This is a genomic window from Rhodococcus sp. NPDC059969, from assembly GCF_042738325.1.
GTDB lineage: Bacteria > Actinomycetota > Actinomycetes > Mycobacteriales > Mycobacteriaceae > Rhodococcus_F.
The window spans coordinates 1324906-1381158 of sequence record NZ_JBHWUF010000001.1; the positions used below are offsets into that span (position 1 = coordinate 1324906).

At 61.4% G+C, this 56253-nt stretch carries 56 protein-coding genes and 2 pseudogenes (1 of these 58 only partly in view); 30 read left to right on the forward strand and 28 right to left on the reverse strand.

Annotation, left to right across the window (positions count from 1 at the left end):
• Positions 1-106 precede the first annotated feature (106 nt).
• A complete protein-coding gene (locus tag ACFWAD_RS06110) occupies positions 107-838 on the reverse strand; it encodes a TetR/AcrR family transcriptional regulator (protein WP_378542166.1) in 732 nt (243 codons plus the stop codon).
• Positions 839-983: 145 nt separating this feature from the next.
• Here ACFWAD_RS06110 and ACFWAD_RS06115 point away from each other — a divergent pair, with 145 nt between their 5' ends.
• From ACFWAD_RS06115 to ACFWAD_RS06140, 6 genes are all read left to right on the forward strand, one after another.
• Entirely contained in the window at positions 984-2006 is a 1023-nt protein-coding gene (locus ACFWAD_RS06115; RefSeq protein ID WP_378542168.1) for an ABC transporter substrate-binding protein, read from the forward strand.
• Complete coding sequence (locus ACFWAD_RS06120) at positions 2003-3550, forward strand: multicopper oxidase family protein (RefSeq protein ID WP_378542170.1); 1548 nt, start codon at positions 2003-2005, stop codon at positions 3548-3550. The genes ACFWAD_RS06115 and ACFWAD_RS06120 overlap by 4 nt, the downstream gene beginning before the upstream one ends.
• A gap of 10 nt (positions 3551-3560) precedes the next feature.
• Positions 3561-3908 (forward strand): plastocyanin/azurin family copper-binding protein, encoded by a 348-nt coding sequence (locus tag ACFWAD_RS06125; RefSeq protein WP_378531085.1) that lies wholly within the window; start codon positions 3561-3563, stop codon positions 3906-3908.
• A gap of 89 nt (positions 3909-3997) precedes the next feature.
• Positions 3998-5719 carry an ABC transporter ATP-binding protein gene (locus ACFWAD_RS06130; RefSeq protein WP_378542172.1) on the forward strand — a complete coding sequence of 574 codons (1722 nt, stop codon included), beginning with the start codon at positions 3998-4000 and terminating at the stop codon, positions 5717-5719.
• The gene (locus tag ACFWAD_RS06135; RefSeq protein ID WP_378542175.1) at positions 5716-7449 is read left to right on the forward strand and encodes an ABC transporter ATP-binding protein; all 1734 of its coding nucleotides are present in this window, start codon (positions 5716-5718) and stop codon (positions 7447-7449) included. Before ACFWAD_RS06130 ends, ACFWAD_RS06135 begins: the two co-directional genes overlap by 4 nt.
• Before the next feature lie 25 nt (positions 7450-7474).
• Entirely contained in the window at positions 7475-8164 is a 690-nt protein-coding gene (locus tag ACFWAD_RS06140; protein WP_378542177.1) for a vancomycin high temperature exclusion protein, read from the forward strand.
• Positions 8165-8259: 95 nt separating this feature from the next.
• Here ACFWAD_RS06140 and ACFWAD_RS06145 read toward each other — a convergent pair whose 3' ends face one another.
• From ACFWAD_RS06145 to ACFWAD_RS06180, 8 genes are all read right to left on the reverse strand, one after another.
• Positions 8260-9096 (reverse strand): methylamine utilization protein, encoded by an 837-nt coding sequence (locus ACFWAD_RS06145; RefSeq protein ID WP_378542179.1) that lies wholly within the window; start codon positions 9094-9096, stop codon positions 8260-8262.
• 73 nt (positions 9097-9169) lie between these two features.
• Complete coding sequence (locus tag ACFWAD_RS06150) at positions 9170-9493, reverse strand: biphenyl 2,3-dioxygenase (RefSeq protein WP_378542181.1); 324 nt, start codon at positions 9491-9493, stop codon at positions 9170-9172.
• The gene (locus ACFWAD_RS06155; protein WP_378531099.1) at positions 9493-9840 is read right to left on the reverse strand and encodes a plastocyanin/azurin family copper-binding protein; all 348 of its coding nucleotides are present in this window, start codon (positions 9838-9840) and stop codon (positions 9493-9495) included. The genes ACFWAD_RS06150 and ACFWAD_RS06155 overlap by 1 nt, the downstream gene beginning before the upstream one ends.
• A gap of 27 nt (positions 9841-9867) precedes the next feature.
• The gene (locus ACFWAD_RS06160; protein WP_378542183.1) at positions 9868-11457 is read right to left on the reverse strand and encodes a multicopper oxidase family protein; all 1590 of its coding nucleotides are present in this window, start codon (positions 11455-11457) and stop codon (positions 9868-9870) included.
• Positions 11454-12773 carry a hypothetical protein gene (locus tag ACFWAD_RS06165; protein WP_378542185.1) on the reverse strand — a complete coding sequence of 440 codons (1320 nt, stop codon included), beginning with the start codon at positions 12771-12773 and terminating at the stop codon, positions 11454-11456. Before ACFWAD_RS06165 ends, ACFWAD_RS06160 begins: the two co-directional genes overlap by 4 nt.
• Positions 12770-13441 (reverse strand): methylamine dehydrogenase light chain, encoded by a 672-nt coding sequence (locus tag ACFWAD_RS06170; protein ID WP_029256402.1) that lies wholly within the window; start codon positions 13439-13441, stop codon positions 12770-12772. The genes ACFWAD_RS06165 and ACFWAD_RS06170 overlap by 4 nt, the downstream gene beginning before the upstream one ends.
• 75 nt (positions 13442-13516) lie before the next feature.
• Entirely contained in the window at positions 13517-14125 is a 609-nt protein-coding gene (locus ACFWAD_RS06175; protein WP_378542187.1) for a redoxin domain-containing protein, read from the reverse strand.
• Positions 14126-14168: 43 nt separating this feature from the next.
• Positions 14169-14759, reverse strand: a complete 591-nt coding sequence (locus ACFWAD_RS06180; protein WP_378542189.1) for a MauE/DoxX family redox-associated membrane protein — start codon at positions 14757-14759, stop codon at positions 14169-14171.
• Between the two features lie 347 nt (positions 14760-15106).
• Between ACFWAD_RS06180 and ACFWAD_RS06185 the strand changes: the two genes are divergently transcribed.
• Entirely contained in the window at positions 15107-16645 is a 1539-nt protein-coding gene (locus ACFWAD_RS06185) for an APC family permease (protein ID WP_378542191.1), read from the forward strand.
• Complete coding sequence (locus ACFWAD_RS06190) at positions 16642-17427, forward strand: IclR family transcriptional regulator (protein WP_378542193.1); 786 nt, start codon at positions 16642-16644, stop codon at positions 17425-17427. The genes ACFWAD_RS06185 and ACFWAD_RS06190 overlap by 4 nt, the downstream gene beginning before the upstream one ends.
• Positions 17428-17429: 2 nt before the next feature.
• Here the strand turns inward: ACFWAD_RS06190 and ACFWAD_RS06195 are convergent, their stop codons facing one another.
• Genes ACFWAD_RS06195 through ACFWAD_RS06210 form a run of 4 tightly spaced genes read right to left on the reverse strand, consistent with a single transcriptional unit; the run spans position 17430 to position 21538 of the window.
• Entirely contained in the window at positions 17430-18752 is a 1323-nt protein-coding gene (locus ACFWAD_RS06195) for a bifunctional adenosylcobinamide kinase/adenosylcobinamide-phosphate guanylyltransferase (protein WP_378542195.1), read from the reverse strand.
• A complete protein-coding gene (locus ACFWAD_RS06200; protein WP_378542197.1) occupies positions 18752-19540 on the reverse strand; it encodes an ABC transporter ATP-binding protein in 789 nt (262 codons plus the stop codon). The genes ACFWAD_RS06195 and ACFWAD_RS06200 overlap by 1 nt, the downstream gene beginning before the upstream one ends.
• Positions 19537-20571 carry a FecCD family ABC transporter permease gene (locus ACFWAD_RS06205; protein WP_378542199.1) on the reverse strand — a complete coding sequence of 345 codons (1035 nt, stop codon included), beginning with the start codon at positions 20569-20571 and terminating at the stop codon, positions 19537-19539. The genes ACFWAD_RS06200 and ACFWAD_RS06205 overlap by 4 nt, the downstream gene beginning before the upstream one ends.
• Before the next feature lie 7 nt (positions 20572-20578).
• Positions 20579-21538: an ABC transporter substrate-binding protein gene (locus tag ACFWAD_RS06210; protein WP_378542201.1), complete on the reverse strand. Its 960-nt coding sequence runs from the start codon at positions 21536-21538 to the stop codon at positions 20579-20581.
• Between the two features lie 307 nt (positions 21539-21845).
• On the opposite strand from ACFWAD_RS06210, the gene ACFWAD_RS06215 reads away from it, so the two are divergent.
• The 3 genes from ACFWAD_RS06215 to ACFWAD_RS06225 are packed head-to-tail and all read left to right on the forward strand — an operon-like array spanning position 21846 to position 24183.
• Positions 21846-22262, forward strand: a complete 417-nt coding sequence (locus tag ACFWAD_RS06215) for a GntR family transcriptional regulator (protein WP_007729675.1) — start codon at positions 21846-21848, stop codon at positions 22260-22262.
• Positions 22259-23128 (forward strand): ABC transporter ATP-binding protein, encoded by an 870-nt coding sequence (locus ACFWAD_RS06220; protein WP_230817556.1) that lies wholly within the window; start codon positions 22259-22261, stop codon positions 23126-23128. The genes ACFWAD_RS06215 and ACFWAD_RS06220 overlap by 4 nt, the downstream gene beginning before the upstream one ends.
• A complete protein-coding gene (locus ACFWAD_RS06225; protein WP_378542203.1) occupies positions 23125-24183 on the forward strand; it encodes an ABC transporter permease in 1059 nt (352 codons plus the stop codon). Before ACFWAD_RS06220 ends, ACFWAD_RS06225 begins: the two co-directional genes overlap by 4 nt.
• Before the next feature lies 1 nt (position 24184).
• Here the strand turns inward: ACFWAD_RS06225 and ACFWAD_RS06230 are convergent, their stop codons facing one another.
• Positions 24185-24826 carry a DUF4232 domain-containing protein gene (locus ACFWAD_RS06230; protein ID WP_378542205.1) on the reverse strand — a complete coding sequence of 214 codons (642 nt, stop codon included), beginning with the start codon at positions 24824-24826 and terminating at the stop codon, positions 24185-24187.
• Between the two features lie 191 nt (positions 24827-25017).
• On the opposite strand from ACFWAD_RS06230, the gene ACFWAD_RS06235 reads away from it, so the two are divergent.
• The 4 genes and pseudogenes from ACFWAD_RS06235 to ACFWAD_RS06250 all read left to right on the forward strand — a co-directional run.
• Entirely contained in the window at positions 25018-25863 is an 846-nt protein-coding gene (locus ACFWAD_RS06235) for an alpha/beta hydrolase (RefSeq protein ID WP_378542207.1), read from the forward strand.
• A gap of 24 nt (positions 25864-25887) precedes the next feature.
• Positions 25888-26961 carry a VIT1/CCC1 family protein gene (locus tag ACFWAD_RS06240; RefSeq protein WP_060937898.1) on the forward strand — a complete coding sequence of 358 codons (1074 nt, stop codon included), beginning with the start codon at positions 25888-25890 and terminating at the stop codon, positions 26959-26961.
• 890 nt (positions 26962-27851) lie between these two features.
• Positions 27852-28196 (forward strand): annotated as a pseudogene (locus ACFWAD_RS06245) (AAA family ATPase); the annotation flags it as partial.
• A gap of 419 nt (positions 28197-28615) precedes the next feature.
• Positions 28616-28744 (forward strand): annotated as a pseudogene (locus tag ACFWAD_RS06250) (hypothetical protein); the annotation flags it as partial.
• Positions 28745-29226: 482 nt separating this feature from the next.
• Here ACFWAD_RS06250 and ACFWAD_RS06255 read toward each other — a convergent pair.
• On the reverse strand, positions 29227-29886 hold the full coding sequence (locus ACFWAD_RS06255; RefSeq protein WP_378542209.1) for a hypothetical protein: 660 nt from the start codon (positions 29884-29886) through the stop codon (positions 29227-29229).
• 32 nt (positions 29887-29918) lie between these two features.
• Entirely contained in the window at positions 29919-30296 is a 378-nt protein-coding gene (locus tag ACFWAD_RS06260) for a hypothetical protein (protein ID WP_047271971.1), read from the reverse strand.
• A 547-nt stretch (positions 30297-30843) separates the two neighbouring features.
• On the opposite strand from ACFWAD_RS06260, the gene ACFWAD_RS06265 reads away from it, so the two are divergent.
• The gene (locus tag ACFWAD_RS06265) at positions 30844-31032 is read left to right on the forward strand and encodes a hypothetical protein (protein ID WP_378542211.1); all 189 of its coding nucleotides are present in this window, start codon (positions 30844-30846) and stop codon (positions 31030-31032) included.
• Positions 31033-31284: 252 nt separating this feature from the next.
• Here ACFWAD_RS06265 and ACFWAD_RS06270 read toward each other — a convergent pair whose 3' ends face one another.
• Positions 31285-33117, reverse strand: a complete 1833-nt coding sequence (locus ACFWAD_RS06270) for an APC family permease (protein ID WP_378542921.1) — start codon at positions 33115-33117, stop codon at positions 31285-31287.
• A gap of 94 nt (positions 33118-33211) precedes the next feature.
• The gene (locus ACFWAD_RS06275) at positions 33212-34423 is read right to left on the reverse strand and encodes a DUF2254 family protein (RefSeq protein WP_378542213.1); all 1212 of its coding nucleotides are present in this window, start codon (positions 34421-34423) and stop codon (positions 33212-33214) included.
• 117 nt (positions 34424-34540) lie between these two features.
• On the opposite strand from ACFWAD_RS06275, the gene ACFWAD_RS06280 reads away from it, so the two are divergent.
• Positions 34541-36907: an arylsulfatase gene (locus ACFWAD_RS06280; protein ID WP_378542215.1), complete on the forward strand. Its 2367-nt coding sequence runs from the start codon at positions 34541-34543 to the stop codon at positions 36905-36907.
• 47 nt (positions 36908-36954) lie between these two features.
• Positions 36955-37092, forward strand: coding sequence for a hypothetical protein (locus ACFWAD_RS06285; protein WP_153211511.1), 138 nt, complete (start codon positions 36955-36957; stop codon positions 37090-37092).
• A gap of 7 nt (positions 37093-37099) precedes the next feature.
• Here ACFWAD_RS06285 and ACFWAD_RS06290 read toward each other — a convergent pair whose 3' ends face one another.
• From ACFWAD_RS06290 to ACFWAD_RS06300, 3 genes are all read right to left on the reverse strand, one after another.
• A complete protein-coding gene (locus tag ACFWAD_RS06290; RefSeq protein WP_378542217.1) occupies positions 37100-38755 on the reverse strand; it encodes an FAD-binding dehydrogenase in 1656 nt (551 codons plus the stop codon).
• Entirely contained in the window at positions 38752-39417 is a 666-nt protein-coding gene (locus ACFWAD_RS06295) for a TetR/AcrR family transcriptional regulator (RefSeq protein WP_378542219.1), read from the reverse strand. The genes ACFWAD_RS06290 and ACFWAD_RS06295 overlap by 4 nt, the downstream gene beginning before the upstream one ends.
• A 142-nt stretch (positions 39418-39559) precedes the next feature.
• The gene (locus tag ACFWAD_RS06300) at positions 39560-40891 is read right to left on the reverse strand and encodes an MFS transporter (protein WP_378542221.1); all 1332 of its coding nucleotides are present in this window, start codon (positions 40889-40891) and stop codon (positions 39560-39562) included.
• A 157-nt stretch (positions 40892-41048) separates the two neighbouring features.
• Between ACFWAD_RS06300 and ACFWAD_RS06305 the strand changes: the two genes are divergently transcribed.
• Positions 41049-42212, forward strand: coding sequence for an LLM class flavin-dependent oxidoreductase (locus tag ACFWAD_RS06305; protein WP_378542223.1), 1164 nt, complete (start codon positions 41049-41051; stop codon positions 42210-42212).
• A gap of 150 nt (positions 42213-42362) precedes the next feature.
• Positions 42363-42899, forward strand: coding sequence for a hypothetical protein (locus ACFWAD_RS06310; RefSeq protein ID WP_378542225.1), 537 nt, complete (start codon positions 42363-42365; stop codon positions 42897-42899).
• A gap of 44 nt (positions 42900-42943) precedes the next feature.
• On the opposite strand, the gene ACFWAD_RS06315 is transcribed toward ACFWAD_RS06310, so the two are convergent.
• A complete protein-coding gene (locus ACFWAD_RS06315) occupies positions 42944-43180 on the reverse strand; it encodes a hypothetical protein (RefSeq protein ID WP_378542227.1) in 237 nt (78 codons plus the stop codon).
• A gap of 10 nt (positions 43181-43190) precedes the next feature.
• Between ACFWAD_RS06315 and ACFWAD_RS06320 the strand changes: the two genes are divergently transcribed.
• Entirely contained in the window at positions 43191-43619 is a 429-nt protein-coding gene (locus ACFWAD_RS06320; RefSeq protein WP_378542229.1) for a hypothetical protein, read from the forward strand.
• Between the two features lie 10 nt (positions 43620-43629).
• On the opposite strand, the gene ACFWAD_RS06325 is transcribed toward ACFWAD_RS06320, so the two are convergent.
• Entirely contained in the window at positions 43630-44145 is a 516-nt protein-coding gene (locus ACFWAD_RS06325) for a CGNR zinc finger domain-containing protein (RefSeq protein WP_378447306.1), read from the reverse strand.
• Positions 44146-44170: 25 nt separating this feature from the next.
• Between ACFWAD_RS06325 and ACFWAD_RS06330 the strand changes: the two genes are divergently transcribed.
• The 4 genes from ACFWAD_RS06330 (at position 44171) to ACFWAD_RS06345 (ending at position 47254) form a co-directional block, all read left to right on the forward strand.
• Complete coding sequence (locus tag ACFWAD_RS06330) at positions 44171-44362, forward strand: hypothetical protein (RefSeq protein ID WP_378531149.1); 192 nt, start codon at positions 44171-44173, stop codon at positions 44360-44362.
• Between the two features lie 103 nt (positions 44363-44465).
• Positions 44466-46073 (forward strand): AMP-binding protein, encoded by a 1608-nt coding sequence (locus tag ACFWAD_RS06335; protein ID WP_378531151.1) that lies wholly within the window; start codon positions 44466-44468, stop codon positions 46071-46073.
• Positions 46074-46200: 127 nt separating this feature from the next.
• Positions 46201-46485: a hypothetical protein gene (locus ACFWAD_RS06340; RefSeq protein ID WP_378542231.1), complete on the forward strand. Its 285-nt coding sequence runs from the start codon at positions 46201-46203 to the stop codon at positions 46483-46485.
• Positions 46486-46522: 37 nt separating this feature from the next.
• The gene (locus ACFWAD_RS06345) at positions 46523-47254 is read left to right on the forward strand and encodes a hypothetical protein (RefSeq protein ID WP_378542233.1); all 732 of its coding nucleotides are present in this window, start codon (positions 46523-46525) and stop codon (positions 47252-47254) included.
• A gap of 18 nt (positions 47255-47272) precedes the next feature.
• On the opposite strand, the gene ACFWAD_RS06350 is transcribed toward ACFWAD_RS06345, so the two are convergent.
• Both ACFWAD_RS06350 and ACFWAD_RS06355 read right to left on the reverse strand, forming a co-directional pair.
• On the reverse strand, positions 47273-49228 hold the full coding sequence (locus tag ACFWAD_RS06350) for an ABC1 kinase family protein (protein WP_378542235.1): 1956 nt from the start codon (positions 49226-49228) through the stop codon (positions 47273-47275).
• 302 nt (positions 49229-49530) lie between these two features.
• On the reverse strand, positions 49531-49668 hold the full coding sequence (locus ACFWAD_RS06355) for a hypothetical protein (RefSeq protein WP_021345701.1): 138 nt from the start codon (positions 49666-49668) through the stop codon (positions 49531-49533).
• 1338 nt (positions 49669-51006) lie between these two features.
• Between ACFWAD_RS06355 and ACFWAD_RS06360 the strand changes: the two genes are divergently transcribed.
• On the forward strand, positions 51007-51306 hold the full coding sequence (locus tag ACFWAD_RS06360) for a DUF4259 domain-containing protein (RefSeq protein ID WP_223304584.1): 300 nt from the start codon (positions 51007-51009) through the stop codon (positions 51304-51306).
• Between the two features lie 34 nt (positions 51307-51340).
• Here ACFWAD_RS06360 and ACFWAD_RS06365 read toward each other — a convergent pair whose 3' ends face one another.
• Positions 51341-51517, reverse strand: coding sequence for a hypothetical protein (locus ACFWAD_RS06365; protein WP_172827042.1), 177 nt, complete (start codon positions 51515-51517; stop codon positions 51341-51343).
• Between the two features lie 218 nt (positions 51518-51735).
• Positions 51736-52617 carry an alpha/beta fold hydrolase gene (locus ACFWAD_RS06370; RefSeq protein ID WP_378542238.1) on the reverse strand — a complete coding sequence of 294 codons (882 nt, stop codon included), beginning with the start codon at positions 52615-52617 and terminating at the stop codon, positions 51736-51738.
• Between the two features lie 113 nt (positions 52618-52730).
• On the opposite strand from ACFWAD_RS06370, the gene ACFWAD_RS06375 reads away from it, so the two are divergent.
• Genes ACFWAD_RS06375 through ACFWAD_RS06385 form a run of 3 tightly spaced genes read left to right on the forward strand, consistent with a single transcriptional unit; the run spans position 52731 to position 54271 of the window.
• A complete protein-coding gene (locus tag ACFWAD_RS06375; protein WP_378542240.1) occupies positions 52731-53375 on the forward strand; it encodes a TetR/AcrR family transcriptional regulator in 645 nt (214 codons plus the stop codon).
• 9 nt (positions 53376-53384) lie between these two features.
• The gene (locus ACFWAD_RS06380) at positions 53385-53834 is read left to right on the forward strand and encodes a MaoC family dehydratase N-terminal domain-containing protein (protein ID WP_378542242.1); all 450 of its coding nucleotides are present in this window, start codon (positions 53385-53387) and stop codon (positions 53832-53834) included.
• Entirely contained in the window at positions 53831-54271 is a 441-nt protein-coding gene (locus ACFWAD_RS06385) for a MaoC/PaaZ C-terminal domain-containing protein (protein WP_378542244.1), read from the forward strand. Before ACFWAD_RS06380 ends, ACFWAD_RS06385 begins: the two co-directional genes overlap by 4 nt.
• Positions 54272-54344: 73 nt before the next feature.
• Here the strand turns inward: ACFWAD_RS06385 and ACFWAD_RS06390 are convergent, their stop codons facing one another.
• A complete protein-coding gene (locus ACFWAD_RS06390) occupies positions 54345-55085 on the reverse strand; it encodes a hypothetical protein (protein ID WP_378542246.1) in 741 nt (246 codons plus the stop codon).
• A 227-nt stretch (positions 55086-55312) separates the two neighbouring features.
• On the opposite strand from ACFWAD_RS06390, the gene ACFWAD_RS06395 reads away from it, so the two are divergent.
• Positions 55313-56253: the 5' portion of an NAD(P)/FAD-dependent oxidoreductase gene (locus tag ACFWAD_RS06395; protein ID WP_378542248.1), read on the forward strand. The gene runs 100 nt beyond the window's last position; 941 of the gene's 1041 nt are visible here — the first part of the coding sequence; it begins with the start codon at positions 55313-55315; the stop codon falls past the right edge of the window.

Consider the following 56253-nt stretch of genomic DNA (forward strand, 5'->3'; position numbering starts at 1 on the left):
GGGCTGACTCGTTTGGTTTTGCCGCTCACCTTTTCGTTTCGCCCCCCCGATCACCCCGCCCCCGGGGTGGGGTCGGTCGCGCTTCGGGGCCCCCCCCACCCCTCGGTCATTTCTGTGACTCTTTGATTGCGTCCAGTCGTGCTTCGAGACCGTCGAGGACACGGTCGAGTGTGTAGCGATAGTGTTCTGCCCGTGTCGCTTCCGCAGTATCCGGTGGCCCCGCGAACTTCCCGATCAATGTCTCCATCGATGAACGGGGATCGGCGGGCCCGTCGTTGCTCAGTCGTTCCAGCATCGCGCTGTGATCGGGTGAAGGCTGACCGCTGGGAATGCGCCTGGCGTCGTTCATGGCGATCAGCGTGGTTGTCGAGGTGAAGGCGACGGTGTAGGCCTGGGCGGCTTCCGCTCCGAACCCGGCGTCTGTCAGCGATGCCAATCCGGCCTCCATGAGTACCCGGCTGCGCTCGGTGGCAACTCCGTTCATCAGCAGCCACTGCGCCGCGCCTGGACACTCGATCAACGCTTCTCGCATCTGCAAGAGCAGATGTGTCAGCCATTGACGCCAATCTTCTTCTGCGGATGGCACGTTCACGGCCGACATCGCACTGTCGACCACCGCCGCCGAGAGTGTTTCGCGATCTCCGACGAGCCGATAGACGACGGAGAACGACGTATCGAGTTCGCCGAGCAGCTGCCGCAGCGACCAGCCCTCGACTCCGTGCTCGCGACTGAGCCCGAACGCAACGGACAGCACTGCGTCCGCAGTGATCCCGGTGTTGTAACTCCGGCGGCGCTGTGATTTCGCGGCGGGCTTTTTGTCAGGTGATGGCGCAGTCATGGTCCGACCGAGCTTAGCGGCGTCGGATCGGGTCGCGTAGTCGGCGCAAGCGATTGACGGATGAACTTAGGTGAGGTTTACTTGCCAAATCCGAGCAGTGCTCGGATTTGTGCGAATCCCCGATTTTTCGAAGCTGAAGGACACCATGAAGTTGAAAACGCGACCCGGTTATCTATCAAGGCTGGGTGCTTCGCTGCTGGTCAGTGTCGTTGCCCTGACTGCGGCCGCTTGTAGCTCGAGTGAGGCGGGACCGACGACGGAACCTGTCGAGGGAACGCGTGTTGTGTCCCATGAATTCGGTGAGACGTCGGTTCCGGGCGACCTCGGGCGAATTGTTTCCCTCGACGAATACGCCGCACTCGGTCTCCTTGCCGTCGGTATTACGCCCGACGTGGTCTTCACGTCGTGGGGATCGGAGATCGGCCAGGACATCCTGGCGTCAGCTGGTACCGAGGTGGTCACAGTGCCGCCGCTCGGTGCACCCCCGATCGAGCAGGTCCTCGCCCAGGATCCGGGACTGGTCATCTTCACGTCGATGGGTGATCGGAGCTACTACGACTCCCTCGCATCGACCGTCCCCACAGTGCCGGTCCCGGCCGTCACCACTCCGTGGCGTGAGAATCTTGCCTTCTTCGGGCGTGCTTTCGATCGTCAGGCGGTCGCCGACAAGTTGACTGGCGCTTTGGAGAGCAAGATCGCTGACGTCTCTGCTCACTCCGGTGGTGAAACGAACACAGTATCGGTGTTGATGAGCAGTTCAGGAATTCTCGCCACCACCACCGAACAGGCACCGCCGTCGTTGTTGTTGGCGGAGAGCGGCTTCGGGCGTCCGGAATCCCAGCGAGCCAACGCCGCTGGAGGTCTGCCGTATGCACCCCTGTCCGACGAAGCAATTCCCGCGCAGGACGCTCGGATCGTGGCCGTGTTCGACGAGGGCGTGTACGAGTTCGGCAAGGTTGCCGGTGTTCCCGGATTCTCGAGTCTTTCAGCGGTGCAGGAGAACCGAGTGGCCAAGGTCAACGGAGACATGTGGCTTGCCACTCATCCCTTCGCCACCTTCTGGATGATCGAGGACATGGACGCCATGGCTACGGGCAATCTGGCTGGTGCGGGTACCGAATCTGTTGCCGCGAAGCGCTATCAGGATTTCACGGCGCTGACAGCATGAGTTCGAGTGCGTTGAGTCGGCGTCTGGCTCTGAAATGGGGAGCGTTGACGCTCGGCTCTGCGGCACTGAGTTCGGCGGCATTGAGTGCGTGCAGCCGTGGTTCGGCGAACGAAACCAGTTCCGAGATTTCGCCGTTCGACGACGAGGTTCGTGCTGCCGAGCAATTGCGTTTTCGTAGCGGACATACAGTCGAACGAAACCTGACATCTACGCCGGCTCGGGTGAGCCTGGGCGGCAGAGAGGTCGACACGTGGTCGTACGGCGCAGAAGCGGTGGGCCCGGAGATCCGAATCTCCAAGGGAGACCGGCTCAAAGTCCGGTTGCAGAACGACCTTCCGGCGGAGACCTCGGTTCACTGGCACGGCATTGCGATCCGCAACGACATGGACGGTGTCCCGCCGATCACCCAGGAACGAATCCAACCAGGCGCGGAATTCACCTATGACTTCGTGACCCCGGACCGCGGAACCTACTGGTACCACTCTCATTCAGGGTTGCAGGCTGATCGAGGGCTCTTCGGTGCGCTCGTGGTCGAGGACCCGAATGATCTGACCGGCGCAGACGAGGACGTTGTCATCGTGATCGACGACTGGCTCGACGGGCTGGGAACAACCCCGGATGCAGTTCTTCGTGCATTGTCTCCGGAAGTGCAGGGAGGACACGACGGGCACGGTGGAACCCCGCCGGAAGTCGACGATGCAGAGATCGACTCTGCTGCAGTACTTCTTGCAGGCGGACACGGAAATTCCGAGGCGCTCGGTGGAATGGCAACGCACATCACGTATCCACTGCACCTGATCAACGGACGGCCTGTGGAAGATCCCTTTGTCATCAGTGCGACGGCCGGAACTCGGCTTCGATTGCGGGTGATCAATGCCGGGGCGGAGACTCCGTACCGTTTCTCGGTTGCCGGGCACGAGTTGACCGTTGTCAGCGCTGACGGGCAGGACGTCGCTCACGCAGTCGGAGAGGAGATTCTGATCGCACCCGCGCAGCGATACGACGTGTTGGTGACGGTGCAGTCCGGCTCGTGGCCTATCGCCGCGAAGGTGGAGGGGAAGCCAGGTGGCGTCGCGTGCCTGCTTCGGACGCCGGATTCGGTAGCGAGCGTCGATCTGACTTCTCCTGCAGTGCTGTTTGGGTCCGGCGGCCGACTCGTTCTGGAATCGGAGCTTCGCCCGTCAGGCGCACGGGAACAGAGGGTGCCGGATCGTGAGTATTCGGTGGATCTCATTCAGGCCGGCGATCGATATGTCTGGGGAATGGCGGGCGCCGATGCAGGTCGGTTGATCATGAAGCAGGGCGAGCGGATACGAATCGTCATGAACAACAACACCGATATGTGGCACCCGATGCACACCCACGGCCACACCTTCTCGGTTCCCTCGTACGGTGGGCTTCGCCGAGACACCGTGATCTCGCTTCCGCGTACACAATTGGCGATCGACTTCGACGCCGACAATCCAGGACGGTGGATGTTCCACTGTCACAACGCGTACCACTTCGAGGCCGGGATGACTGCCGACCTCCACTATGTTCGATGAGGAGAGTGCAATGTCAGTTCGCACCGGGTTGACCACATTGTTCGCTGTTGCAGCGGTGTTCACACTGACGTCGTGCGGTGACGATTCGACGGGATCTACCGAGCAAGCGCCGGTCGAGATCTCGGTGAAGAACCTTGCGTACACACCGGACTCCGTCACGGTACGCAAAGGACAGACCGTCACGTGGATTTTCGAGGACCAGGGTATGCCACACGATGTGGTGTTCGCAGAACTGGGGACCAAGAGTGAGCTGCAAGGAAGTGGAACCTACAGTCAGACCTTCGACAAAGTGGGAACCTTCACGTACACGTGCACACCACATCCGAACATGACCGGCACGATCATCGTCGAAGAGTGAGTGGCGCAATGAAAGTGAATGAGGCTGCAGCCTCGAAAGATTCGACTGGTCTCGTCGACCGAGACGCTTTGGGCAGGATGATCGCGCCCGTGAGAAATCGACTCCTCCTGGGGGCTGGTTTGTCGGCGCTGTCGGTGCCGCTGCGTTTCCTGCCCTACGTAGCGGTGGTCGAGATCGCGCGAGTGCTTCTGACCGACGCGTCGTTGAATCTGGTCTGGTGGTGGGCCGCGATCGGCGCAGCGGGCACAATTCTCGGTTTTGTCGTCTACAACGCGGCCCTGACGGTGTGTCACACTGCCGACGCGCATTTCAAGTACTCGATCCGCTCGCGTATCGCTCGGCATCTGTCTCGAGTTCCTCTGGGCTGGTTCGCAAACGGCGGAACCGGCGAAGTGAAGCAAGCGATGACCGACGACGTCAAACGGATGCATCTCCTCGTCGCCCATCTTCCCGCCGACGTGGTGCCTGCCATCCTGTCGCCGCTAGTGGCTCTGGTCTATCTGGTGGCGATCGACTGGAAGTTCAGCCTGGTCCTGGTGGGTTACATCGGAGTGTGTCTCGCTCTTGCCGCGCCGTCGATGCGCAGAGCGTATCGAACGAACGTCGACTCGTGGAATCGCGCCATGTCGACATTGACCTCTGCAACAGTCGAACTGGGTGACGGTATCGAGGTCGTCAAGACCTACGGGAATGGGAGTCGAGCGTTCGCGCGCTACTCGAGCGCAGTCGATTCGATGGTCGCGGTGTGCGTGCGATGGATGTCGGGGATGGGAAGACCGGTGGTCGCGATGTCGATCCTTCTCTCGCCGGCGGTACTCATCGTGGTTATCACGGGGTCGGGGATCGCACTGCTCTCCGGGGGTTGGGTTACCCCGGTAGCTCTGGTGGCTTTTCTCGTCGTCGGAACAGGCGTTCCATCTTCGGTTCTCCACCTGGGAACGATGGCCAACCTCTACCGCGAAGGCCAACTCGGAGCGACCCACGTCGAGAGCATTCTCGGCGAAGAAGAGCTGGTTGAACCCCGGGAGCCGGTCTCGGCTCGCGGTACCTTGGTTGAATTCGACTGCGTCGGATTCGAGTACACCACTGGACAGCGCGTCCTCGAGAACATCTCCTTCGAGATGCAACCGGGCACCGTCACTGCGATAGTCGGACCGTCCGGCTCCGGAAAGACCACGTTGGCGCGTCTACTTCCGCGGTTCTGGGACGTGACGGATGGATCTATTCGCCTCGGTGGAAGCGATTTACGAGATCAGTCCAGTCGTGAAGTCTTGAAATCGATGGCTATCGTCTTCCAGGATGTTGTGCTCTTGCGGGACACCGTGCGCGAGAACATTCGGCTCGGCAGACCAGATGCAACGGATTTGGAAGTGGAGACAGCGGCGAAGCGGGCGCAAATTCATGACGTGATCGTGCGACTGCCAGACGGGTACGATACCGAGATCGGTGGAAGTTCGGGTGGGGAGCTCTCAGGTGGGGAGAAGCAACGCCTGACCATCGCCCGCGCCATCCTTCAGAACCCGCCGATCGTCATCCTGGACGAGGCGACCTCGCAGGCCGATCCCCACAGTGAATCGGCCGTTCAACGCGCATTGGGTGAGATCAGTGCAGACGGCGGCACCATGATGGTGATTGCTCATCGCCTGCACACCATCCGATACGCAGACCAGATACTCGTAATCGACGACGGACAAATCGTGGAAAAGGGTACGCACGAACAGTTGTCGGAGCTCGGGGGAACCTACGCGCGGATGTGGGCGCTCCAGAACCCTCTCAGCGAGGACATATCTCCGCGAGAGGTGCTGCAATGATTCGAGACCTGGACGAGATCCTCGGGCGAGACAATGGGATCCGTGGCCAGATAGCAGGTTTCACGCTCGCGGGGGTACTCGAAGGCATCGTCTTCGCTCTGATGATTCCGATACTGAAAGCAGTTGTTGGCGGCGACTACGACGCTGCAGTTCCGTGGGTTGTCACGGCGGCTTTCGTGGCGGCGGCCTGTGGCGCTGTCCGGTGGATCGCCGAGAATCGTGCGTACCGCATCGGAATCGAGGGTTTTGCCGGTGGAATCATGCACCGACTGGGCGAACACCTGGTGCAGATTCCGCTCGGGTGGTTCAGTAAGGCAAACCGTGGAGCGTTCACTCGCCTGGTCACCGAGGGCACGGCGATCTTGATGAGCATCCCGGGGATGATCATCGCGCAACTCGTCACTGTCACCGTGACTCCCGCGACCGTGGCGATCGCTGTCTTGTTCGTGGACTGGCGACTGTCCCTCGCGATGGTCGTGTTTGTTCCACTGGGAATTCGGGCTTACCGCAATGTGCAGCGGGCGGTTGTGCCCGAATACGAGGCGATCGGCGAGAGCGAATCCGAGTTGGCATCGCGCGTCGTCGAATATGCACAGGCACAGCAAGTTCTACGCTCGGCCGGAAAGAGTGACGAAGGTTGGAATCGGCTGGACGATGCTCTTGTGTCCAATCGGGATGCGCACCTGCAGGAAATCGGTTCGGTCGACAAGTATCTGCTGCGATTCATGATCGTCGTTCAGGTTGCCTTTCTCACCGTGCTGGCGCTGGCGGCACTGCTGGTCACCGCCGGGTCCATCGACACCGCAAGCGTGATAGTTGTTCTCGTGTTGGCCGTGAGGTTCGTGGAGCCGATGCAGATGCTCGCAGGGTTTGGCGAAGGGATCTCACTGGCTCGGGTGTCGCTCGGATCCGTCCGAGAGATGATCGGCGTCCCGGTGCTGGCGGAGCCCGAGGTATCGAAAGAGCCCACGTCGTACGATATTCGGTTCGATTCGGTCTCCTTCGGCTACGGGTCCGTCTCCGTGATCCGCGACCTCAGTCTCGAGTTCCCGGAAAGTTCGGTCACCGCCTTGGTTGGCCCTTCCGGTTCCGGAAAGACCACGCTGGTTCGGCTGATCTCGAGATTCTGGGATGTCGACGAAGGAACGGTATCGATCGGGGGAGCGGATGTTCGCGAGATCGGAACGCGTGCGCTGATGAAGCGGATATCGACTGTCTCGCAGCAGGTTTACCTGTTCGACGGAACCATTCTGGAAAACGTTCGGTTGGCGAGACCGGATGCCACGGAGTCGGAGGTCCGCCAAGCGGTGAGCGATTCCCGACTCGGCGAAGTGATCGATCGTCTGCCGAGCGGTGAAGAGACAAGGGTGGGTGAAGGGGGATCACTGCTGTCCGGTGGTGAACGTCAGCGGGTCTCGATTGCGCGGGCATTTCTCAAAGACACTCCGATCGTTCTCCTCGACGAAGCAACTTCTGCCCTCGACGGAGAGAACGAAGTCGCGATCACCGAGGCGATTCACTGCTTGGCTCGTGGTCGAACCGTCGTGGTGATCGCTCATCGCCTGTCGACTATTCGGGGAGCAGATCACATCGTCTACCTCGAAGACGGTGGGGTCGAGGAGGTTGGTACCCACGAAGACCTGATCGCGCGAGGTGGAAAGTACTCGGATCTGTGGGCCGAGCGCAGTGGCGCGGAGGGATGGAGGATCGACCGAGCACCTAACCGGTGAAGAAACCGTGTGGTTTGATCGACGAATGGACGAAGCCGCTGCAGATCCAGTGAAACCGCCGCGGAAGCGCAGGTGGCCTCGTTGGGTCGCGGGTATCGCCGTGCTCGGAGCGGTTGTCTACGCGGGCTCGATCGTCTGGATTTCCGTCGCGTCGGCCGGCCACACGTCGGACGCAGCGGAAGCTCCCGAGGCTCCGGTGGTAATCGTGCTGGGCGCGCAGATCAAGGACGGCAAGCCGATGGCGTTCCTGAAGGGACGGCTGGACGCAGCCGTCGACCTGGTGGAGGCGGGGAAGGCAAGAGCGGTCCTGGTCTCCGGCGACGCGAACGGCGGCTCGGGTGACGAGATCGCGGCGATGACGAACTACCTGGTGGAGCAGGGAATCGATGAGCGTCGCATCGTGGGGGATCCGTACGGCCTCGATACCTATGACACCTGCTTCCGGGCCATACATACGTATGGGGTAACCAGGGCGTTGATCGCCACCCAGGGGTACCACGTGCCCCGCGCTGTGGCATTGTGCCGAGACGTCGGCATCGACGCAGACGGTGTGAACAGCGATTGCGGGTGCGCAACTCCGACGCTGATCAAGAACGCCGCTCGCGAGTGGGCTCTCGCCAAACCCAAGGCAGCGCTGGACATGCTGTGGGGGCGGGATGCAAAGGTGACGTCGCCGTCGGAGGATTCGGTCCAGACGGCACTCTCGGTGTCCTGACGCGCTGAGAGTGCGCACAGTTTGTGTCGAGCGAACACACGCTCCGGGGAGTTGGAGCGTGTGTTCACTCGACGCACAGGGTGCTAGGTCGACAGTCAGATCAGTGCTGCTGCGGCAAATGCTCCCAGCGCTATCAGCGCAGCGCCGGTGACGCTCTGCACTCGCCGGTCCACGACGCACATGATCGAGAGGAATCCCGGCATCGAGCCACCGCGCTTGGTGTGCACGATTGCCGCGAGGCTGGGCATGCAGCGGCCAAGGGAAACGACCGTGAACAGCGCCGCACCGAGTGCCGGCGAACCCGAGGCGATGACGCCGAGCGTCAGGAGGTAGTACGCACTCGACCGGATGAAGATCAGAAATCCCGGACCGATGATCGCACCGAAGATCAGCGAGACCTTCCACGGCGCCATGCGCCGGCGCAGATGACGCGGAAGCTGTTGGCGCCGCATCGGAGTCGGCATCCTCACCGCACCCAACTCGTGCAGCCCGTACGCAACCGCGACGACGGCCCAGACGCCTAGCGCCCAGCCGACCGGGACGTAGCCGGACACCGCCGCTCCGATCGCGCCGATCAGTGCGCCGGTAACGGCTCCTGTCGTGACGGAACCCAGTGCGTGCCAGCCGAGTCGGCGTACCGGAGTCGAGGATCCCTTTCGGTGAGCTTGCTTCGGAGCGGCAACAACTCCGGCAACGGACATGCCGCAGGTCGACCAGTTGGCGGCCAGCGAAGTGACCAGTCCGGCTCCGACAACGGCAGTGGTCAAAGCTGTTGTCGCAGAGGGCACAGCGACGAGTGCAATACCGGCACCCGCGGCAGCACCCGCCGCGATGAGGCTGGCACGAGTTGCGGTCCCGACCGAGCCTTGAAGGGTCGGCCGGATGTCGGGGACATCGGTCTGGAGCGGGCCGTGTGAGAGAACGGTAGTCATCAGATCCTCCGAAATGTGTGTGGTTCAATGAAAGTAGTGAGCCAATCTCACAGCGAAAAAGGTTGAGCCAGAGTCACAGCACTGTGATGACTCCGATCATGTACGGGTGTACGGAGCACGAGTATTCGTAGACGCCGGCGCTCTCGAACGTGTGCCGGTATGCGCCGTCCCCGGTGATGCCGCTGTCGAACAGGCCGGGCGACTCGACGTGATGCAGGAGTCCACCGTCGTCGAAGCGCCACTCGACGGTGCCACCACGCTCTACTGTGACGTCCATCGGACTGAACTGAACATTGCTGATCTCGACCACCACGTCGGGGACGGGATCTTTTGTGCCGCATGCTGGAACACACGTTGCGGCGACGGCGAGGCCGAAGCCGGCGATCCACCTCCTCACTATTGAACGATCACGGTGCCCACCATCATCGGGTGGGGCGTGCAGTGGTAGGTGAAAGTTCCGGCGTCGTCGAACGTGTAGGAGAAGGTCCCCTCGGTGAGCAAGTCGCTCTTCAGTTTCCCGTCGAGTTCACCGTTGCCGACCACATCGTGGGGGAGTCCGCTGTCGTCGAACTTCCATTCGACGGTCTGTCCCTTCTCGATGGTGACCGATGCCGGTGTGTACGCCATGTTCTTCACCTCGATCACGACGGCAGGTTCGTCCGACGACGCACCTGCATCACTACTGCAGGCGGTGAGGCTCAAGGCAGCGCACGCGGCGAGGAAAGCGGGAACGAGTTTCTTCATGAGGGGTTCTCTCCATTCTTCAACTTGTCAGCGGACGTAACGCAGATTTGCCGTCATGCCGGCTTCGAAGTGGTAGGCGTTGTGGCAGTGGAACATCCACTCGCCGGGATTGTCGGCGTCGAACTCGATGGCAAGCTCGGCACCTGGTAGGACGTTGACGGTGTCGCGGCGAAGTCCGCCGTAGTCCGGTACCGCAAACGTGTGGCCGTGGGTATGCATGGGGTGCCACATCGTGGAGGTGTTCTTCATCGTGATGCGAACCCGTTCGCCCTGTTTCATGACGAGTTTGCCCGCATCGGCACCCGCCATGCCCCAGACGTAACGATCTCCGGCTTGGATCAATTCGATGTGGTAATCGCGGTCGGGTGACCTCGTCTGGAGACGTGCGGATTCCGCTGGTCGTAGCGCACTTTCGGGTACCAGCCTGCCGGCCAGTTCCGAGAGGTTGCCGCCCACATCCGGATTCGCGAGAGCCAAGGCGTCAGTGCTCCGCAGGACGGTCGATGCGTAACCGTCTCGACCCTCGACCTTCGCGACCACCGGCCAAGTTCCCGACTTCACCGTCACCAGTACGTCGTAGCGTTGGGCCATGCCGACGATGATGGTGTCGGCAGGAGTTGGCACCACGTCGTAGCCGTCGGTGGCGACAATCGTCATCTCGTGTCCGGCCACGGCAAACCGGTACGGAGTTTCGGCTGCCGCGTTGATGATTCGTAGGCGAAGGGTCGAACCAGGCGCTGCAGTGATGACAGCAGGATCATTGGGTGGTCGCCCGTTGATCAAGTGCAGTGGATACGCGATGTGTTGAGTCATTCCGCCGAGCGCCTCGGAGGAACCGTGTCCGCCGCTCACCAACTGCTGCGCGACGGACATGTCGGCTTCAGAGTGTTCTGCCGGAGTTGTTGCCCCACCGCCGTGTCCGCCATGCCCGCCCGAAATTGCCGGGTTCAGGGCCATCAGGACGGAATCCGGGGTGGTACCCAATCCGTCGAGCCAGTCGTCGAGGATCAGGACGACATCGGCGTCAGCTCCGCTGGAGTCGTTCGGGTCCTCGACGATCATGGCACCGAAGAGTCCCCGATCGGCTTGTAATCCGCTGTGCGAGTGGTACCAGTACGTTCCCGGATCCGGTGCGATGAAGTTGTAGGAGAAACTCGAGCCGACGCCGATGGGAGCCTGCGTGGTGGGTGCAGCGCCGTCCATGTCGTTGCGGATTCGAATTCCGTGCCAGTGCAGCGTCGTTTCGGCCTCGAGACCGTTCTGGACGGAAGCATTGACACGGTCTCCGGACTTCAGGCGAAGCTCCGGAGCCACCGCAGCGCCTCCGTACGTCCACGTGTTCACCAGACGACCGCCGAGATCGACCGTCGAGAATCCGGCGGTCAGGGCAAACGCAGCGGTGGTTCCGTTCCAGGTCCGGGCCGATTCGGCTGCAGCAACTTCGGCGTCGGTGGGCAGGATGTAGTCGAGATCGGTCGTGGACGTCGGAGTTGCTGCAGTGGAACTGCATCCGGCGATCGTTCCAACAGCACCGAGCCCGAGTGCTCCGGCGCCGAGTGCTCCCAAACTCAGGAAACGGCGCCGGCCCATCACCACACCGGATCCGGGACGACTCATCGGAGTACTTCTGGTGTGATCAACCCACTGACATCGCCGACGTTGCCAGAGACATCGACAGAACTGACCTGCTCACCGGTGGTCGCCTTGTAGCCCACGATCTTCTGCGGTGCAGAACCTTCGACTTCCGGCCCCGTACCCAGCACGTAGAACGTGGCGCCGTCGACGGAGAAGGTCATGCTCTTGATGTCCGTCAGGCCGAGGTCTGCGAGCGTCAGACTTTTCACCGGGGCGTAGTTCGCGGCGTCGGACAAGTCGATCTTGACCAGTGAGCCTCCGCGAGCGGAGTCCGGATGAATGGCCGTATCCGTGTACGCGATTGCGAGCCGGGTTGCGTCGGCGTTGATGACGTTCTCCGAGAATCGACCCGAATCCTGCCCGGCGTTCCCGATCGGCTTGACAACTTCCTGAGGCAGTCCGTTGGAGAAGTCGAAAACGTAGACATCGCCGTTCTCACTGACCAGCAACGCTTTTTGTGCTTCCGATGCCCAGGTGACCTTGCGTGTGGAGACAAAATCTTCGGGTAGGACCTTGCTTCGGGCGGTTTCCTTCGGAACACCGTCGTCACCGATCGTGACGTGCAGCAGTTCTCGGGTGTCCTCACATACGCTGTACAACTCGTGCCCGACCATCCACGTGAACGGGCCACAGCCGATTATCTGGAGCGCACCGGTCGCCTCCTTCTTCTCGAGGTCGACCACCCGGATGCCGTACAACCCGTCATCCCAGGTGACAAAGAACTTGCCGTCGGAGGTCACGGCATTGGAGCCGGGACGGGAATGCACGCGTGCGACGTCCGGAAGCATGACCTCGGCGGGTTCCAGCAGGTTGCCCGAGTAGGTGCTGACCGTGAAATCTGCTGCGCCGCGAGAACCTCTGGGACGCCACACCTCCGCCGCGAGAACCGCAGGGTCTTCGGCAGAATCCCCGACAAATCCGTGAATGACCGGATCCCAGATTCCCGGACCGACGGTAATTCGACTCTCGGCCACACCGGTTTTCGGATCGATCACATTGACACTGAGCTCGAGCTGGCCGAATCCACCCTCGACGCCCAGCAGGCGGTCAGCTGCGATCGGCGTGATCGAACCGACGTGCAGTGGTTCGGGAATGGTATCGCCGATTTCCTGATCGTCGTGCCCGAGTGAGATCCCCTCGCCCGGGGCGGTGAACGGAACTGTCGGATAGGTGACATCGCCTGCGCTGGAGGGTTCGTCGTTGTCGGACGAACTGCATCCGGCCAGCGCGAGCACGACGGTGAGTGGAATGACGGCAACGGCTGGGCGCGCCAGTTTTCGGGTTAGTGAACTGCTCATGATCCGGCACCGACCTTGGGGCGCTCGGCGGGTCGAGTCTGGCAGTCCTCACCGATGATGGGCGCCATCGTGCAGGTGTACGCCTGAGACTCGTCGGAGACACACCAGATGATTTCCTGGTCGTAGCTTCCGGAGACCGGGTTGTACATCACGGCCTGCATGTCCGGTTCGCCGCAGAAGGCGTTGGAACACGAAGGCGCGCCGCAGCAGTCGTAGTAGGCGATCAGATAGGTCTTGCCGGTATCAGGGTTGGTGCAGCATCCGACCCAGAACTCTGCGCCGGGCTTGCTGCCGGGCGCACAGGTGGTGACACCGCCGCCGTTGCATGCGGCACAGGACGTTCCGTCCATGTTGCACCAGCGCCAGTACTCGCACTCGGCTGGATCCTTGCCGTCGTAGACGGGGACAAGAGGCTCTGGCCCTGGCGCCGGCGCAGGAACTTCGGGCTCCTGGGCGAAGGCGCTGCGAGTCACGGGAAGTGTGCTGATCAGTGCCACCCCTGACACACCCATGGTCCACTTGCCGATCCGACTGATCATCGAGCGCCGCGAAACTCGTTCGGAGAGTTTGCGCCCCGTTCGGCTGGTGAGCGAGCCGCCCTGGCCCGCCATCCATTCGGCCTGGGCCTGAACTGTCGCCTCGTCGACGGGATATCGATTCTCCGTCATGTTGTGCTGTGGGAATTCATTGTCGTCCAACGATTTTCTCCTGATTCGTGAAGAGGATCGAACTGTGCAGGAAGATCAGGCCGCGCTGCCGGATTTCGCCTGGGCATGAAGGTGCTGGAGTGAGGGGGTACCGGATTCGAGCGCATTGAGCAGGCTCTCCACTTGAGCCATGTGATTGCACAGGCCCTTTCCTCGGATCTTGCCGTGCTCGTCGAGAATCACTCCGTAGGGAGTTGTACCCACCTGGTACGCGATGCCGACGTCTCGGGCGTCGATGTAGCTGAGCTCGGAACCGATCCCGCTGCCGGCCAGGAACTCACGGTGCTCTTCAGGTGTTCCGTCGGAGATGATCACCACATCGAGATCGGATTCAGCTCGGGCCATTGCCCTTACGCCGGGAAGAAGACTCTTGCACGTCGAGCAGCTCGGTGCGGTGAACAGCAGGAGTTGCGGCTTGTCGCGGTGACCGCCGACTCCGACGGTTCGTCCCTCCTGGTCGATCAGACCGGCAAACGACGGGCCGACTTGTTCGACCTTGGGCCCGGTATCCATCATGCGGGCGCCGAGCGGTCCGAGACGTACTTGTACGCGGCCGATTTCACGAGCGAGGGCAAGAACCATCAAGAAGAGTACGGCTACGGCGATCACCAGGATCACGGTCGCGACGAGTAGGAAAGTGGTCATCGTAGTAGTCCTGCCTTCGAGTTTTCGGGGCTGTGGGTGTGGTTCACGAGCCGTACCGGGATGCGGTTTCGGCAGTGCGGAGTCGGATCGAGGCACTCGACAGGTAGTCGTCGACCGGGCGTCGCCCTAGATGGACGACCGAACGAATTTGTGCGAGAGCAACTCCAGCCAGAACGAGGAGGAATCCGAAGGTTGCCGCCACGATCTGGACGTCGATCTCGGCCTGGTTGGGGGCGACAGACACGGCCACGGATATCACCGCGAGTGTCCCGGCGCGAACGGCGTGGAACCACCCGATATGCGGAATCTTGCCGACTCCGAATGCAAAACAACCGCAGTCCAGATCGCGTCGACCGCGTAGGAGATTGATCGTGAGCCCCGTGAAGAACGATGCGAACATCACGGCAGCGGCCACGGCTGCGAGTCGATGGACAACGCCGAGAACCAACAGGGCACCCACGACGGACTCGGCGACGGGAAGGGCGCGAGCGATCGGAACTTCGAGTCGCGCTGGCAGCACTTTGTAACCGCGTACGGAACTGAGTACCCCGTCGTGGTCGTTCAGCTTGGGAATGCCGGCGAGTAGTAGTACAAATCCGATGATCGCCGCAGTGGTGGCGCTGACGAAGTCCATGCTTCCTCCGTTCTGTTCGGCAGGGCCGGTGGTGTGTGGGACACATCCTGTACGGGCAGTGCTGCGAACCCGCGTCGACCGCGATACGCCTGGACGAGGTGCAACTGAGAGAGCAGTTCTCGTGTGAGAATCGGTGAACCCGCAGGTGGAACCGCTGCCCGGCGCGGCGCAATACCACCGGCAGCCAGTGATCCGGCATAACGCTGCGCGGGAGCAAGGTCGGATTCTCACTTGAAAGTTCTGTGCGCGCCATCGTGGAAACTGCGCCGAAACATAAGCGGACTAACTTGACCGAATTCTGACAATTCGCTCGTAGGTTCGGGCCCGGACGCGACGGACGGTGAGACATGGCCGTGAGTGCGGCACTGCGTGCAGCGATCACGCGAGCGCAGAATACGGATCAACACAGTGAGCCCGTGTTCTCCCCGCTCCGCGGTCTCGGACGGGGACGTCTGACCCCGATCGACCTGTTGGGGCAATCGCTCTCCACGATCGCGCCGGCAACCGGGATGGTGTTCATCGCCCTGTGGATGATCACTTACAGTCCCGGCTACGTCGGGTTGGCTGCGATTGCTGCGACAACTTCGGCGGTGTTTCTCGTTGCCTTCTGCATCACTCAGTTCACGCGGAGACTGGCCGCAGCAGGATCGTTGTACAGCTTCGTCTTCCAGGGCTCCGGTATCCGGGCGACACTGACGGCGGGTGCCGCCTTGGTGCTCGGCTACCTCGGAATCTCGGTATCTGTGTTCTCCCAGGCGGTTCCGAGTCTGCTCGATACCATCGCCCTTATCGGACTCGACGTGCGAGGGACTGCCGCGACGGTCATCACGACGGTGGCGATTGCCCTTGCCGTCGCGTGGATTGCAGTGCGAGGCGTTCGGTTCGCCACCCGAGCGATCCTCGTTGTCGAGGCTTGCTCTCTGATTCTGATAGTCGTGGTCATGCTGGCGACGCACACCAGCGCGACAACCGCTGTTGCCCTGCCGAATCCGTCGCTGAGCGCTGTGCCGTTTCTCGCCATGCTGACCGTACTGAGCATGGCGGGCTTCGAGAGTTCAGCCTTCTTCGGTCCGGAAGCAAAACGACCACTCATCAGCGTCACGCGCACGGTCCTCATTTCGCCGATCATCTGCGGAGTTCTCTTCGTTTTTGCGGCCTGGGCGGCGATGACCGGTCACGGCGCAACGATCGTCGGAGCGTACTTCGAAGGAACGGCATCCGGAGCCAGCGAGGAAGTGGTTCTGGCGGTCAAGATCGGAATGACGTGTTCCTGGTTCGCGTCCACCCTCGGTTGTGCGCAGGCGGGCTCGCGGTTGCTGTACTCGATGGGGATCGAACGGGTACTGCCGTCGCCGCTTGCCCTTGTGCACCGACGATTTCGTACCCCGTACGTCGCGGTACTTGCGTTCGTCGCGGCAAGCGCGGTGGGAGTATTCGTCTACTCCGATACGGTTCGCGACGATTCCGGATCCTTCGACGGCGTAGTCGAGACAGCGTTGGTCTGCGCTTACACCCTGGTGGCCTTTGCTTCGTGGAAGTTCTTGCGCCGGATCGGCGAACACACGTCACTGACCCGGATATGCACCGTATCCGTGAGCGCTGCCGGCGCCGGTCTACTGGTCTACATCGTGCTCGACGGTGCGGTACACGGGATGTGGGCCTTGCCGATCGCAGCTCTTGTTGTCGCTGCGTCGGGGACCGTGTGGAGCGCCTTGCTCCGCAGAGCCAGACCTGAAAGCCTTCTGATGGTGGGCGCCTTCGACAGCGTCGAGACGGCAGACCTGTTGCCCGGTGCCGGCACACTACTGATCGACGGTGACGGGCGAAGACGACTTGTCCCGGATCGCGATACAGCTGAAGGTAACTCGCCGGAGCATGGGTGGTGACCGCGGACCGTGCAACCGCTGGTCCGCGATCAGGCAAAAGGATCGGCGAAGAGACTCACTTCAGCGGGCAACAACCGCGTGCGGTTCAGAAGGCACTCGGGATGCTCGAGGCTGTAGCTCACTTGGGGCCGGGAACGACTGCGAAGGAGATCGCCACGTTTGCAGGCGTCCCTTCGGCTACGGCGTATCGAATGCTCAATCTGCTGGTAGCCGAGGGCTTTCTGGTGCGGGTGCCAGACCTGTCCGGGTTTGCGCTGGGGCGTCGAACTGCCGAGCTCTCACATGCAGCGTCGGCGAGCGGTCCGGCGCCGACCCTGCACGAGCGCGTCGAAGACATGCGGACACACACGAGGTTCGGACTGCACGTAGCCTCGTTTACCGGTGGGCGCTTGCGTTTTGTCGACAAGGATCCCGACCACGAGATCATCGGAATTGCCGCACTGCCGAAGAACCTTCACGCGAATGCGCTGGGGAAAGTGCTGTTGGCGTATGACGAGCGGTTGCTGCCGGGCTTGGAACTGCGCCGGGTCACGGAGTTCACGATCGGTGACTTCGATGTTTTGTCTGAACAGCTGAGGTCTGTTCGCCGGCAAGGATTTGCGTTCGAGAACCAGGAGTGTCGCCTGGGTCGATCCGCACTGGCGGTGCCCGTTCGGGATCACGCGGACCAGGTGGCTGGCGGGTTGTGCGTCCAGGGAGCGAGCGGACGAGTGACTGAAGGCGATCGAGAGTTGGTCGGCTTTCTATTCGATTGTGCGCGCCAGCTCACCGGATTGCTCTGACGTCACCCGTGCAGGTGCTGGGGGAGTCCGGCGGTCATCAGAACCACCGACTCGGATGCAGCGGCGATGCGGCTGTTCAGCAGACCGAGCTGATCACGGAACAACCTCCCGGACTTCGTGTCCGGGACCACACCGCTTCCGACTTCGTTGGTGACGGCGACAATCGGTACCGGACAGGCGGCCCAGGCGTCGGCCAAGACGTCGATATCTGCGTGGACGGCGCTGAGATCTTCTGTGGTCCATGCCTGATGTCGGTCCAGGCGCGCGGTCAACCACGTGCCGAGGCAGTCGATCAGGATCGGTGTTGTTGCGCCTGAAAGAATCTCGGCCACCTCGGAGGTCTCTACCGTCGTCCACGTCGACGGCCTCCGCGCGCGATGCGACGCAATTCGTTCGATCCAGTCGGGATCGTCGTCCTGCGGATCCCCGGTGGCGATGTACGTGACGTGCCGGTAGCAGGCAAGCAAGCCCTCTGCGTAGGTGGACTTGCCCGAGCGGGCGCCACCGGTGACCAGAGTTCGATGGCTCTGTCCTACCCCGATCTCGAGCACAGTTCCATCCGGAACCGCTCGCGCTCCGGACGTTCGAAGTTCCTCCGCGAGTTCGTTTTCGACTGGGTTGTGGTGCCCGAGGTGTACGGCGACCACATCGGTTCGATCGGTGATCGCGTCGCAGTTGCGTAGTCGCGACACCGTCTCCGCGAAACTCGGCAGATCATGGTGCCCGGTGCCGTGGTCGGTCTTGTAGCCGAAGGTCTCTTCGAGGAAGACGGCATCGAAACGCGCATCGGGAAGGGCGTCGACAGTAGATTCGGGCAGAGGCCCGGTGTCGGTGGCCCAGAAGATTCGGGATCCGGATGCGTCGGTGATGTCGTAGAGAAGAGTGGGTACTTCGTGCGCGGCTTCGAGTGTGCGAACCCGATAGGTGCCCAACATGATCGACTGACCGGCCTCGATCGGCATGAAGGTCACCGGATCGCCTGGACCCACCCAGTCTCGGCAGAGATCGAGCGCGTCGGGTGGTCCGAGAACCTGTAGTGGTTCGGTGCGAGAGGCCCAGGACCGGAACAGCAACGCCATCGGGCCGAGGTGATCGGGGTGAGAGTGTGTCAGCAGAATGTGTTCGACGTGCGCCAGCGTGCGACCGAATCGCGACGCAGCACGCGGTACTTCGGGTCCACAGTCCAACAGGATCCGGTTGTCCAGCAAGGCAGCAGTGTGTCCGCGAATGGTGCCATTCGACATTGCCGCCAGGCAGGAAGGGCAGGTACAGAATGGGTTCGGCCAACCGTCGGCAGCGCCGGTGCCGAGCATCACCAGTTCCATCAGCGGGTGCCTTCCTGCCGAATCGGGACAACTATGGGACCACTGGGCCGGTCCAGGATTTCGACCCGAGCGCCGTACACACGGCCGAGGAGGTCTGCTTGCAGCACCGCTGAGGGTGTGCCGTCGGCGACGACGCTGCCTTTGTCCAGCAGCACGATTCGCCGACCGTACTGACCCGCGAGAGTGAGGTCGTGCATCGCGGCGATGACCGTGATGTTGTCGGCTTCACGCAGTTCCTCCACCAAGTCGAGAACCTGCTGCTGGTGACCGATGTCGAGGGCGCTGGTGGGTTCGTCCAGGAGCAGTACCTGAGGTTCTTGAGCCAATGCCCGAGCGAGGACCACGCGCTGCAATTCGCCGCCGGAAAGTTCGGTGGCTCGTCGATCTGCGAACTCGGTGAGGTCGAGTCTTTCGATCACCGAAGAGATCACCGAACGGTCTGTGGCGGTTTCGGTTCCGAAGCGTCGTAGATAGGGAGTGCGGCCGAGCGCAACCAGTTCCTTAACCGTTGAGCCCTCGGGTACTACCGGGCGTTGCGGCATCAGCGCGACTACGGCTGACGTGGCCTTGCGGCTGGAATTGCGTGGACTGAGTCCCCCGACCGAGAGCTCACCGGTGGACGGAATCAATCCAGCGAGGGCGTGCATCAAGGTCGTTTTGCCTGCGCCGTTCGGCCCGACCACGGCAATCCAATCGCCGGGTGTCACATCGAGATCGATGCCGTCGACGACGTCCTTGCCGCCGAGGTTTACTCGGAGGCCGCGGCACCGGACTGCGCTGTCGGTCATGCCGAAACTCGACTGCGGCGCAGAACCAGAAGGAAGAACGGAGCGCCGATCATCGCGGTCACTACCCCGATGGGGAGTTCGGCCGGCGCCATGACCGTGCGGGCGGCAACGTCGGTGAGGACGAGAAACGCCGCACCCAGCATGAGTGACAGAGGGAGCAGCAGCCGATGCGACGGGCCGACGACCAGTCGAACCGCATGGGGAACAACGATTCCGACAAAGCCGATGAGCCCACTTGCGCTCACTACTGCGGCTGTTCCCAGAGTTGCGGCGAGCACCAGTACCAGGCGTGATCTGGCCGGATCGACGCCGAGGCTGGCGGCTTCGACGTCACCGACGGCCATCACGTCGAGTACGCGACGGTGTACCAGGATGACGGCTGATGCCAGCGCGACGTACGGCAGGACAACGAGAACTTCCGACCATCCGTCGGTGGACAGTCCGCCGAGCAGCCAGGAGTAGACCTCACGCAGTGAATCGTCGAACCGCTGCTGAACAAAAGTCTGCGCTGCATTTGTGAACGCTGCGACAGCGACACCGGCGAGGATGATGACTACCGCGTTCTGCGGCCCGCCAATGCTTCGGCCGAGCGTATAGGTGGCGAACACTGCCAGCACGCCACCGACGAAGGCGGCCATGGGAATTCCGAACATGCCGAGTGCTCCGCCCGAAACGATGGCGAGGGTTGCGCCCAGTCCGGCTCCGCTGGAAACTCCGAGGAGATACGGATCTGCCAAGGGATTTCGAAACACGCCCTGGTAGGCGGCACCGGCTACGGCCAACATTGCTCCGACCAACGCGCCCAGGACTACTCGCGGAAGCCGGATCTGCCAGAGAATCGCCTGCTGTGTCGCGGTGAGACCGGAATCGATGTTGATGCCGGGTATTCCGTCCAGAAGTTCGAGAATGGTCCGATCAGGCGTCAAACCGGCCGGCCCCACCAGAACACCGATCAGCAAGGCAGCGCACAGAATCAGCGCGGCGCCGAGCAGAACGACGCTCCGATGTTGGGAAATACCGGCTTTGATCATCGAGTGCTCAGGCCGTGGGAACTTGGGCAACGATGGCCGCGACAGCCTTCACCTGATCGGCGACACGGGGTCCCCACCGGCTCGAGAGGTCCTCGTCGAGCACATGAATCTGGTTACCGGTGACAGCTTTCATGCCGCTCCAACCGGGTCGAGCGGCGACGGATTCTGCTGTCACTCCGCAGCATTGGGAGTCTGCGAGAAAGATGAGATCGGGATTGGCCTGTACCACGAATTCGGCGGACAACTGCGGGTAGTCACCCTGCCCGGCGGCGTCGGCGATGCTCTTCATGCCGAACAGCGAGTAGATCTGCCCGACGAAGCTCGAACTCGTGACGGTGTAGAGCGAGGAGTCGAGTTCGTGGAAGTACGTCAGCGGCTGTTGGCGCGCAGGAACACTGGCGACAGCGGCGTCGATGTCCGAGCGCATGGCGTCGACAACTTCGGTGCCCTTGTCCTCGTGGCCGGTGGCCTTTGCGACGCGCTCGATCTGGGCGTAGACGTCATCGATGCTCGTCGCTGCCGGTAACAGGAGCGTCGGCACCTTCGCCTTCTCCAGTCCGGAGACAAGATCGTTCATGTCGTCTGATGCGATCACCAGATCCGGTGCGTAACCGAGGATGGCTTCGACGTTCGGCTGAAAGCCCGAGAGATCGGTGACCGGGATGCCGGCTGGGTAGTCGGACTGATTGTCGACGGCCTTCACCTGATCGCCCGCGCCGACGGCCCACAGGGTCTCGGTGGCGCTGGGACTGAGTGACACGATCGACTGCGGACGTGACTCGATGGTGATATCCGTGCCGGAATCCGTGGGACCGGAAACAACAGTCACCGGGAACGAACCGTCCGAGGCGGCTGTCGTTGTGGGTGCGTCGGTTGTCGAGCTACTGCAGGCACCGGCAAGCAGTGCGGTACTCACCGTCAGCGCTGCAAGTACGGATCTGAATCTACGTGTCGGCCGACTACTCACAGCCACCCCTCCGCTAGTGGACGAGGGTCGCGAGCAGCGCGGCCGCGAGGGGAAGCGCCACGAGCGGTCCTTCGTCCGAGAACCATCGTGTCGCCACGAGGCCGGTGACCTGACTCGTTCGCCTCGAGTAGTGACGGGCGAATTCACAGTTGCGTCGACAGTGCCGGGGTTTCACCGAACTTCACACGAGCAGCGTGGCACCCCGGTGAACCGGGGCATCTGCACTTTACAGGGGTCGTCGGCTTGACCCGGGAGGTCAAGGCAGGGTAAATATCTATTCCACTAATGAACTAGTGAAAGGGTTCGGATGATCGACTTCCGTATCGACCGCCGATCCGGCATTCCCACATACGTGCAATTGGTCCTTCAGGTGAAGCAGGCGCTCAGGCTCGGTGATCTTCAAGTCGGGGATCGGCTGCCCACAGCCAAGGACGTCGTGGGAGCGCTCGCGATCAACCCGAACACAGTCCTCAAGGCCTACAAGGAACTCGAGCGCGACGGACTTGTTGCTCCGCGGCCTGGATTGGGCACGTTCGTCGTCAAGTCCCTGGCCAAGCCCGGTATGGCGGAAAGCTCTGCGCTACGGCGCGAGTTGGCCCGCTGGGTGGCAGATGCCGTGGCCGCTGGACTCGAGCGCACGGACATCGAAGCACTGGTGAGTTTGGAACTCGAGAAGACGTTCATCGAATCGGATCCGTCCGGAAAGCAGGGGGAGACATCATGACTGAGCAAGAATCGGCGCTCACGATGCAGGACGTGGACAAGCGCTTCGGCAAGAAGAAGGTGCTCGACGCCTGCACATTCGAGGTCGCGACAGGAAGCATCACTGCCCTGGTCGGGGTGAACGGAGCGGGCAAGTCCACACTGATGTCCTTGGCGGTCGGGTTGACGATGCCTGACCACGGTTCGATCTCCGTCCTGGGCAGCACGCCGGATCAGGACGGCATCTGCCCAGGCCTGTCGTACCTCGCTCAGCACAAGCCGCTGTATCCCAAATTCACTGTTGCAGAACTTCTTCGATTCGGCGCATACACCAACGACGAGTGGGATGCGAAGTACGCTCTGGATCTGGTGGAGCGCGCTGGGATTGCTCTCGATGCAAAGGCGAAGACTCTGTCACCAGGTCAACGAACCAGGGTTGCACTGGCTTTGGCGCTCGGGCGCAGACCGCAGTTGCTTCTACTCGACGAACCCTTGGCAGATCTTGACCCCGTGGCGCGGCGGTCCGTCGCGACCACTCTGCTCGAAGACGTTGCCGAGTACGGCACCACGGTTCTGTTGTCTTCACACATCGTTTCCGAATTGGCAGACGTCTCGGATCGACTTCTTCTGCTGGGCGGTGGAAACGCGAGGTTGTCCGGACCGTTGGATGAATTGATCGCTGCCCATTACGTATTGATCGGCGACGGCGATCCTTCGGACGTGGTCGGCGCCGGTGCGGTCATTCATACCGACAAGGGGATGCGGTCGAATTCTCATGTGGTGGAGGGAATCCGTCCGAGCCCTCGGGCAGGCTGGGTGATCGACGACGCAACACTCGATGACGTGGTGCTCGGGCACCTGAGCGCGGAAACGATGGTGGCGGCATGATCTGGGTTACGTGGCGGCACCACCGGACATCGCTCATCGTGTCATTGGGATTCATCGCAGCTTTGGCTATAGCAGCGATAGTCGGCGGAATCGGAACTCGAAGTAGCTTGGGGGCAGAGGGTCGAGGAACGTACTTCGGGTGTGTCGGGGTCGGATGGGACTGTTGGGCGGATACCGCCGTTACCGGTGTGAACACGATCGCCGCTGCCCTGCCGGTACTACTCGGGGCGCTGGTGGGTGCGACCGTCTTCTCCCGTGACATCGACCAGCAAACGCATGTTCTCGGTCTGACGCAGTCGGTCAGTCGAGCGCGGTGGTTCTGGATGCGAGTTCTTGTTGTCTTTCTTCCGCTCACTGTTGCGACCGCAACCCTCGGCTTCATTCTCGAGGCCGCGCGGGTTGGATTCGAGAGTTGGAGCTATGTGGTCAACGTCGGACCCGTTCAGTCGTACGGAATGAGTTCGATGCTCTTCCCTCTGTTCAATTCCAGCGGAATTGTCTTGGGTGCATACACTTTCATGGCATTGGTCGCCGGAGCTGCGGTATCACTGCTGGTGCGATCACCCATCGCCGCGGTGGCCGTCACCTTGGTCGCTGTAGCAGGTTTGATGGTGGGATTTCAGAACCTGGCACGGCCGCACTATGCCGAGCCGACTGTGTTGACACAAGGTATCGACCACGACACATTCTACGCAACATACGTCATGGATTCCTCGATGGCGTGGGTAATACGGAGTGGATACACCGATGCCAACGGGAAGCCGGTCGAGATCGACTATCAGGCGTGCACTACAGATACAGCCGGAAGTGAATACGATCAGCGATCCGACGAAAGTGACGTGGATTTCTACGTTCGCCAGAAGGCATTCTTGGCCCAACTCGAAGCCGAGTATCGTGCGTGTGTGCTCGCCCAGGGAGTGGACCACTACGAAACCTGGTACCACTCGGTCGGTCAGGTCAGACGATTCCAATTCACGGAAGCTGCACTCGTCCTAATCCTTTCAGGCCTGTTCCTCCTGCCGGCGGTTTGGGGTCTACGACGACTCAAGCCGTGACTCAGCTGGTGACCGGTGCGACCGTCAGCTGGTTGATGTTTGCGCCGGTCATCGAGCAACCCTTGGTGGGGTAGGCGAGGAAGACCGAGTCGTAGCTGTTGGGCGGGTAAACCCTCAGTCCCGCAACGTCGGTCACGCCGCACTGATCTGCGGGGTAGTTTTCGACGTTCGTGGCGCGCACCAAAGACGTTGCGGCAGAGCCAGGGGCAAGGGAGACGAGTGAACCGGATCCGGAGCGGCCGGCGGCAGCACCCACTTCGCTTCCGGACGCTCCCGTGACATACGAGACGCCGGGGAAACCGTCGAGCGTGCACGTGCGGCCGCCCGTGTTGGTGAAGACCACCGGAAGCTCCACCGAACCAGCGGCGCCGCTCGGTTGGCCGAGGGTGACGTTCAGTTCCCCGATCGCGCAACCCTCGGGATTGGGTGCCGTCGAGGTTGTGGTTTGGGTGTGATCGGTATGGGTGGTCGAGGGTGCGGCAGTACCGGTCTGGGTCGTCGGCGCAGAGGCGGTCGTCGTTGAGGTGGGTGCCGGTGAACTCTCGGCCGTTCCCGTTTCATCCGAGCCGCAACCGCTGAGAAGGGCGAGAGCAGCAAGTGGAGCCGCCAACAAGCCGACGTTGCGCATGCGGTTCGAATTCATCGCTCTGTACTCCTCAGGCTGGTCGACAACTGGCTCCGGAACATCCGTGTCCGGTATATCCGAGTTTGAAGCCGGATGTGCAGAAACGAATCAGGCTCGCCGGTGATCAGGACCTACTTCCCGGATGGATTGCCGCTGCGGATCTAGCATGAGAAATGACCTGTCCGGATCGCGACTACCGGGAGTAGCGAATGTTCACCTTCACCAGCGACGACGGAGTGGTCATTCATGTCCACGAATGGCCCACCGATCAGAAACCTCGAGGGGTTGTTCAACTCGCACACGGTATGGGTGAGCACGCAAAACGCTACGCACACGTTGCCGAAGCCCTGAATGCTCGCGGTTTTCACGTCTACGCGGCAGACCACCGCGGCCACGGTGAGAGCATGCACGCCGGCCCAGGCAACATCGGCGACGACGGCTGGAACCGCTTGGTGGCAGACATGGTGACCCTCACAGGCATCATCCGCGACAAACACCCCGGCCTGCCCGTCGTACTGCTCAGTCACAGCCTCGGCTCGTTTGCTTCACAGCAGTACATCCTCGATCATTCGCACCTGATCGACGCCGTCGCACTGTCGGGGACCACCGCGGTCGATCAACTGATCGAGAGCCTCGTCAACGACGGCCCGGACGTCCTCGCCCAGTTCAACGCGGAATTCGAACCGGCCCGTACTCCGCACGACTGGCTCAGCCGTGACGAAGCGCAGGTGGATTTGTACATCAACGATCCACTGTGCGGTTTCAGCCTGGACGACGCCGGCATGGGCGGACTTATCGCAGCTGGGCCGAGGTTCGTCGACGTCGAGGGCGTGCGACAAGACCTTCCGATCCTGGTCTTCGTCGGCACCTCGGATCCTCTCAATGCCGCGCTGAGCCGTACCGACGTCGCAGTCGAACGGTACAACTCGGCGGGGATCGAAGACGTCACCTATTACACCTATCCGGGCGCCAGGCACGAGATCTTCAATGAGACCAACCGCGACGACGTCATCAATGATCTGACGACGTGGATGGACCGCGTACTCGAAGCGTGACCGCCTCACCGGAAGGGGAACACGATGTCCACAGTTCCGGCCGCACGACCCGATCCAGACCCGCGAGATGTCAAGCGCTGGAGACGATACCTCGCCGACGAACAAGCCGAGGCCGCCGTCTACCGCGACCTCGCGGGTAGGCGCAGCGGCGAGGAGCGCGAAATCCTTCTCGCACTGGCCGACGCGGAGGGTCGACACGAGGCGCACTGGAGAGCGCTACTCGGCGATCACGTCGGCAAACCACTGCGCGGTGATATCCGCACTCGGATACTGGGCTTTCTGGCCAGGCGTTTCGGTTCCGTGTTCGTGCTCGCTCTTGCCCAGCGCGCCGAGACACGATCCCCCTATCCGAACGACGCCGACGCGACCGCATCGATGGGCGCGGACGAGAAGATCCACGAAGAAGTGGTGCGGGCCTTGGCCACCCGGGGCCGCAACAGACTTTCGGGGACATTTCGTGCCGCCGTTTTCGGGGCCAACGACGGCCTGGTCAGTAATCTCGCTCTCGTACTCGGCATCAGCGGTAGCGGCGTCTCCAACCAGATCGTTCTGATCACCGGCATGGCCGGGCTTCTGGCCGGCGCCCTGTCGATGGGAGCCGGCGAGTACGTTTCAGTCCGCTCGCAGCGAGAGTTGCTGGAAGCGTCCAATCCTGGTCCCGCTGCCAGCGAAGCTGTCGGCCTGCTCGACGTCGACGCCAACGAATTGTCCCTGGTCTACCGGGCCCGCGGCATGTCCGCCGAGGAAGCGGACCAGCGCGCCGCCGAGGTCCTCGCGAACAGCACCTTCGGCGCCGCGGACGTTGTCGACGACCATGAAGCCGTCGGAACCGGGTTGGGCGCAGCGGCGGCAAGTTTCTGCTTCTTCGCCTCGGGCGCAATCATTCCGGTGTTGCCGTATCTGTTCGGCCTGGAAGGCATGACGGCCCTGATCGTCGCGTCCGTACTCGTGGGGATCGCGTTGCTGACCACCGGCGTTGTGGTCGGGTTGCTGTCGGGCGGACCTCCGTTCAAGAGGGCACTACGCCAACTTGCCATCGGCTACGGCGCTGCCGGCGCGACGTATCTGCTCGGCATGCTGTTCGGGACTTCGCTCTGAGCGTCTGCTTACGCGCGTAGGGCGGGATCGCGGTGAGCCGGATCGATCCGGACCGGAATTTTGCCCGCTGCGTTGTGTGCCAGTGCGAAGCCATCCACCACGGCTCCAATCTTGCACAGGCCCCGTCTGTCGGCTCACCCCGCCGGTCGGGGCTTTGCTGTAGACGCGCATCTCGGAAACCTGAAGGCCTCGACCGCAATATGTCGGCGAATCGCAATCAATGTAACCACTAGATGCACTTAGGATACTCGTTGGCGTCGACATTTCCATCCGCTGCCAGAATGGGTACTCGGTGAAACCGCATCGGCCACCTGCCTGATCCCGGTGAGTTGGGGCCCACTAGGTGGAGGTGTTCTGCTCAAACCCTTCCACCGTTCGTGTGCGGTTTCTCATTGGGTAGCGTGCGTGTGTGGCGATGGAAGAGAAGTTTTGAAGGGGCAACGCCGCTCGGCGACCGTTACTCTGCTGGCCTTCGCCGGTTTCGGCTTAGTGTGCGGACTCGTAAGTGCTGCCGTGTTGTGGTGGTACGCCTCCCAACCCTTCACGATCTACACATTCAGCTACCGGCCGCACGACCTCGAATCGACCCAGATCGAAAAGGTCTCGGTTTACCGATTCATAACTGGACTGCTCATTGGCGGACCCATTTTTGGAACTGCCGTCGGGGCGCTCGTTTTGACGACAGGGTGGAATCTCGTACGGCGAGAACACACGATCCGTATTGACTAGATCCTGTTTTGACCCGCTCAACTCTGAACATGTGATTAGAGCCGAAGTGGTTTCTCGATCAATCGGACAGTTAGACGAAGTCGGTGTTCATCGATCGGTCCTTGATACAGCTGGAATCAGGTAGTAACCGGCGACTGCCGGAGGTCAGGCATCACTCCTCACGGGTCGACGAACTCGTGGCGGTTGGGACGATTCAGACGGGTTCTGCAGTCTCGCTGTCATCATTGGGGCTCCTGCGCGCATATGAGATGAGCAAGCGGATCGGCGAGCTGTCGATGGGCCAGCAACGCCGACTCGATCTCGCCCTTGCGCTCGCGTGCCGCCCGCACGTGCTGCTCTTGGACGAGCCGACCAATCACCTGTCCATTGCTCTCGTAGATGAGTTGACCGAGGCGCTCAGCGCTACTGAGGCAGCCGTGGTGGTTTCCACTCACGATCGACAGATCCTGCGGGATACTGACGGATGGCCGAACCTGAGGCTGTCGGGCGTCGAGTGCGAGGTGTAGGCATGAGGGTGGAGCGACTCATGCGATGGCGAACGCTACGGCCGCTTCACCGTCGTGACTACCGGATACTTCTGTCCACATCGACGAGAGCCCGCTCGAGCTCTCTGCCGTTGCGACTGGTCTGAGTCTCGGTCTCTTCGCGTTCGCGACCTCGGGGGTGTCATTGCTGACCGGTTTTCAAAACAAGCCGTCATCATGTCGGTGCAGAGCGCGAACACCGTTGCTCTCACGGCAGTCGGGCCTTATCCCTCACAGGGGTGGTCGAGCGGGCGCACCTTCTTTCGGGGGGGGGGGGGGGGCATTCAAGCGCCGATCACGTGAGCACGCGCGCGTGAAAAACATCCGCGCTCTACATGTCCGGATACCTCGACGGGGTTTTGAAATTCTGGGCGAGAATGCATTCTCTGCAATAAGCGGGCCGACCGAATCCGATCGAGAACATCCTGTCCACCAGGGCCCGTGCCACACTGGCGCTGCGAAAAGGCCCAGATCACACCATCAACAAGCTGCGCCTGTGCAAGTCTAGGAAGATATGGTCGAGCGTGTAAAGGTTGTGGCATCCGAGTCGCGTGACGTCTTGAACTACTTCGGTAGATGCCCGGTATGTGATCACCCGGCTCGGGCGGTATGCATCACCGCTGAGTTCAACGACGGACGAATCGAAAGCCAAGTCGTAGCGTCCTGCGGAGGATGGTGCGGATGGAAGGGGCTAGTCGAGCCCACCACAATGACAGGCTCCATTCCCGTGATGACGCCAAGTCAGGGGGCGGCGCCAACCGCTCGTGCACCATTGTCCACACCGCGTTGCGCCATTGAAATGGCCTTATAGTCTCAATACATCTCAAGCCGGTGGTTCTGGTGCAGTAAACAGACACGACGGCCAATGGCTGGCCGGAGTAACCGTGTATGGCACTGATGCCAGCGGAACCAACAGCGTCGAAATCGACATGCTCGTCACCGCCGACGCCATCACCGAATCGCCCGCCACCTAGACCAGGAACATGTACGAATCTCCGAGTTCCCGGTCCCGTCACTGAAACAGCGGGGTGGTGACAAACTTCAACTTGTAGTCCTGGACCTGTTGAATATCGCCGTACTCGTCCTCGGCCATGATCGTGAAGGACTTCGCCTGACCACCTTCCATCCGAGAGTAGATGGCGAAGGTGATGAAGAAAGGCTTGCGGTCCGTGCCAGGATCCTTGAAAGTCAAGGTCGCAGTTCCCACTGTCGCGTCCCATCCGCTGGCGTTCGTCTTCTTCTTCTCGATCAGCTTGAAGTCGTCCAGCCGAGCCAGGTCCTGATAAGCCTGGACGGTGGCCTGCTCCTCGTCCTTGGCGTACTTCTTCTCCCAGGAGTTGAAAGCGATTGTTCCGGAAGTGATCCGGCCCTCAGCAAGACCAGTCGAGTTGTAGAGAATGAGTCCCTCTCCGTCGCCGGCCTCCTCATCGAAATTGGAGTGGAATTGCCAACCGTCCACGAGTGGCATGAGAACCTGGGTGTCGGTTCCGTGCCATACAAACCGCTGGTAATCCACCCCAGGAAGCGGAACCAGGGTGGTCTTGTACTCGGTTGACGTGGGGGCAACGGTTGTGGCGACCGGAGCACCGGAGACCGTCTCATTGCAGCCCGAAAGGAGCAGCACGGAGGCGAGTGCCGCCGATGCAACCAGTTGGCCCTTTTTCAGCTTCATTTTCGACGGTCTCCTCTCTGGATCGAGCTAGGTCACCAGCGCTGAAAACCGGTGACGTACGTGCCATTCCAGAGCGCCGGGTCGCTGAGCGTGATGGAGACACGACCTCCGTGTGAAGCTGCCTCGTCGACGATCTGGTCGACGGTGGCATAGACGACGTTTCCGGTGGGCTGGTAGATGGAACCAGGGCCGAGGTTCACGCGCCAACCCCGATCCGGAATGGGGCCGAGGAGGTTGCCAGCATTGGTGTCGGCTATGAATCGGGTCTCGTTCTGATCGAAATTGACGCCGACATAACCGTTGCCGGAATACGGGGTCGCGGCAGAAGCCGCACCCGCCCCGAGCAGGGCGACAGCAACGGCAGCGGCCGGAACCAGCAGTGCAGCTACGGCCATACGTGAACGGGACATGAAACCTCCTATGACGCGAAGGCTGCATCGGCCGCAGCCCCACTTGGATGTAACTGACGGTATCGCATATTTCGGTAACCGAACATTTGCGACAAGATGACCTCGGTCACGTCCCACGCGACGGGAATGCAGCTCAATCCTCCCCACTCATTCATCCTGAACAGGAACAATGTCGCCGATGCGCGCCACGAGAAGCGGATCGCAACCTGCCCCGGCCGAGTTTCGGTTCAGCAGGAGTGAATATCAGGCACTCAACCCGGTCGGTCGGATCACCTACTGCATCCGCCTGCCCGGCCGCCCGGCCACTTGCGGTGTCCCCAAGAGGATGCTCCGCTGCGCTCCGCTCTGTGAAAGTGAAAAGATCCTTTTTTCCTTTCTGTCCTTCGGATCCTGATCGACAGTGGTCCCGGCGCAACCCCTGGCGGCTTCGCCGGCCTCCGGCTCCGAAAACTTTTCAAAGTCGCTTCGCTGAAAAACTCTGCGGCCCAAGCATTGCGCCACTCCCTAATTCGCCGATCCGGAGCTCCATGCCAGGACGGAAAAAAAATTGTCAGGGGCTACCGAGGGGCCGGGCAACGACGGGAAGGTCAAGTCAGTGAACGGTTACGACTTCGAGCAGGGCGAAGACCACCAGGCCGGGACCAGCCACTACGCCGGACTGAACTGCGGCTGCGGTGACTACTCCTGCCCTCGGATGCACGACAGCACCGCAAGGTGTGTCAACTGGGAGTACTGACGCTTTTCTGATCACGACGAACAGTCGTTGCCCGGCACTCGGAAATTCCCGAGTTGACCGCCAAGGCGATCCGCAACCAGCTCGGAATGGCCGAGCCACGTCAGGGAAAGGGCAAGAAATGAAGGTCGAATCACACGCGGTCCGATCAGGCGACTGGTGGTCGGTCGACCATGGCGTTGATCGGGATCTCGGCATATGGGCTAGTCCCGGTGGCACTGGCATGTTGTTCGGGACCTCGCTCTGAGCGTCGGCTCATGCGCGTAGGGCGGGATCGCGGTGAGCCGGATCGATCCGAACCGGAATCTGGCACACCACGGCCTCGGTGTGTTTGCGCAGTGCATGAGCGATCTCATCGGTCCGTTGGCTCGGGAGGAACCGGTGCCATCTGGTCGCCGGGTCGATGGTGGCGACGACAACAAATGTCTCTCGGTGGGGGAAGTGTGTGCGGATGTATCGGGCGAGGGTGTTCCCCACGGAATTCTCGGTGTCCTCGATGACGATCAAACGCGAACTCGGGTGTCGGGCTTGCCATCGGCGTGTGAAGTCCGTCGTCGATTCGTGGGCCAGGCAGACTCGAATTGCGATGGGCTGTGACGACATCGCCGTTGCCGCGGCCATCGCGCGGGTGGAGAGCGACGTAATTTCGGACACGGGTACTAGGACCGCTGGTTTGTATCCGATAGACAGAGAATCGTTCTCACCCTGAACGGTTAACCGAGTACCGATATGTGTGTACGCACCGCGGATGCGTTCCATGCCGAGGACGAGCGCAGGGAGCGCGAGAGCGATCAACCAGGCGCCCTCGGTGAACTTCATGGCGGTTGTCACCACTGCTGCGATCGAAGTCAACGCAGCCCCGAAACCGTTGAGCGCTAGGCGCCACTTCCAGCCCGGCGTCTGTTCGGCGAGCCACTGGCGTACCATGCCGAACTGCGCGAGCGTGAATCCGATGAACACACCGATGGCGAACAGCGGCACCAAGGTGTTCATGTTTCCGCCGGATCCGATGAGCAGGAGAGCACCGACGCCACCGAGCGACAAGACGCCGTACGTGAAGACGTCGCGCGTCGACTTCCGGCTGAAGCGGTGCGGGAGCACGTTGTCGTCGGCGAGGATCCGCATCAGGTTGGGAAGTCCGCCGTACGAGGTGTTCGCGGCCAACGCCAACAGAATCACGGTGGAGAATTGGACGACGTAGTAGCCCACACCATTTCCGAGGGCAGCGGAAGTGAGTTGCGACAGGACCGTTGTTCCAGGGACCGGAGCCAGTGAGAACTTCTCGATCAACACGGCAAGGCCGATCAGCATGGTGCCCAACAGGATTCCCAAAGCAACTTCGGCACGCTGAGCGCTACGCACGCGAGGCTTCTTGAAACTGGGTACCGCATTGGCGATGGCTTCGACACCGGTCAATGCGGCGCAACCACTCGAAAATGCTTTGAGCAGAAGGAGAATGCCGATCGTGTGTGCGTTGTCGGCGAGGAAGGGAGCCGGGGCGGCGGCAGGGTTCTCCCGTAACAGTCCGGCGCCGATCACAGTGAAGATACTGACGACAAAGATTACGGTGGGCAGCATGAACACTCGCGCGGAATCTGCGATGCCCCGCAGATTCAATGCCGTGATGCCGCCGAGTATGGCCAGTGCGATCCAGACCGTATAGGGAAGAAGCGCAGGGAAGGCGGAGGTCAGAGCCGCGACGCCGGCTGCGATCGACACCGCGACGTTGAGGGTGTAGTCGACGATCAACGATGCGGCAGCGGTCAAACTGGCGCGCGGGCTCAGATGCTTCTTCGCGACGGCGTAGGCGCCACCGCCTTCGGGAAATGCGGCGATCACCTGGCGATACGACGCCACCAGGACCACAAGCAGCACGGCGATGGCGATCGTCACCGGCACGGTGAAGCCGATCCCCGCGCCGCCGGCGAGGGCCAACACCAACACGATGGCTTCTGGACCGTACGACACCGAGGCCATCGCGTCGAGCGAAAGCCCAGCCAGTCCGGTTGCGACGGAAAGCTTCTGCTTCTCAGGGCCACGGCCGGGGCGGGTGGTCGACGATATGACTCCACGGTGTCCGAGTATCACTGCATGTCTCACCGAGTCAGTATCGTCATTTCCCGTAGCTCTGAGACTGATCTTGACGATGCCTTGACGCGATCACCAACAAATTTGTTCGGGTTCACAACGGGGGTTCGAGCCGACGGAACCCGTCGGACATCTGGCCTACCCAACGGGCGCGCGTGGCGAGAACGTCGCGGTTCCGAGAGTCCGATCGGGCGGCGACATGCGAAAGTAGGTCGCGAAGTCGACCCAGAACGAGTGGCGAGTTCGAGGCCGAGGCTATGACGTCGTCCAGTCCGGTTCTGACGAAGCTCGTGAAGTCGGGTAGCGGAATCACCACACGCAGATCACCACGCTCGTCGACGGCCCGGATCGAATCTGCGCGAACGGCGGCCACCAGAGAGAGGAGGTCTTCGATCTCGTCCAGAGCCTGCACTGCCGTCGCAGGATCGTTGATAGCGGGTGAGAGCGCTCTGAGTGCGATGTCAGCCAACAACCGAATCGCGAGTAGGGGGTCCTGGGTGAAGGTACGCTCACTCCCACTGACCATAGCGTCGAGGATCGTGTTGGCGGGCATGGGTCCGCCGTAGATGTCGGCGAGCGGCAATCCGTCTCGCAGCGTGCTACCCGGCGACACTCGGAGGACCACCATCGATCGGCAGTTCCGAGCGCTCTGCAGGAGATCTTCGACGAGGATCTGTTGCAGAGCCGCCGGCGGTCGATGCCACTCGATCGTCGTGATCACCGGAAGTGTTGGTACAGGCGGCAACTCCAGATCGGTGGTGGGGTACACGGCGGCGAAGACTGCTCGGCCACGACTCGAGATCGAGGTCAGTACCGGAGCCAACTGGATGGCCGAGAAGGCGCGCAGCTGGAGCAGTCTGATCAGCGTCAGCGTGGCCAAGAGTGCCAGCACTGCGAGACTTGGCACGATCACGGACACGTCCGTTTCGTTGGTGATGGCGAGCGCCGCCGTGATGTCGAAAACCGACTGGCCTATTGCAAAAGCAAACGTCCGCCACACGATGGGGTCGTCGCGAAACAACAGCAGGCGAGGAGTGAAGGTGGTCGCGGCCCATTGGACGACAAGAAACAAGAGCGAGAAGATCACCGCGACAACACCCAGCAACCCCAGACCGAGGGCAACGAGCATCTCGCTGACCTGACGGGCGGGAATCGTTGGGCCACTGTGGATGGACGGCATCGTCAGTCCGGCAGCCAGTCCCATGACGACGCACACGATCTGGGTCAGGCCCGCACGCACACGGCGCCGGGGGACGAGGAAGGCATGCCCGATCGGGGTGGGAGCGAAACGTCCGGGCTGATCCACACTTCAAGCCTCCACGCTGCGGCGATGGTGCGCCTTCACCCGAAACGGATGATGTCGACGTCGTCGTGGTCCTGAAACGCTTGAAGGAGCCATGTGAGAGACAGAAGGCGAGACGTCATGACGGATCCGACAGGCCAGAGCCGCGCTGTACTACCGATCCCGGATCGACAACATCTTGGTCTGGTGACGTACGACGCGAAGGATCCGGACACGGAGTTTCCGCCGATCACTCCGCTACTGCCGCCGGCCGGGGCACCCAATGTTCTGGTGGTGCTGTTGGACGACGTGGGGTACGGGGCGAGCAGTGCTTTCGGCGGACCAGCGGACACACCGACCGCTGAGCGATTGCAAAGTAATGGGCTCACGTACACGCGGTTTCACACGACTGCGCTGTGCGCACCGACCCGCGCCGCACTGCTGAGTGGGCGCAACCACCATTCGGTCGGAATGGGCTCGGTCACCGAAACCGCGACCTCAGCTCCTGGTCTTTCCGGTCTGCGCCCGAATACCAAAGCCGCACTGCCGATGACGTTGAAACTCAACGGATACTCGACGGCGCAGTTCGGCAAGTGTCACGAGGTGCCGCCGTGGCAGACCTCCCCGGTGGGACCGTTCACGTCGTGGCCGACGGGAGAAGGCGGATTCGAGCACTTCTACGGATTCATCGGCGGGGAGAACAACCAGTATTACCCGGCGCTGTATGAGGGCGTCGCGCCTGTCGAGCCGGACAAGACACCGGAGGAGGGTTACCACCTCACCGAAGACCTTGCCGATCACGCGATCGACTGGGTTCGCATGCAGAAGTCCCTGGCTCCGGACAAGCCGTTCTTCGTCTACTTTGCACCCGGCGCTACCCATGCGCCGCAACATGTTCCGAAGGAGTGGGCCGACAAGTACGAGGGCCGGTTCGCAGGAGGTTGGGACGCTCAACGCGAATCGATCCTCGAGCAGCAGAAGCAGCGGGGAGTCGTTCCCGCGGATGCGGTCCTCACCCCGCGACCCGAGGCCATTCCGGCGTGGGAGGACATGAGTGAGGCGATGAAGCCCGTCCTCGAACGCCAAATGGAAGTCTATGCAGGATTTCTCGAACACACCGATTTCCATGTCGGCCGACTTGTCGATGCGATCGAAGAACTCGGAGCTCTCGACAACACCCTCGTGTACTACATCATCGGAGACAACGGAGCGTCCGCAGAGGGGACGATCAACGGAGCCTTCAACGAGATGGCCAACTTCAACGGACTTGCCGCCATCGAGACGCCCGAGTTCATGGCGGAAGTGAAAGACAAGTTCGGCACCAAGGACGCGTACAACCACTATTCCGTGGGGTGGGCGTGGGCAATGTGTACGCCGTATCAGTGGACGAAACAGGTTGCGTCGCATTGGGGTGGCACTCGCAACGGGACGATCGTGCACTGGCCGGAAGGGATTCGGACCAAGGGTGAGACGCGGTCGCAGTTCACCCACGTCATCGACGTTGCACCGACGATCCTCGAAGCCGCGAAACTACCGGAACCGACCTTTGTCAACGGCGTCCAGCAATCACCCATCGAGGGGACCAGCATGGTCTACACCTTCGACGACGCCGAAGTCGCCGAACGTCACGATCTGCAGTACTTCGAGATGGCCGGCAATCGCGGTATCTATTACAAGGGTTGGAGTGCGGTCACCAGGCACAGCACTCCGTGGCTGTTCGCGGAGGTACTCCCCGCTCTCGACGACGACGTCTGGGAGCTCTACGACGGGTCACAGGATTGGACGCAGTCCAAAGATTTGGCGGCCCAGATGCCGGAGAAACTCGCTGCACTGCAACGTTTGTGGTTGATCGAAGCGGTCAAGTACAACGTGCTCCCCATCGACGACCGAAGATTCGAGCGGTTCAACCCTCACATCGCGGGGCGCCCGCAGTTGGTGTCGGGGAACAGACAGGTTCTGTTTCCCGGAATGAAGCGACTGAGTGAGCACAGCGTGCTGAGCATCAAGAACCGATCGTTCAGTGTGACAGCAGCTGTCGACGTCGCGGATGGCATCACGGCAAACGGTGTGATGATCGCGCAGGGAGGCAGGTTCGGGGGCTGGGCACTCTACGCGCGGGAAGGTCGCGCCAAATTCGTCTACAACTTACTGGGCATGACCGAGTTCGTCATCGGCTCCGACATTGACATTCCGGCAGGATCACACCAGATCAGGGCTGAATTCGCCTACGACGGAGGTGGTCTCGCGAGAGGCGGCGGGGTCACGATCTATCACGACGGTCGCGAAGTGGGCTCGGGTCGCGTCGAGCAGACGCAACCGATGGTCTTCTCCGCCGACGAGACTACCGACATCGGTGACGATTACGGCATGCCTGTCAGTGTTGATTACAGCGGCGCAACCACATTTAACGGCCGCATCGACGTCGTGCAGATAGATGTCGGTGACGACGACCATACCCACCTGATCGATCCGGAGGAGGTGGCGCGAGTGGCGGTGTCCAGACAGTGATTCCACCGACAAGAACAGCAGTCGCCATCTCCTGAGGGAGGATCGCAATGCCGACCGTCATCCGAACTGTTCACGATCTGGTTCGCCACGCGCGCGGACCGACGCACCATCACCACCATCAATCCGTGCACGAGGCGCGGCGAATGCGTGCCCACCACATTCTGGTCACGCATTCGCTCGCCTGATTTCGGGCTACAGGTCGCGCGCCAATGCTCGTCCGGCTGCGCGGCCCGAGAAGATACAGCCACCGAGGAAGGTCCCTTCGAGCGCGCTGTAGCCGTGGACTCCGCCGCCGCCGAAGCCTGCGACCTCACCGGCCGCGTAGAGGCCGTCGAAGACACTGCCGTCGGCCTTGATGACCTGCGAATCCAGATTGGTCTCCAAGCCGCCGAGTGTCTTGCGGGTGAGCAGGTGCAACCGGACCGCGATCAGTGGTCCGTTCTTGGTATCCAGGATCTTGTGCGGCGCAACGACGCGCACGATTTTGTCTGCCAACAGATTACGTGCACCGTGGATGGCGGTGACTTGGAAGTCCTTGCTGTACTTGTTGTCGACTTCGCGGTCGCGGGCGATCATCTCGCGCTCGATGTCCTCGTAGTCCAGGAGCGGTTCGTCGGTGAGGGCGTTCATCCCGCCGACCAGATCGCGAAGGTTGTTACGCACAACGAAGTCGGCGCCCTTCTGCTTGAATGCTTCGACCGGTCCCGGCGCGCCCTTCTTGATTCGTTCGAGGAGGAGCTTGAAGTCGCGATTGGTGAAGTCAGGGTTCTGTTCCGATCCCGAGAGTGCGAACTCCTTCTCGATGATCTTCTGGTCGAGGATGAACCACGTGTACTCGTGACCGCTGTCCAGGATGTACTTGAAGGTCCCCATCGTGTCGAAGCCTGGGAAGTTGGGGACCGGCAGACGCTTGCCGGTGGCGTCGAACCACATCGAGGACGGTCCGGGGATGATGCGGATTCCGTGGTTCGGCCAGATCGGATTCCAGTTCTGGATGCCTTCGGTGTAGTGCCACATGCGGTCGCGGTTGACGATGTTTCCGCCCGCGGATTCGGTGATTTCGAGCATGCGCCCGTCGACGTGCGCCGGTACTCCCGTCAGCATGTGCTTCGGAGCCGTGCCGAGTCGCTCCGGCCAATTCTTCTTCACCAGTTCGTAGTTGCCGCCGATACCGCCGGAGGTCACCACGACGGCCTGTGCGGCGAACTCGAACTCGCCGACGGGGGTGCGTGAGCTCTTCACACCGCGCAGATCACTGGAAGGTTCGAGGACGGTTCCTCGTACACCGGTGACCGCGCCGTCGGTGACCACCAACTGATCCACCTGGTGGCGGTGCTTGAACGTGACCAGCCCGCGTTTCTGCGCGGCGATGACCTTGGTCAGAAAAACGTCGACGACACCTGGTCCAGTTCCCCAGGTGAGGTGGAAGCGCGGAACCGAATTGCCGTGTCCGAGAGCCATTCCGCGTCCGCGTTCGGCCCAGCCGACGTTGGGCATCAGGCGAAGGCCCAGATCGTGCAGGTACTGACGCTTGTCTCCGGCTGCGAACTCGACGTATGCCTTGGCCCACTGACGCGGCCAGTGATCTTCGCGGTCGCGGTCGAATGCGGCAGTGCCCATCCAGTCCTGCATGGCCAACTCGAGGGAGTCCTTGATGCCGAGCCGGCGTTGTTCGGGGCTGTTCACGAGGAAGAGTCCGCCGAGAGACCAGAATGCCTGCGCACCGAGGTTGGCAGCGTTCTCTTGTTCCACGACAAGGACTTTGCGGCCGGCGCGCGTCAGTTCGTAGGTGGCGACCAGTCCCGCCAGCCCTGCCCCGACAACGATGACGTCAGCTTGTTCGCTCACGACAGCTCCTCTTCCGATTGGTTGTTCTGGATTATTTCGCTGTAGGACAGCAGAATTCGAGTGAAGATATCGCGGCGCAACGCGAAGGCCGCGTTGGTGTCGGTATCGACGAGGCACTGCACGCTGGTGCCGTCGTGTACGGCGACCAGCGCCCGTCCCAGCGACGTCGGGTCACCGACGATTTTTCGCCCGACATCGCTGAGTGCGGCCTCCACGATAGGAAGCAGCGTTCGAAGGATTGCGTCTTCGCGATCGGCGAGGGCTTTGCGAAGTGCCGGGTTGCGGAGTGCGTGGGCAGTGAACTCGGCGTTGATTCGGTACCACTGCGGGTCGACCGGAACCACCGCCACGATCCGGGCCACGGCGGCATGGATGTCGACGGTGTTCCCGGCGGTGATCGATTCCGTCGCCACCCTCAGGTCGGCGAGCATTGCTGCAGATCGCTGCTCCCACATCGCGAAGAACAATTCGTCGAGTGAGTCGAAGTTGGAGTAGAACGCGCCCCGGGAGTATCCGCCGCGTTCGCAGATCTGCTCGACGGTGGCGTGTCCGAACCCGGCTGCGGAGAAGACGTCCGCGGCCGCATCCAGGAGGCGCTGCCGGGTCTGACCACGGCGTTTGGTGACACGCTTGGCCGGCGAGTTGTCCGTTCCAGTCGTCATCGGTGCCTCCGTCGGGATGGAACCCAAACGATACACCGATGTATCCGATGCGTGGGCGTATCTCGATCGGTATCTACTTGTCCGGTATTTCTGTGGATATCTAGCAAATATGCAAGAGATGGAGATATTTAGATGTCATCCACTACAGGTACAGATCACGCTTCCTGATCGCCGCAGTGGCGACGACGCTGATCGCCGAGGTGGCCACCAGATATCCACAGGCCAGCCACGGCGAACCGCCGGTGGCGCCGATCAGTGCAGTAAGGATCAGGGGAGTGACGCCGGAGGCGTAGATACCCGAGAACTGGTAGACGACCGACAACCCGGTGTATCGGATTTCGGTGGGGTACAGGCTCGCGTAGAGCGTTCCCTGGGCTCCGTAGAACAAGGCGTGAATCACTCCGAAGACCACGATCATCGCGAGTCCGAAGAGCAGAAGGTTATCGGTCCCGAACAGTGCGAAAGCGGGGAAGATCGCGAGTCCGTACGCGGCGATGCCCACGATGTAGACCCGTTGCGGACCGAACCGATCAGTGAGCAGGCCGGAGAACGGCAGCAAGATCGCCATGACAACTGCTGCGACAGTGACCACGAGGAGTACGGGGACCTTTTCGAAATGCAGAGTCTTGGTTGCATAGGTGATTGCAAAGACGCCCCAGGTGTTGAAGGCGGCGCCCTCGCCCCAGCGAGACAGCATGCCCAGTACGGTGTTTCGTGCAACCCTTCCGTGGAAGACTTCCTTGAGCGGTGCGGAGGAGCGTTGTTCGAGGTCGCGAACCGCCTGAAATGCCGGCGTCTCGTCGACCTTCAATCGGACCACCAACCCAACGATCACGAGCACCAAGCTCAGAACGAAGGCTATGCGCCAGCCGAAACGGAGAAACTGTTCGTCGTCGTAGACCGTTTGAAGTAGCGCGAACATTCCTGTGCCCAAGGCCAACCCGAGAGCCAGCCCGATCTGCGGGATGCTGCCGAACAAGCCGCGCTTCTTCTCCGGACTGTGTTCCACCGCCAGAAGAACAGCTCCGGCCCACTCACCACCGAGTGCAAACCCCTGCAGGATTCGAAGCAGCAGAAGCAGAATCGGTGCCACGACGCCGATTTGAGCGGCCGTTGGAAGAACACCCATGAGCGCCGTCGCGATACCCATGATGAACATCGTGAGAGCAAGCGTTTTCTTGCGCCCGATGCGATCGCCGATGTGACCGAACACCACTCCGCCGATCGGGCGAACGAGAAAGCCGACCGCGAAGGTCGCAAAAGAAAGCATGGTCCCGACAAAGGAACTCTGGTTCGGGAAGAACAGTTGGTTGAAGACGAGGCTCGCGGCGGTCGCGTAGAGGAAGAAGTCGTACCACTCGACCGTCGTGCCGAGCAGGCTTGCGGCGACGACGGTTCTCAGCCTGGAACGTCGCTCATCGTCGGTCTCGTTCGAGAACGGTGAATTGTGCTCGACTTCGGCAAACGTAGTCATCGGAGCCCCCGGGTAGCGGTGCAAATTCACGAACGTATCGCCGGGACTGAAAGTGGGCACCCATAGAGATCAGGGTGATTTCAACCCTGTTCTTCGAGGTGGAGTGTGGATGTAATGACAGAAGAGTTCTGCCTGTTCGTCGACGAAAGGAATCCCCGTGTCACTGCGCTTCCACTGGTTCTTGCCTACTTATGGTGATTCTCGGAATCTGATGGCGGGTGGGCACGGTAGCTCGATGTCCGGTGATCGTCCGGCGACGCTGAAGTACCTCAATCAGATCGGTGCGGCCGCAGAGACGAACGGCTTCGAAGCAGTCCTCACGCCCACGGGCGCGTGGTGCGAAGACGCATGGCTGACGACGGCGATGATGGTCGAGACCACCGAGACGCTCAAGTTTCTGGTTGCTCTGCGCCCGGGATTGCTCAGCCCCACGTTGGCTGCCCAGATGGCCGCGACCTTCCAGTGGCAGTCGGGCGGTCGCCTGCTGCTCAACGTCGTGACCGGTGGAGAGGACCACGAGCAGCGCACGTTCGGTGACTTCCTCGACAAGAACCAGCGGTACGCACGTTGCGGCGAGTTCCTCGACGTGATCCGCCAGCTGTGGTCCGGTAACGGTCCGGTTGATTTTTGCGGCGAGTACGTCAACGTGGAAAAAGCTACGCTGCAGCGTATTCCGGATCCGGTACCGCCCATCTTCTTCGGCGGATCCTCGCCGGCAGCCGGAACCGTCGCTTCGCGTTACGCGGACACCTACCTCACCTGGGGTGAGACGCCATCCGCCGTCGCAGCCAAGATCGCCTGGATCCGCGACCTCGCGGAAGTTCAAGGACGCCACCTCGATTACGGAATCCGTCTGCACGTCATCAGCCGGGACACCTCGGAACAAGCGTGGGCAGAAGCGGATCGGCTGCTCAGTGCGCTCGACCCGGCGACCGTCGAGCAGGCTCAAGCGAGTCTTGCGCGATCCGGCTCCGAAGGTCAGCGTCGGATGCTCGAATTGCACGGCGGCGGTTCGGCTTACAAGGAGGGTGTCGGAGCGAGGTCGCTGGAAATTGCGCCGAACCTGTGGACCGGCGTCGGATTGGTCCGAGGGGGAGCGGGTACCGCATTGGTCGGTTCGCACCAAGAAGTGGCCGATCGGATTGCCGAGTACGCGGCGATCGGCCTGGATCACTTCGTACTGTCGGGTTATCCGCATCTCGAAGAGGCGTATCAGTTCGGTGAGGGCGTGCGTCCGATCCTCGAAAAGCGTGGATTGGTCGCACCGCACGGATCGGCAGGCGGACCGGTGCGTACGCCCTTTGTCTCCAGCGGGAATTGAGTCGAACAGCAACATTTTCGAGAAGGGGACGTTTGTCCCGATTTTTCGGGCATGACCTCCCGGCGGGACCATTGGACCATTTCGGGCGCTAGATCCGATCTAGGCTGCGCACTGTTGCCGAACTCAAGGTGCAGTACGAAAGGATCCTCGATGAAGCTGGGCACGAGTGGAGTACGTCGCGTAGTGGGGACCGTGGCGGTTGCCGCTGCCACCGCGGCCGGCGTAGCGATGGTCAATCCTGCAACTGCGTCGGCCGAGGTGCTCCCGCCGGTTGTCTCGTACAAGGTGACCGGAAACGATCTGGCACTGACGATCACGAACAACAACTCGGGCATTGTCTCGCTGTGCCAGGCATTCGTCGTCAATGCCGCGGATTCTGCTGCTGTGCTTGACGATCCGCTGAAACTGCTCGACCCGAATCTTGTCGTGTACCCCAAGATCACCGATCCGAACTCGCTGTTTGCCGTGGGCAAGGGGCAGACGGTCACCAATACCGTTACCGATGTTCCAGACGGGACTTACGCGGTGCTCGGTGCCTGCTCCGATCTCCTCGATCTCGAGACGTTGGGTAAGCCCGTTCCTGGCGTGCCGAGCCTCGTTGTCATCGGTGGACCGTTCAGCGGTATCAATACCGGAAGCCTGAGCGACCTGTTCGGCAGCGGCAGCCTCGAAGGGCTTTTCGGGTAGTTCACCGTCTGTCTCCCCAATTTTCCGACTGATCGTTCTATTCTTCATGCGTCTGGTGATCTGACCGACTTGCCTGGAGGTTCGGAAATGCGAAGTCGTGGATTCATACGAGCTTGCGGAAGCATCGCTGCGGCGTCGGCCGCCGTCGTGGGACTGGTTGTGATGTCTCCGGCGACGGCGTCGGCAGCACCGGCGATTCTCCCGCCGCCGGTGTCGGTGAGCGCAGCGGACAATGCGATCACCTTCACCATCACAAATCCGAATCCGCGGTTCAGCTTCATCAACTGCACGGTGGCGATCCTCAATGCCAGGGATGTCCCCGACGTGATTCGTGATCCGGCAAAACTGCTCCAGCCTGGCGTGCTGGTGTATCCGACCGTCAGCAACATCCTCGATCTGTTTGCAGTCTCGCCTGGCCAGACGATCACCCGGACGGTCGGTAATCTGCCCGCTGGGGTCTACGCCGTCGCGGGAGCGTGCGTTCGACTCCTCGATCCCACCAATCCGACTATTGCCATTCCGCAGGCCGTCGTGGTCGGCGGCTGGTTCGAGGGCGCCGGAACCGGAAGTCTCTCAGGTTCTTTGGAGGATCTGGGATACAACACGGTCCAGGACTTGATCGACGCGTGGAATCGAATCAGCTCGGGTAGCAGTAGCGGCAGTTTCCAGTTCGACTACCAAGGTGGCTCGGACTTCGAGGTGGTCGGTCCGACGTCGTAGTCGGTACAGATCACTTGCGCGCGCGGTGGCGTCGCACCGCATCGCGATTCGCACACGTGGGGGAGCAGTACCGCTGATTGCCGTTGCGTGAGGTGTCCGCGTAGATGTTGGTGCACTCGTCCAGGGTGCACCGACCCAATCTGTGCATTCCGCGGCCGACGAGGTGCAGCGCCGTGCCTACCGAGAAGAGGGCCTTGAGGACCTCGGCGAGCGACTGTTGCGGATCGCGATAGTGCAGATGCCATCCGTCGTTGGCGTGGTTGGTCATGCGCGGATATGCCGACGCTTGCTCGAGCATGACGTTCACCAACTCGGCGCGGGCAGCCTCGTCCGTGACGTCGACGATCTTCGACCACTCGATCAGGAGATCGAGGGTCTCGTCGAGATCTTTCTCGGCGATGGGGAAATCGAGAATGATGCCCGCGTCGACGCAGCGTTCGACCAACTCGGCCAAGGAAGTGGGGTTTCGATTGGCCAGGTCGGCTGCCAACGTCACCGCATATTCGCCGTAAGGGTTGAGGTGCACAATGCCATTACATCATGCTCGTTCCATGAAGAAAACAGAGATCACGCCGATCGGTTGCATCCATCGCTGGGAGGTCGAATCCCGGCATCGGACCAGCGAGGGGACGGTCACCTACCTGCGCTGCCATTGCGGGTCGTGGCAGACCTTGCTCGCCGAATGGGTGTCGGGCGGTGCGGGCTCGGCCGTCGCCGCGCCGATCAAGGTCAGGTCCAGGTAATGGTCAGCTAATCGTTCCGTTTTGCCTCGGGCTGCATGGAACGTGTTCTAGATTCAGGGTTGTATGCCTCGATATCGCGGCGCAGACTCTGAAAGGGAAGACGATGCAGTTCAACCTCGCTGATGTATTCGAAACCGTCGCCAGCTCGGTACCTGATCGCGTCGCCTTGACTTACGAGGGAGAGAACTTCTCCTACGCTGAGTTGGACGCGGAGGCCAATCGAACCGCCAACCTGCTCGCGCAAGCCGGTATCTCGCGTGGTGACCACGTGGCTCTGTTCCTGAAGAACAGCGTTGAACATGTCACGTCGATCCTCGGGTTGATCAAGATCCGCGCGGTCCCGATCAACGTGAACTACCGGTACACACCCGCCGAACTGGAGTACATCTTCACCAACTCCGACTCGGTCGCGGTGGTCGTGGAACTTCCCGAACATCAGCGTGTCCTTGCTTCCCTTTTCGGTGCATGCCCGAAGGTGAAGACGGTGATCGTGATCGGCGAGATCGAGGCCGAACTGGTCGCTGCCGCGAATGAGCACGAAGTTTCCGTGGTTTCCTTCGACGACGCGCGTGAACAGTCGCCAGTGGGGGAGTTCGACTCTCGTTCGGGCGACGACGTGTACCTGCTCTACACCGGCGGGACAACCGGATACCCGAAGGGCGTCATGTGGCGTCACGACGACTTCTTCCGTAAGCCGCTCTCCGGCGGAAATCCGTACGGAGAGGGAGCGCGGCAGGACCTCGCCGAGATTGCCAGTGCTGCAAAGGAATTTCCGGAGCTATCGTTCCTCATTGCCGCCCCGCTGATGCATGGCGCCGCGTTGTACTCGCTGTTCACCTTCCTCACCCTCGGTGCGCGGGTTGTTCTACGACGAGAATTCGACCCGGCGAAGGTCGTCGAAGCGATCGAGAAGGATTCGGTACAGGTGATCTTGATCGTCGGCGACGGTATGGGACTGCCGTTGGTCGACGAGATGGAACGACGCAAAGACGAGGTTGATTTCAGCACCCTGTTCTCGATCACCTCGGGTGGCGCGATCTGGTCCACCAGCGTCCGGGACCGCATGCTGGCGGTGAAGCCGGACCTGCTGTTGCGGGACAACTTCGGAGCCTCGGAGTCAGGTAACGACGGCGCCTTCGCCATCGACGAGGCAGGAAATCTGCGAATGCCGCCCTCGCCGAACATGATTCTGGTCGACGAGCGTCTCGAAGAGATCCCAGCCGGCTCCGACGATGTGGGATACATCGCTCGCATCGGAAACGTCCCGCTCGGGTACTACAAGGACGAGGAGAAGACCGCCCGGACGTTCCCGACCCGCGCCGATGGCACCCGTCTTTCGGTGCTCGGAGACATGGGCAAGGTGGAAGCGGACGGCACCATTGTCTTCCTCGGCCGTGGCTCACAGTGCATCAACACCGGCGGCGAGAAGGTATTCGCCGAAGAGGTCGAGGCCGCCCTTCACGCGCATCCGGCGATCTCCGACGCGCTTGTTGTCCCCGCACCCGACGCGCGCATGGGGCAGCAGGTTGCCGCGGTGATCGCGACCTATCCCGAGTCTGACGAGCTGACTCTCGAAGCAGTTCAGGAACATTGCCGTAAGACGTTGGCCGGCTACAAGGTGCCGCGCACGATCGTGCTGGTCGACGAAGTCAAGAGGACTCCGGCCGGTAAGGCGGACTACCGCTGGGCGACGACACTGGCGTCGTCCTAGCAGTGTGGAGTGATCGGTGACGACCTTTCACATGGATTTCACCACGACATAAGGGACGTACCGGAAAGATGGCGCAGAGTAAGTCGTTCGCGCCTTGCGTCGTCACTCCACGAAAGGGTCTTTTCACATGCTCATCATCGGAATACTTCTGTTCGGAATCGTCATCGGAGCGGGAGCCCAGTTGATTCTGGGACAAAGGGCCGCACGGGTGGATTGGACCTTCGCGTTCATCGCGGGAATCGGTGGTTCTTTGGTGGGCGGACTGCTCGTGAGTCTGATTGCAGGCGACGGAATATCACTGCGCCCGAGCGGCATCCTGGGGTCCCTCGCCGGCGCCGTCATCATCACCGCGGGCTGGCAGTGGTACCGCCGGAAGAACGCAACTACAGCTACCCGTCCGTCTGATCACTGATTCCTCAGTTCCGTCAGGGGACGGAAAGCGACGAGACATGAACGAACTGCTCGATGAAGTTCTCACCGCACATGGCGGAGTCGAACGTTGGCAGTCAGTTTCAGCGATCACGGCACGGGGACGCCTGGGCGGTCTGTTGCCTGGGCGCTTCCCCGGCAACAAGCTCGGGACGTTCACGGTCGAGGTGCAAGTTGCCGAGCAACGCACTGTCCTCCAGGACTTTCCGGGCGTCGGCGAGTGCGCTGTGTTCGACAAGGGGGCCGTGTGGATCGAGACTCGTGACGGGGAACAACTCGAGAGTCGAACCGACCCCCGTCCAGAGTTCTTCGGGTTGAGTGGAATCCGGCGCAATCTTCACTGGGACGCGCTCGACACCGCTTACTTCGCCGGATACGCCTTTTGGAACTATCTGAACGCACCTGTGCTGCTCACCCGCGACGACATCACTGTCACCGAAGGCGAACCGTGGCAGGAAGCCGGGCGGCAATGGCGACGACTGCAGGCGACATTCGCGCCGGGAATCGACACCCATTGCCGGCAACAGACCTTCTACGTCGACAGCGGTGGCCTCATCCGCCGCCACGACTTCGTCGCTGAACCTGTAGGAAAGTGGGCCAAAGCCGCCCTTTACTGCGACCAGCATCGCCAGTTCGACGGCCTCACATTCCCCACTCGGCGCCGCGTGCTTCCGCGGGGCCCAGGTGGTCGTGTCCTCTCGCGGCCGACGCTTTTGGCGCTCGACTTCGACGATATCGAGATCAAGCGATGAACACTTCTGAGCTATTCGTTACCTGTTGTCGAGGGTGAACAAGCGGAACACGGTCCGCATGCACAGGACGACCCCTACGAAGCCCAGTACCGCACTCACGAGCGCATAGCTGGACAACTGAGGTGTGAGCTGTGGTCCACCGGGAACGAACAGCAGGATCGCCGCGACTATCAGCGCAGCAACGCCAGCCGCCATTCCCAGGGCGTTGTTCGCCGACCGTCGGAGCCACCGCCTGTCGTCGGGGTGTGCGATGGAGCGGGTACGGAGTGTGAAGCTTCCCGACGCCAGTGAGGTCGTGATCTGGTCGAGCTGACCAGGCAGCCGCCTGACCACGGCCGTTGTGACCGCAATCGTCGACAGCATCGCCTGCGCCGCTGCGGTGGGGCTGGCGACCTGGGTCAACAGTCGGGGTACTTCGGCGCGCACCGCGGAGACGAGGTCGATGTTCGGATCCAGAAGCCGGAGGGCGCGTTCCACCGACGCGAGTGAACGGAAAGCTGCTGCGACGTCTCCCGGCACACCTATTCGGTGCTCTCGAAGCACGGTGAACATTCGCGCGAACGATCCCATGGAAACATTGGGCGCAAGACCGAGAAGGGTGATCTCGCGGCCTACTTGGTGACGCAGCGCTCCACGATCCACGTCGTCAGGCACGTCGAATGCCATCAGCATCGCGTCGACTGTTGCCACCGGGTCACCTGCCAGTGCAGCATTCAGGAGTACTGCGAACAGGATCCGTGTCTCCCCGTCCAGAACACCGACTGCGCCGAAGTCGAGTAGGCCGACGCGTCCGTCGTCAAGGATCATGATGTTGCCGGGGTGCAGATCGGCGTGGAACACCCCGTGGACGAAGATCCCGTCGAGCAGCGACGCAAGTAGCTCGTTCGCAATTCTGCTGCGGGAGTAGACGTCGACGTCGGTGAGCGCTGCCTCGCCGTCGGAAAGTGGTGTTCCGTGAAGACGTTCCATCACAACCACCCGCCCGCCGCTGAGTTCGGGGTAGATGTGCGGAACGACAATATCTGGTCGGCTCGCCATGGTGGCGGCAATCGTGGCGGTGTTCGCGGCCTCGGTACGGTAGTCGAGCTCTTCGAGCAGCGACGTGACGAGGCCGCCGGCGAGTCGATGAACGCCGATATCGCGTGCCCAGGGAAAACGGGTTTCCGCAAGGGATGAAACGCGGAGGAAGATATCGCAATCCACGCTCACCTGTGCGCTCGCCTCGGGTCGTTGAACCTTCACAACCACATCGACGCCGTCGGTGGTGCGCGCGGAATGTACTTGTGCGACAGAGGCGGCGGCAAACGGCTCTACATCGAACCGTGCGAACACCGACTCGGGGGTGTCGCCGAGTTCCGATGCCAGTAGCTCCGCAATGCGGCCTGGATCAGCCGGGCGTGCCGAACTTAGCAGAGACGAGAGAGTGCGAGCCAGCTCAGGTGGTATGAGGTCGTCTCGCGTGCCGAGGATCTGTCCCAGCTTGACGAAAGTGACGCCGCACCGGTTGATCACTTCCACAAGCGCGTCCCCGAACTGAGGCGCGGACGGCCCGGCACGGAGAGCCGGCCCGCCTCCCGCTCGCACGACGATGCCCGTGATCTGGACGTACCGTTTCGTCCGTCGCCAGGATTTGCGGCTGCGCCGCAATGCTTCTGACGGACCCGGTAAGGACCCCGTAGGAACGACAACTTCGAGGAAGACCAGTACTGCCAGGCAGGCCGCGAACACCCAGAGTGCGACAACTCCGAAGAACGTGAGCGCTACTCCCACGCTCACCAGAAGTTGATCGTCCTGGCTGGCAATTCCTGCGAATGTCGCGGCGTAGCCCGAGAGTGGGACACCCACCGAGAGCGCTATCACCGCGACCACCAGTGTTCGTGGCCAACCGACCCTCGTCCCCAGCGTTCGTCGCATCACGCCCGCAAGCGCTGCCGCAAGAAATGGCGTCGTGACGATCCAGACCATCAAGTCCATTGCGATAGCGTACGGGTTTGCAATCCGCGATTCATCCAGGAAAACCCTGAACCCTACCCCGACTGACGGGTAACAAGTTCGACAATGACCAAACGTCGAACATGCTCGGGCACTTCGGAGTTCATCGCTCCGACATCGACCCGTCCTGATCGAACGTCCAAAAACTACGTGGACTGACCATCCGCGAGGCCGAACTACACGCCACGTTCGTCATCGATGTCCCGGCACCCTTCGCGCGGAGCTGTACCGCCGAAGAACAGGCCGCGATGACGCCGCGCAGAAGTTGGACCGAGTGGACTCCTTTAAAGAATGGGGCCGCCGGTGAACAGGTTGACGAGACTCACCGCGAAGAACTGGACGATCGCTATGGCGGTGGCAAACGGGTCGCCCGCATACGTAGCTTGGTTGACCCATTCGTTGAATGCATTGATCGAACCCATTGTGATTCCTCCTGAGTAGTGATGGCGTGATTGATTGAAACTGGTGGTATGACACTCGACACGAGGGACGTCAGTACGGACCCAGCGCAGTTGGGCATATGAGGCCACGAAAGGTCAGTGACGAGCGCCGACGGTACGCTGCGGTTGCGGCCTTCTGCGTTTCGAATGTAGTTCCTCGACTTAGGAATACCGTGAAGGACGGGCGGATTCGGTTACGAGTATCCCGCGACAGACGACATCGTCAATATTACGATGTCGGCAACAAACGCGACGACCGCACCAATCGGATTCTGGACAATCCACGAAATTACCTCAGTCATGTGCTCAGTCCCTTCCTTAGTAGTGAGACGCGTGATCGAGTAGTCGACCGGTATTGCAGAACCCGGCCCTGGGCGGCGAATCAAACCGTCGCCGAAGTTGATTGGAGAAAATTGATCGCAAGCTGGATGATTCATCTCCCCTCTATGTGGTTCGATTCGTTTTCCAATATCTTTCGGAGAATGGGTGATCAGCCCATCGACCTTCGATATCCTGCGGTCCGAGAACCTAGTCTCGTAAACGCCTGCCCAGCAACGTCGTAAAGTCAGAGGTGGCAGTTGGCAAAGCCGACCGCCTTCTCGAAAACGTGGCGAGTTTTGCTGGGCAGATGTGACACTACCTTGCGGTTTCGCCGGATCAGTCTTCCTTTCGGAGATCGATGGCTGTTCTTCGTGTGGTTGTTACACAATCGACGGAATCGCTGTTGGGGGTGGCGATGCGCAGCTATTTCCCCTGCGAATCTTCAGGAATTGCTTGCGACACCGGTGGATACGGATCCTCGATCTCCATCGAGTGCAAATTCCGTGTGTCGACAACACCGCAGTGCTTCCGACAGAATCGATGCGCCCAGAACCAATCGTCGTCCCACACAAAGGGCCAGACGGTTCTGGGAAAGACCCAAGCGCTCCTTCACTTCCGGGCGATCTGTTGCGCCAGTTCGAGTTCACGCCTGGTCTAACTGGTCGACGCATAGTGGTGTACCGGTAGCCAAAAGAGTCCTGCCGGTCGGTTAGTGTTGACGGTGAAACACCACGTGGAGGTGGCTGTGAGAATCTGGAACTGGTTGATGCTCAAAATTTCTGCAATCGGCGGGTCGCCGAAGTTTCGGAAGATAGCCGACAGCCCAATTTGGGCGGGTAGCAACGACCGTAAACTCTGACGGGGTCGACGGCAGATTCACACGTTTGCGGCCACGATCGATACGAGCGACGAGCGGGAGGTTTTGTGGGAGTCTGGGGTCCGGGGAACTTTGACAGTGACGCCGTCGCGGATGGGTTGGGGGCACTGACCGGTCGAATCGTGGACGACATCACTGCCGAGTTCGAAGACGATTCGAGTCTGGAGCCGGATGAATGGGGCGGGGAGATGGTGCCGGCGTGGCTCGAGATCCTCACCGATATTGCCCAGACGAAACGAGTCGGTGTGACCTTTCCATCGACGCAAGTGCTGATCGACTGGCGCGATCGATATCTGCGTGTGTGGGATGGCTACATTGACGAACTCGAACCGGACGAGGATCACAAGGTCGCTCGACGTGCAGTGCTCGTCCACACCTTCGAACAGGCGGTCGCCCTCGCAGCCGAGCGGGAACAGGCATAAACCTGGTGCGGCCGCGCTACTGACCATAGATCCGTCAGTTCCCCGGTGGAACGACGGTGAACGTGAACCCTCCGGAAGTCATTGCGTTGGCTTCTTCGAACATCGAACAGAGAGCTTCGGCGGCGTCGGTCGCCAATGCTCGGGCGGCGCTGGGGGTTCGACCTCGGGCAGTCACCGCGAGCCCAGGTACGTCCGCATCTGTGATCGTCAATCGGACTCGTAGTCGGAAGCACTGCCACCGAGTATCTGCGCGAGGAGATGGTCTTCGTCCACCACAGACCTCCCGCCACGACCAGAACGGCGGCGGCAACGGCCACCACTACCTGACCGCGGCGGTAGGAGAGGAATGTTCGCATCAATCAGTTGTACCGCCTTGGCCAGCTGATTGACCGGCTTCCTCACCACCCAGTCGGCGCCTGATCGGAGAGATTACGTTCGCTTCGCGTCGTCATGATTGCGGACGAACTTCATGAGTCGGGGAATTACCCGATCAGGTATGTGTCCAAGGATTCCGTGGCCCGTTCCGGGATAAATCTCCACCTCGGCTTCTGGTTGAAGATCAGCCAGCCTCGCGGCCACCTGCTCGGGGTTGGAGACCACCGTCTCAGCGCCGGAGATTACGAGCATGGGAACCGAAATCGACTGCACTTCTGCATCCTTGAGCATTCGTGCCCACCCGACACCGGGCCGGTAGTTCAATGCCTCTGTAACCAAAGCGAACTCGAGGTCGCCGATGACGTACCCGGGGGACAGCCAATCGTTGAGCTTGCGGATATTCTTGTCGGTGCGGCGCATACCGGCGCGGACCATCTTCAGCAGCACACGCCACGAGGGCTTGTCGAAGACTCCACCCGGTTCGATGAGGGTCACACTCGCCAGTCGTTCAGGGGCGTGAAGTGCTACTAGAACGGCGTGCCACGCACCATGCGAGTAGCCGACCAGGTGGATGCGATCGACCCCGAGTTCGTTCAATACCTCGCCCACCCAGGTGGCGAAGTCGGATTCACCGGTCAATGGAGCGGTCTGCACACTGCGGCCTGCAGTACCGATCGTGTCCAGCGCATAAACGACTCGGTCTCGGCACAGGTCCTCGATGACGATGTGCCATTGCAGGCAATTGGCGCCGACGGCGTGCAGCAGGACGATCGGCGTCTCCGTGCCGGTCCCCGACCTACGGACATGGGTGGTTCCGAACGATGTCGGCACGTCGAGTTGTGTCGACGGAACCGGCCAGGTGCTCTCCAGTTCTCGGTAGATGCTCTCGTACGCCTGCTTTGATGCTTCGTTCTTGAATCGTCCGATCTTCGGCATGAGCCTCCCTCTCGCTGCATTCAATTTTGATGGTATGACCGTATCACTAATGCGGTACGTGCGTATCATTAACGGGTCAAAGTCATCCATATCGAAAGGGGAAGGACAGCCTCATGCCGCGACTGGTCGACCATGAAGTGAGGCAACGGGAGATCACCGACGCGGTGCGGCGAGTAATTGTCGACGGTGGGCTCGCGGCGGTGACGTTTCAGTCCGTTGCTGCCGAGGCCGGGATTTCGGTGCGACTTGTGCAGTACTACTTCGGCACGAAGCGGGAGTTCCTTCTCGCGACGCATCAAGCTGTGCGTCAGGATGCGGGTGCTCGCTTGATGCAAGAGTTGTCTGTTCTTGGCGCGGAAGCGACACCCCGCGAGATTATTTCAGCGTTCCTTGTTGGCATGCTCCCACTCGATCGACAACGTCGGGAGGAAGCGATTGTTCTCGGTGCCTTCCACGCTGCCGCACTGACCGGACAAGGAATCGCCGCCGAGGAAACCCTCACTGCCCCAAGAGAGTTGACAGCGCTCATTTCCGGCCAGCTTCAACGAGTGACCAATCGGGACGCGGTTGCGCCGTCAATGGATCCCGACCTCGACGCCGAGCTCATTCTGGCGGCTGTCGCCGGGCTCGCCCAAGGGATGCTTCCCGGCTACGCCACAGCAGAATTGGCGGTCCAGTTGGTTGAGCGTCTCCTCGATCGCATTCTCGGGCCGACGAGACCTCAGGCCACGAATCAACGCGAGGTCGGCCGCCGTTAGGATTCCGAGATGTCTCCTGTGAACCCAGCGCTCGCCGGGCGGGTGTTTCCCTCGTCTTCGTACCTTGTCGGGCGCGAAAAGATTCGCGAGTTCGCTGCGGCTGTGCGTTCGAACAATCCCTTGCACCATGATGTCGGTGTCGCCAGGGAGGCCGGGTTCGTCGATGTCATCGCGCCGACAACATTCACAACCGTTGTCCAGCAACGAGCGATCATTGCACTGCTGCGCACGCCGGATACCGGGCTCGATCCGACTCGTGTGGTGCATACTTCCGAGAAGATCGAGCATCAGCGTCCGATAGTCGCCGGCGATGACCTGTCTACGACACTGACGATTACAGGGGTGACAGTGCGAGCAGGCAGTGCGATCCTCTCGACAGTTTCCGAGATCCACGACGCGACCGACGCTTTGGTCGCGACGGTCACCTCGACCCTGCTGGCGCGAGGAGAAGAGGCATGACCATACCCGCCGTGCCGGTTTTCGAAAACCTCGTCCTCGGTGACATAGTCGCGAAGGTCGATCTGGTCCTCACTCGTGATGACCTAGTTCGCTATGCAGGTGCCTCCGGCGACTTGAACCCGATCCACTTCAACGACGCAACCGCCACGTCGGCCGGGCTGCCGGGAGTTCTGGCACACGGAATGCTCACTGCCGGAATTGCTTTGCAGGCAATCGTCGACTGGGTTGGTGATCCGAGCGGTGTGATCTCGTATGAAACTCGCTTTACTCGGCCCGTCGTAGTCGATGCCGTCGATGGTGCTGATCTCTCCATCACTGCGAAGATCGCGCGGATCGACGCCACAATGCGGACAACGCGGATCGATGTCACAGTCAAGCACAAGGGCCAGACGGTTCTGGGAAAGACCCAAGCGCACCTTCAGTTCCCGGGCGCCTGACAGGTTTTGAGTGCTGTCACTGGTCGCATCGGGACGTGCGTATTCGGGCGGTCAACCGCGTTGTGGCGCAGCGCTACCGGAGAGACGCCACCAGATCGTCCGACGCTTGCAGCGGTGCGTATCCGTCGGCGATGACACGCCGGCAGCCGTCGAGTTCGACGGTGAGCAATCGTTCTTCGTTCGTAAGGTTGTCCACGTTGACCGTCGACGCCACCTCGGTGGCCACCGCGTCACAGTCGGGAGCGGGTGGAAGTCCGTCGAAGGTTTCCGTCGTAGACGACGTGCCTACGAATTCGGTGGAGGAGAATCGGCAGAAAACGCTGCCCGCCGACAGCGATGTCAGCGCCGTGGTACCTGTTGTGGCTGGGCGGTAAGTCGGCCGGCAATGCGAGAATTCGTAGATCTGGTCGTCGGACAATGCTATTCGGTGCTCGGTACTGCCGGCCGATGTCAGTTCCTTGATGGCAGCCAGGCCACCGGGTTTCGGTAGTCCACACGAGTCGGAGGGGTGCCCCGGCCGTGTTGCTCGGCCTCGATCGTCGACCAACCAGAATTGGTCCAGCACAGCCAGGCTGTAGTTGTCACCGCAGCTTCCGGGGAACCAAGTCTTGTGCGCGGACGAGCGGTTCAGCATTTTCACTGCCCGACTGAAATCGCCCTCCCAACGGTGAGCATAGAAGCTGACGGTTCGGTCGGCTGCCACGTTGTCGCTGATGTGCGGGTCGCACGTGACGGCGGCGACGGGTACGAAATCGTCTGGAACCGTCGCTGTCGGTGTCGTCTGGAGTGGGCCGATCGGATACGGGGCGCGCACGTCAGCGTTTCGGCGTCGACTATTGCGGCAACTGGACGTTCGGGGGTGGTCACCCGCCAAATGCCGGCGACAGCGAGGATGACGATCACGACTGCGAACCAACGCCAGAGCATGAGCACACCGTATCGGTCCCGATGTGCGCCGAGGCCTAGTCCTCCGTTAACCGCCGAAGTCCTCGCTTCAAAATTGAGTGGATCCAGGTTGCGGCTCGCAGATATGGTCCACTGGTGACGCATCCGAATGGTCGAAACGACAGTCCGATCCTGGTGATTGGTGCCGGTGTCGTCGGTGCGTCGATTGCGTATCACCTGGCGCGCGTTGGTCTCCGAGTCACCGTGCTCGAGCGGGGCTCGGTGGCAGGCGGGGTGACCGGCAACTCCTTTGCTTGGGTCGGCCTCTCGAAGAGTGCCGCAGAAACCTACTCCGATCCGTTCCGACATGGCGCCGCAGTCGAGTTCGACCGCCTGGAGCGCGAACTCGTCGAGCCATTCGGTCTGCGCCGCAGAGGCGCGATCACGTGGGAGAAGACGGAAGCGGAGACTCGAAAATTCGTCGATGAGCATAGAGCACTCGGTCATCCCGTCGAACTCATAGGTGAAGATGAGGTCCTTGCTCGTGAGCCGGGATTGCGCACAGCACCCGCCGTAGCGGCATATGCGCCTGACGACGGTGGAATCGACCCGGTTGCTTTCGCCGGTTCTCTTTTGCGCGGTGCCGAAGAATACGGCGCCACAGTGTATTCCAAGGTTTCGGTGCTCTCTCTGCTCACGGAAGGTCGGAGGGTTCGCGGTGCATTGACCACTGACGGCCCCGTTTACGGATCGACCACAATCCTCGCCGCGGGGACCGCGATCCCCGGACTCGCGGAGTCGGCGAGAGTCGACGTCGAGGTCGACGCCTCCCCGTGTTGCCTCATCAGATTCTCGACGCCGCAACCATTGGTGAACGGAATCCTCTCCACTCCGGACTTCGAGATCAGGCAATTGAACGACACGACACTGATTGCGGCTGAAGATGTTCCGGTCGGGTTCTCCGGAGATGCTCGTGAGCTTGCCGAGCCGACGCTGCAGGCGGTCCGCAGTCAGCTCGTGGGCGGTGACCACGTGGAACTGATCGAGGCGGTAATCGCTGACCGTCCCATTCCGCGTGGTGGCCGCCCGCTACTGGG

Bases quoted from the DNA above. Each gene is read 5' to 3' on its own strand.
- ACFWAD_RS06110 (WP_378542166.1), bottom strand. From the start codon at position 838: ATGACTGCGCCATCACCTGACAAAAAGCCCGCCGCGAAATCACAGCGC.
- ACFWAD_RS06115 (WP_378542168.1), top strand. From the start codon at position 984: ATGAAGTTGAAAACGCGACCCGGTTATCTATCAAGGCTGGGTGCTTCG.
- ACFWAD_RS06120 (WP_378542170.1), top strand. From the start codon at position 2,003: ATGAGTTCGAGTGCGTTGAGTCGGCGTCTGGCTCTGAAATGGGGAGCG.
- ACFWAD_RS06125 (WP_378531085.1), top strand. From the start codon at position 3,561: ATGTCAGTTCGCACCGGGTTGACCACATTGTTCGCTGTTGCAGCGGTG.
- ACFWAD_RS06135 (WP_378542175.1), top strand. From the start codon at position 5,716: ATGATTCGAGACCTGGACGAGATCCTCGGGCGAGACAATGGGATCCGT.
- ACFWAD_RS06140 (WP_378542177.1), top strand. From the start codon at position 7,475: ATGGACGAAGCCGCTGCAGATCCAGTGAAACCGCCGCGGAAGCGCAGG.
- ACFWAD_RS06145 (WP_378542179.1), bottom strand. From the start codon at position 9,096: ATGACTACCGTTCTCTCACACGGCCCGCTCCAGACCGATGTCCCCGAC.
- ACFWAD_RS06155 (WP_378531099.1), bottom strand. From the start codon at position 9,840: ATGAAGAAACTCGTTCCCGCTTTCCTCGCCGCGTGCGCTGCCTTGAGC.
- ACFWAD_RS06160 (WP_378542183.1), bottom strand. From the start codon at position 11,457: ATGAGTCGTCCCGGATCCGGTGTGGTGATGGGCCGGCGCCGTTTCCTG.
- ACFWAD_RS06165 (WP_378542185.1), bottom strand. From the start codon at position 12,773: ATGAGCAGTTCACTAACCCGAAAACTGGCGCGCCCAGCCGTTGCCGTC.
- ACFWAD_RS06170 (WP_029256402.1), bottom strand. From the start codon at position 13,441: ATGACGGAGAATCGATATCCCGTCGACGAGGCGACAGTTCAGGCCCAG.
- ACFWAD_RS06175 (WP_378542187.1), bottom strand. From the start codon at position 14,125: ATGACCACTTTCCTACTCGTCGCGACCGTGATCCTGGTGATCGCCGTA.
- ACFWAD_RS06180 (WP_378542189.1), bottom strand. From the start codon at position 14,759: ATGGACTTCGTCAGCGCCACCACTGCGGCGATCATCGGATTTGTACTA.
- ACFWAD_RS06185 (WP_378542191.1), top strand. From the start codon at position 15,107: ATGGCCGTGAGTGCGGCACTGCGTGCAGCGATCACGCGAGCGCAGAAT.
- ACFWAD_RS06195 (WP_378542195.1), bottom strand. From the start codon at position 18,752: ATGGAACTGGTGATGCTCGGCACCGGCGCTGCCGACGGTTGGCCGAAC.
- ACFWAD_RS06200 (WP_378542197.1), bottom strand. From the start codon at position 19,540: ATGACCGACAGCGCAGTCCGGTGCCGCGGCCTCCGAGTAAACCTCGGC.
- ACFWAD_RS06205 (WP_378542199.1), bottom strand. From the start codon at position 20,571: ATGATCAAAGCCGGTATTTCCCAACATCGGAGCGTCGTTCTGCTCGGC.
- ACFWAD_RS06215 (WP_007729675.1), top strand. From the start codon at position 21,846: ATGATCGACTTCCGTATCGACCGCCGATCCGGCATTCCCACATACGTG.
- ACFWAD_RS06220 (WP_230817556.1), top strand. From the start codon at position 22,259: ATGACTGAGCAAGAATCGGCGCTCACGATGCAGGACGTGGACAAGCGC.
- ACFWAD_RS06225 (WP_378542203.1), top strand. From the start codon at position 23,125: ATGATCTGGGTTACGTGGCGGCACCACCGGACATCGCTCATCGTGTCA.
- ACFWAD_RS06230 (WP_378542205.1), bottom strand. From the start codon at position 24,826: ATGAATTCGAACCGCATGCGCAACGTCGGCTTGTTGGCGGCTCCACTT.
- ACFWAD_RS06235 (WP_378542207.1), top strand. From the start codon at position 25,018: ATGTTCACCTTCACCAGCGACGACGGAGTGGTCATTCATGTCCACGAA.
- ACFWAD_RS06240 (WP_060937898.1), top strand. From the start codon at position 25,888: ATGTCCACAGTTCCGGCCGCACGACCCGATCCAGACCCGCGAGATGTC.
- ACFWAD_RS06255 (WP_378542209.1), bottom strand. From the start codon at position 29,886: ATGAAGCTGAAAAAGGGCCAACTGGTTGCATCGGCGGCACTCGCCTCC.
- ACFWAD_RS06260 (WP_047271971.1), bottom strand. From the start codon at position 30,296: ATGTCCCGTTCACGTATGGCCGTAGCTGCACTGCTGGTTCCGGCCGCT.
- ACFWAD_RS06280 (WP_378542215.1), top strand. From the start codon at position 34,541: ATGACGGATCCGACAGGCCAGAGCCGCGCTGTACTACCGATCCCGGAT.
- ACFWAD_RS06285 (WP_153211511.1), top strand. From the start codon at position 36,955: ATGCCGACCGTCATCCGAACTGTTCACGATCTGGTTCGCCACGCGCGC.
- ACFWAD_RS06295 (WP_378542219.1), bottom strand. From the start codon at position 39,417: ATGACGACTGGAACGGACAACTCGCCGGCCAAGCGTGTCACCAAACGC.
- ACFWAD_RS06300 (WP_378542221.1), bottom strand. From the start codon at position 40,891: ATGACTACGTTTGCCGAAGTCGAGCACAATTCACCGTTCTCGAACGAG.
- ACFWAD_RS06310 (WP_378542225.1), top strand. From the start codon at position 42,363: ATGAAGCTGGGCACGAGTGGAGTACGTCGCGTAGTGGGGACCGTGGCG.
- ACFWAD_RS06315 (WP_378542227.1), bottom strand. From the start codon at position 43,180: ATGAAGCTGAACCGCGGATTCGGATTTGTGATGGTGAAGGTGATCGCA.
- ACFWAD_RS06330 (WP_378531149.1), top strand. From the start codon at position 44,171: ATGAAGAAAACAGAGATCACGCCGATCGGTTGCATCCATCGCTGGGAG.
- ACFWAD_RS06335 (WP_378531151.1), top strand. From the start codon at position 44,466: ATGCAGTTCAACCTCGCTGATGTATTCGAAACCGTCGCCAGCTCGGTA.
- ACFWAD_RS06340 (WP_378542231.1), top strand. From the start codon at position 46,201: ATGCTCATCATCGGAATACTTCTGTTCGGAATCGTCATCGGAGCGGGA.
- ACFWAD_RS06345 (WP_378542233.1), top strand. From the start codon at position 46,523: ATGAACGAACTGCTCGATGAAGTTCTCACCGCACATGGCGGAGTCGAA.
- ACFWAD_RS06350 (WP_378542235.1), bottom strand. From the start codon at position 49,228: ATGGACTTGATGGTCTGGATCGTCACGACGCCATTTCTTGCGGCAGCG.
- ACFWAD_RS06355 (WP_021345701.1), bottom strand. From the start codon at position 49,668: ATGGGTTCGATCAATGCATTCAACGAATGGGTCAACCAAGCTACGTAT.
- ACFWAD_RS06370 (WP_378542238.1), bottom strand. From the start codon at position 52,617: ATGCCGAAGATCGGACGATTCAAGAACGAAGCATCAAAGCAGGCGTAC.
- ACFWAD_RS06375 (WP_378542240.1), top strand. From the start codon at position 52,731: ATGCCGCGACTGGTCGACCATGAAGTGAGGCAACGGGAGATCACCGAC.
- ACFWAD_RS06380 (WP_378542242.1), top strand. From the start codon at position 53,385: ATGTCTCCTGTGAACCCAGCGCTCGCCGGGCGGGTGTTTCCCTCGTCT.
- ACFWAD_RS06385 (WP_378542244.1), top strand. From the start codon at position 53,831: ATGACCATACCCGCCGTGCCGGTTTTCGAAAACCTCGTCCTCGGTGAC.